Source organism: Streptomyces sp. NPDC052236 (assembly GCF_044548015.1).
GTDB lineage: Bacteria > Actinomycetota > Actinomycetes > Streptomycetales > Streptomycetaceae > Streptomyces.
Genome location: NZ_JBIUBL010000030.1, coordinates 55,563 through 109,572, shown reverse-complemented (window position 1 = coordinate 109,572; position 54,010 = coordinate 55,563). Strand labels below are relative to the sequence as shown.

General features: G+C 69.4%; 54 protein-coding genes, 1 tRNA gene and 4 pseudogenes (2 of these 59 only partly in view). 23 read left to right on the top strand and 36 right to left on the bottom strand.

Features of this window, described 5'->3' with window-relative positions; all coding sequences use genetic code 11:
• The 6 genes from ACIHCQ_RS36590 to ACIHCQ_RS36565 form a co-directional block, all read right to left on the bottom strand.
• A protein-coding gene (locus tag ACIHCQ_RS36590) for a thymidylate synthase (protein ID WP_399672451.1) crosses the window boundary here: on the bottom strand, positions 1–1,741 show its 5' portion. Its footprint begins 314 nt before the window's first position; 1,741 of the gene's 2,055 nt are visible here — the first part of the coding sequence; it begins with the start codon at positions 1,739–1,741; the stop codon falls past the left edge of the window.
• A gap of 80 nt (positions 1,742–1,821) precedes the next feature.
• Positions 1,822–2,022 carry a hypothetical protein gene (locus ACIHCQ_RS36585; RefSeq protein ID WP_399672449.1) on the bottom strand — a complete coding sequence of 67 codons (201 nt, stop codon included), beginning with the start codon at positions 2,020–2,022 and terminating at the stop codon, positions 1,822–1,824.
• A gap of 145 nt (positions 2,023–2,167) precedes the next feature.
• The gene (locus tag ACIHCQ_RS36580; RefSeq protein WP_399672447.1) at positions 2,168–2,374 is read right to left on the bottom strand and encodes a hypothetical protein; all 207 of its coding nucleotides are present in this window, start codon (positions 2,372–2,374) and stop codon (positions 2,168–2,170) included.
• On the bottom strand, positions 2,371–2,814 hold the full coding sequence (locus ACIHCQ_RS36575) for a hypothetical protein (protein ID WP_399672445.1): 444 nt from the start codon (positions 2,812–2,814) through the stop codon (positions 2,371–2,373). The genes ACIHCQ_RS36580 and ACIHCQ_RS36575 overlap by 4 nt, the downstream gene beginning before the upstream one ends.
• Before the next feature lie 181 nt (positions 2,815–2,995).
• Complete coding sequence (locus tag ACIHCQ_RS36570; protein WP_399672477.1) at positions 2,996–4,198, bottom strand: helix-turn-helix domain-containing protein; 1,203 nt, start codon at positions 4,196–4,198, stop codon at positions 2,996–2,998.
• 108 nt (positions 4,199–4,306) lie between these two features.
• Positions 4,307–4,969 carry an HAD-IA family hydrolase gene (locus ACIHCQ_RS36565; protein ID WP_399672443.1) on the bottom strand — a complete coding sequence of 221 codons (663 nt, stop codon included), beginning with the start codon at positions 4,967–4,969 and terminating at the stop codon, positions 4,307–4,309.
• 322 nt (positions 4,970–5,291) lie between these two features.
• Between ACIHCQ_RS36565 and ACIHCQ_RS36560 the strand changes: the two genes are divergently transcribed.
• Positions 5,292–7,349, top strand: coding sequence for a TerD family protein (locus ACIHCQ_RS36560; protein WP_399672475.1), 2,058 nt, complete (start codon positions 5,292–5,294; stop codon positions 7,347–7,349).
• Positions 7,350–8,174: 825 nt separating this feature from the next.
• Here ACIHCQ_RS36560 and ACIHCQ_RS36555 read toward each other — a convergent pair.
• Positions 8,175–9,728, bottom strand: a complete 1,554-nt coding sequence (locus ACIHCQ_RS36555) for an FAD-binding protein (RefSeq protein WP_399672441.1) — start codon at positions 9,726–9,728, stop codon at positions 8,175–8,177.
• 236 nt (positions 9,729–9,964) lie between these two features.
• Between ACIHCQ_RS36555 and ACIHCQ_RS36550 the strand changes: the two are divergent.
• The 4 genes and pseudogenes from ACIHCQ_RS36550 to ACIHCQ_RS36535 all read left to right on the top strand — a co-directional run.
• A pseudogene (locus tag ACIHCQ_RS36550) lies at positions 9,965–10,168 on the top strand (IS5/IS1182 family transposase); the annotation flags it as partial.
• Between the two features lie 217 nt (positions 10,169–10,385).
• Positions 10,386–12,422 (top strand): FAD-dependent oxidoreductase, encoded by a 2,037-nt coding sequence (locus ACIHCQ_RS36545; protein ID WP_399672439.1) that lies wholly within the window; start codon positions 10,386–10,388, stop codon positions 12,420–12,422.
• Complete coding sequence (locus ACIHCQ_RS36540; RefSeq protein WP_399672437.1) at positions 12,419–14,254, top strand: thiamine pyrophosphate-binding protein; 1,836 nt, start codon at positions 12,419–12,421, stop codon at positions 14,252–14,254. The genes ACIHCQ_RS36545 and ACIHCQ_RS36540 overlap by 4 nt, the downstream gene beginning before the upstream one ends.
• Before the next feature lie 72 nt (positions 14,255–14,326).
• Entirely contained in the window at positions 14,327–14,827 is a 501-nt protein-coding gene (locus ACIHCQ_RS36535) for an inclusion body family protein (protein ID WP_399672435.1), read from the top strand.
• Here ACIHCQ_RS36535 and ACIHCQ_RS36530 read toward each other — a convergent pair.
• From ACIHCQ_RS36530 to ACIHCQ_RS36515, 4 genes and pseudogenes are all read right to left on the bottom strand, one after another.
• Positions 14,811–15,077: a hypothetical protein gene (locus ACIHCQ_RS36530; RefSeq protein ID WP_399672473.1), complete on the bottom strand. Its 267-nt coding sequence runs from the start codon at positions 15,075–15,077 to the stop codon at positions 14,811–14,813. The two genes, ACIHCQ_RS36535 and ACIHCQ_RS36530, sit on opposite strands and share 17 nt — an antisense overlap.
• On the bottom strand, positions 15,040–15,321 hold the full coding sequence (locus ACIHCQ_RS36525; protein WP_399672471.1) for a hypothetical protein: 282 nt from the start codon (positions 15,319–15,321) through the stop codon (positions 15,040–15,042). Before ACIHCQ_RS36525 ends, ACIHCQ_RS36530 begins: the two co-directional genes overlap by 38 nt.
• Positions 15,322–15,423: 102 nt before the next feature.
• Positions 15,424–15,552, bottom strand: a complete 129-nt coding sequence (locus ACIHCQ_RS36520; protein WP_399672481.1) for a hypothetical protein — start codon at positions 15,550–15,552, stop codon at positions 15,424–15,426.
• Positions 15,553–15,676: 124 nt separating this feature from the next.
• Positions 15,677–15,796: pseudogene (locus ACIHCQ_RS36515) on the bottom strand (ATP-binding protein); the annotation flags it as partial.
• 21 nt (positions 15,797–15,817) lie between these two features.
• Here ACIHCQ_RS36515 and ACIHCQ_RS36510 point away from each other — a divergent pair.
• Positions 15,818–16,063, top strand: coding sequence for a transposase (locus tag ACIHCQ_RS36510; RefSeq protein ID WP_399672433.1), 246 nt, complete (start codon positions 15,818–15,820; stop codon positions 16,061–16,063).
• A gap of 51 nt (positions 16,064–16,114) precedes the next feature.
• Positions 16,115–16,213 (top strand): annotated as a pseudogene (locus ACIHCQ_RS36505) (recombinase family protein); the annotation flags it as partial.
• A gap of 382 nt (positions 16,214–16,595) precedes the next feature.
• On the opposite strand, the gene ACIHCQ_RS36500 reads toward ACIHCQ_RS36505, so the two are convergent.
• Positions 16,596–16,672: transfer RNA gene (locus ACIHCQ_RS36500), tRNA-Thr, on the bottom strand.
• A gap of 180 nt (positions 16,673–16,852) precedes the next feature.
• Between ACIHCQ_RS36500 and ACIHCQ_RS36495 the strand changes: the two genes are divergently transcribed.
• From ACIHCQ_RS36495 to ACIHCQ_RS36485, 3 genes are all read left to right on the top strand, one after another.
• Positions 16,853–17,989 carry an ABC transporter ATP-binding protein gene (locus tag ACIHCQ_RS36495; RefSeq protein ID WP_399672431.1) on the top strand — a complete coding sequence of 379 codons (1,137 nt, stop codon included), beginning with the start codon at positions 16,853–16,855 and terminating at the stop codon, positions 17,987–17,989.
• A 206-nt stretch (positions 17,990–18,195) separates the two neighbouring features.
• Positions 18,196–18,618, top strand: a complete 423-nt coding sequence (locus tag ACIHCQ_RS36490; protein ID WP_399672429.1) for a hypothetical protein — start codon at positions 18,196–18,198, stop codon at positions 18,616–18,618.
• Between the two features lie 38 nt (positions 18,619–18,656).
• Positions 18,657–19,391 carry an NDP-sugar synthase gene (locus ACIHCQ_RS36485; RefSeq protein WP_399672427.1) on the top strand — a complete coding sequence of 245 codons (735 nt, stop codon included), beginning with the start codon at positions 18,657–18,659 and terminating at the stop codon, positions 19,389–19,391.
• Between the two features lie 62 nt (positions 19,392–19,453).
• Here ACIHCQ_RS36485 and ACIHCQ_RS36480 read toward each other — a convergent pair whose 3' ends face one another.
• The 7 genes from ACIHCQ_RS36480 to ACIHCQ_RS36450 form a co-directional block, all read right to left on the bottom strand.
• Positions 19,454–20,995 carry a DoxX family membrane protein gene (locus ACIHCQ_RS36480; protein ID WP_399672425.1) on the bottom strand — a complete coding sequence of 514 codons (1,542 nt, stop codon included), beginning with the start codon at positions 20,993–20,995 and terminating at the stop codon, positions 19,454–19,456.
• A 98-nt stretch (positions 20,996–21,093) separates the two neighbouring features.
• Entirely contained in the window at positions 21,094–22,044 is a 951-nt protein-coding gene (gene rlmB, locus ACIHCQ_RS36475) for a 23S rRNA (guanosine(2251)-2'-O)-methyltransferase RlmB (protein WP_399672423.1), read from the bottom strand.
• Between the two features lie 112 nt (positions 22,045–22,156).
• Positions 22,157–23,572 (bottom strand): cysteine--tRNA ligase, encoded by a 1,416-nt coding sequence (gene cysS, locus ACIHCQ_RS36470; protein ID WP_399672421.1) that lies wholly within the window; start codon positions 23,570–23,572, stop codon positions 22,157–22,159.
• Positions 23,573–23,683: 111 nt separating this feature from the next.
• Positions 23,684–24,088 carry a PPOX class F420-dependent oxidoreductase gene (locus ACIHCQ_RS36465; RefSeq protein ID WP_399672419.1) on the bottom strand — a complete coding sequence of 135 codons (405 nt, stop codon included), beginning with the start codon at positions 24,086–24,088 and terminating at the stop codon, positions 23,684–23,686.
• 130 nt (positions 24,089–24,218) lie between these two features.
• Positions 24,219–24,731, bottom strand: a complete 513-nt coding sequence (gene ispF, locus ACIHCQ_RS36460; RefSeq protein WP_399672417.1) for a 2-C-methyl-D-erythritol 2,4-cyclodiphosphate synthase — start codon at positions 24,729–24,731, stop codon at positions 24,219–24,221.
• A complete protein-coding gene (ispD, locus tag ACIHCQ_RS36455) occupies positions 24,721–25,476 on the bottom strand; it encodes a 2-C-methyl-D-erythritol 4-phosphate cytidylyltransferase (RefSeq protein ID WP_399672415.1) in 756 nt (251 codons plus the stop codon). The genes ispF and ispD overlap by 11 nt, the downstream gene beginning before the upstream one ends.
• 358 nt (positions 25,477–25,834) lie before the next feature.
• Entirely contained in the window at positions 25,835–26,317 is a 483-nt protein-coding gene (locus ACIHCQ_RS36450) for a CarD family transcriptional regulator (protein ID WP_006380568.1), read from the bottom strand.
• Between the two features lie 635 nt (positions 26,318–26,952).
• On the opposite strand from ACIHCQ_RS36450, the gene ACIHCQ_RS36445 reads away from it, so the two are divergent.
• A complete protein-coding gene (locus ACIHCQ_RS36445) occupies positions 26,953–27,660 on the top strand; it encodes a DUF461 domain-containing protein (RefSeq protein ID WP_399672412.1) in 708 nt (235 codons plus the stop codon).
• An 80-nt stretch (positions 27,661–27,740) separates the two neighbouring features.
• Here ACIHCQ_RS36445 and ACIHCQ_RS36440 read toward each other — a convergent pair whose 3' ends face one another.
• A complete protein-coding gene (locus ACIHCQ_RS36440; protein ID WP_399672411.1) occupies positions 27,741–28,421 on the bottom strand; it encodes a response regulator in 681 nt (226 codons plus the stop codon).
• Positions 28,418–29,689 (bottom strand): sensor histidine kinase, encoded by a 1,272-nt coding sequence (locus ACIHCQ_RS36435; RefSeq protein WP_399672409.1) that lies wholly within the window; start codon positions 29,687–29,689, stop codon positions 28,418–28,420. Before ACIHCQ_RS36435 ends, ACIHCQ_RS36440 begins: the two co-directional genes overlap by 4 nt.
• Positions 29,690–29,888: 199 nt before the next feature.
• On the opposite strand from ACIHCQ_RS36435, the gene phoU reads away from it, so the two are divergent.
• On the top strand, positions 29,889–30,566 hold the full coding sequence (gene phoU, locus ACIHCQ_RS36430) for a phosphate signaling complex protein PhoU (RefSeq protein ID WP_399672407.1): 678 nt from the start codon (positions 29,889–29,891) through the stop codon (positions 30,564–30,566).
• Positions 30,567–30,960: 394 nt separating this feature from the next.
• Here phoU and ACIHCQ_RS36425 read toward each other — a convergent pair whose 3' ends face one another.
• Positions 30,961–31,722 carry a phosphoglyceromutase gene (locus ACIHCQ_RS36425; RefSeq protein WP_399672405.1) on the bottom strand — a complete coding sequence of 254 codons (762 nt, stop codon included), beginning with the start codon at positions 31,720–31,722 and terminating at the stop codon, positions 30,961–30,963.
• A 139-nt stretch (positions 31,723–31,861) separates the two neighbouring features.
• Between ACIHCQ_RS36425 and ACIHCQ_RS36420 the strand changes: the two genes are divergently transcribed.
• Positions 31,862–33,169: an MDR family MFS transporter gene (locus ACIHCQ_RS36420; protein ID WP_399672403.1), complete on the top strand. Its 1,308-nt coding sequence runs from the start codon at positions 31,862–31,864 to the stop codon at positions 33,167–33,169.
• A 48-nt stretch (positions 33,170–33,217) separates the two neighbouring features.
• Here the strand turns inward: ACIHCQ_RS36420 and ACIHCQ_RS36415 are convergent, their stop codons facing one another.
• Positions 33,218–33,733, bottom strand: coding sequence for a YbjN domain-containing protein (locus tag ACIHCQ_RS36415; RefSeq protein WP_399672401.1), 516 nt, complete (start codon positions 33,731–33,733; stop codon positions 33,218–33,220).
• Positions 33,726–35,066: a D-inositol-3-phosphate glycosyltransferase gene (gene mshA / locus ACIHCQ_RS36410; protein ID WP_399672399.1), complete on the bottom strand. Its 1,341-nt coding sequence runs from the start codon at positions 35,064–35,066 to the stop codon at positions 33,726–33,728. The genes ACIHCQ_RS36415 and mshA overlap by 8 nt, the downstream gene beginning before the upstream one ends.
• Positions 35,067–35,277: 211 nt before the next feature.
• On the opposite strand from mshA, the gene ACIHCQ_RS36405 reads away from it, so the two are divergent.
• From ACIHCQ_RS36405 to ACIHCQ_RS36395, 3 genes are all read left to right on the top strand, one after another.
• Positions 35,278–36,066 carry a class I SAM-dependent methyltransferase gene (locus tag ACIHCQ_RS36405; protein WP_399672396.1) on the top strand — a complete coding sequence of 263 codons (789 nt, stop codon included), beginning with the start codon at positions 35,278–35,280 and terminating at the stop codon, positions 36,064–36,066.
• Between the two features lie 251 nt (positions 36,067–36,317).
• Positions 36,318–37,379 carry an NlpC/P60 family protein gene (locus ACIHCQ_RS36400; RefSeq protein ID WP_399672394.1) on the top strand — a complete coding sequence of 354 codons (1,062 nt, stop codon included), beginning with the start codon at positions 36,318–36,320 and terminating at the stop codon, positions 37,377–37,379.
• Between the two features lie 225 nt (positions 37,380–37,604).
• Positions 37,605–38,861 carry a PP2C family protein-serine/threonine phosphatase gene (locus tag ACIHCQ_RS36395; RefSeq protein WP_399672393.1) on the top strand — a complete coding sequence of 419 codons (1,257 nt, stop codon included), beginning with the start codon at positions 37,605–37,607 and terminating at the stop codon, positions 38,859–38,861.
• A 58-nt stretch (positions 38,862–38,919) separates the two neighbouring features.
• Here ACIHCQ_RS36395 and ACIHCQ_RS36390 read toward each other — a convergent pair whose 3' ends face one another.
• The 4 genes from ACIHCQ_RS36390 to ACIHCQ_RS36375 form a co-directional block, all read right to left on the bottom strand.
• On the bottom strand, positions 38,920–39,264 hold the full coding sequence (locus ACIHCQ_RS36390; RefSeq protein WP_399672391.1) for a DUF2516 family protein: 345 nt from the start codon (positions 39,262–39,264) through the stop codon (positions 38,920–38,922).
• A gap of 119 nt (positions 39,265–39,383) precedes the next feature.
• The gene (locus tag ACIHCQ_RS36385; protein ID WP_399672389.1) at positions 39,384–39,980 is read right to left on the bottom strand and encodes a hypothetical protein; all 597 of its coding nucleotides are present in this window, start codon (positions 39,978–39,980) and stop codon (positions 39,384–39,386) included.
• A gap of 66 nt (positions 39,981–40,046) precedes the next feature.
• Positions 40,047–40,457 (bottom strand): helix-turn-helix domain-containing protein, encoded by a 411-nt coding sequence (locus ACIHCQ_RS36380; RefSeq protein WP_399672387.1) that lies wholly within the window; start codon positions 40,455–40,457, stop codon positions 40,047–40,049.
• Positions 40,458–40,659: 202 nt separating this feature from the next.
• Positions 40,660–41,301, bottom strand: coding sequence for an SMI1/KNR4 family protein (locus ACIHCQ_RS36375; RefSeq protein ID WP_399672385.1), 642 nt, complete (start codon positions 41,299–41,301; stop codon positions 40,660–40,662).
• A gap of 181 nt (positions 41,302–41,482) precedes the next feature.
• Here ACIHCQ_RS36375 and ACIHCQ_RS36370 point away from each other — a divergent pair, with 181 nt between their 5' ends.
• Positions 41,483–41,632 (top strand): hypothetical protein, encoded by a 150-nt coding sequence (locus tag ACIHCQ_RS36370; RefSeq protein WP_399672383.1) that lies wholly within the window; start codon positions 41,483–41,485, stop codon positions 41,630–41,632.
• Here ACIHCQ_RS36370 and ACIHCQ_RS36365 read toward each other — a convergent pair.
• The gene (locus tag ACIHCQ_RS36365; protein ID WP_399672381.1) at positions 41,626–42,327 is read right to left on the bottom strand and encodes an alpha/beta fold hydrolase; all 702 of its coding nucleotides are present in this window, start codon (positions 42,325–42,327) and stop codon (positions 41,626–41,628) included. The two genes, ACIHCQ_RS36370 and ACIHCQ_RS36365, sit on opposite strands and share 7 nt — an antisense overlap.
• 66 nt (positions 42,328–42,393) lie before the next feature.
• On the opposite strand from ACIHCQ_RS36365, the pseudogene ACIHCQ_RS36360 reads away from it, so the two are divergent.
• Both ACIHCQ_RS36360 and ACIHCQ_RS36355 read left to right on the top strand, forming a co-directional pair.
• Positions 42,394–42,873 (top strand): annotated as a pseudogene (locus tag ACIHCQ_RS36360) (GNAT family N-acetyltransferase); the annotation flags it as partial.
• Positions 42,865–43,371 carry a DinB family protein gene (locus tag ACIHCQ_RS36355; protein WP_399672469.1) on the top strand — a complete coding sequence of 169 codons (507 nt, stop codon included), beginning with the start codon at positions 42,865–42,867 and terminating at the stop codon, positions 43,369–43,371. The pseudogene ACIHCQ_RS36360 and the gene ACIHCQ_RS36355, both read left to right, overlap by 9 nt.
• Before the next feature lie 54 nt (positions 43,372–43,425).
• Here ACIHCQ_RS36355 and ACIHCQ_RS36350 read toward each other — a convergent pair whose 3' ends face one another.
• Both ACIHCQ_RS36350 and ACIHCQ_RS36345 read right to left on the bottom strand, forming a co-directional pair.
• Positions 43,426–45,465, bottom strand: a complete 2,040-nt coding sequence (locus tag ACIHCQ_RS36350; RefSeq protein ID WP_399672379.1) for a HelD family protein — start codon at positions 45,463–45,465, stop codon at positions 43,426–43,428.
• Positions 45,466–45,511: 46 nt separating this feature from the next.
• Positions 45,512–46,132, bottom strand: coding sequence for a TetR/AcrR family transcriptional regulator (locus ACIHCQ_RS36345; RefSeq protein WP_399672377.1), 621 nt, complete (start codon positions 46,130–46,132; stop codon positions 45,512–45,514).
• Between the two features lie 122 nt (positions 46,133–46,254).
• Here ACIHCQ_RS36345 and ACIHCQ_RS36340 point away from each other — a divergent pair, with 122 nt between their 5' ends.
• Positions 46,255–47,226, top strand: a complete 972-nt coding sequence (locus tag ACIHCQ_RS36340; protein ID WP_399672375.1) for a zinc-binding dehydrogenase — start codon at positions 46,255–46,257, stop codon at positions 47,224–47,226.
• A 39-nt stretch (positions 47,227–47,265) separates the two neighbouring features.
• Here the strand turns inward: ACIHCQ_RS36340 and ACIHCQ_RS36335 are convergent, their stop codons facing one another.
• Positions 47,266–48,036, bottom strand: a complete 771-nt coding sequence (locus ACIHCQ_RS36335) for a TetR/AcrR family transcriptional regulator (RefSeq protein ID WP_399672373.1) — start codon at positions 48,034–48,036, stop codon at positions 47,266–47,268.
• A gap of 108 nt (positions 48,037–48,144) precedes the next feature.
• Between ACIHCQ_RS36335 and ACIHCQ_RS36330 the strand changes: the two genes are divergently transcribed.
• Complete coding sequence (locus ACIHCQ_RS36330; protein WP_399672371.1) at positions 48,145–49,095, top strand: ATP-binding cassette domain-containing protein; 951 nt, start codon at positions 48,145–48,147, stop codon at positions 49,093–49,095.
• Entirely contained in the window at positions 49,088–49,855 is a 768-nt protein-coding gene (locus ACIHCQ_RS36325; protein ID WP_399672369.1) for an ABC transporter permease, read from the top strand. The genes ACIHCQ_RS36330 and ACIHCQ_RS36325 overlap by 8 nt, the downstream gene beginning before the upstream one ends.
• Here ACIHCQ_RS36325 and ACIHCQ_RS36320 read toward each other — a convergent pair.
• The 3 genes from ACIHCQ_RS36320 to ACIHCQ_RS36310 all read right to left on the bottom strand — a co-directional run bounded on the left by ACIHCQ_RS36320 (position 49,836) and on the right by ACIHCQ_RS36310 (position 52,768).
• Complete coding sequence (locus ACIHCQ_RS36320) at positions 49,836–50,897, bottom strand: phosphotransferase (protein ID WP_399672467.1); 1,062 nt, start codon at positions 50,895–50,897, stop codon at positions 49,836–49,838. The two genes, ACIHCQ_RS36325 and ACIHCQ_RS36320, sit on opposite strands and share 20 nt — an antisense overlap.
• Positions 50,898–50,996: 99 nt before the next feature.
• Positions 50,997–51,728 carry an HAD family hydrolase gene (locus ACIHCQ_RS36315; RefSeq protein ID WP_399672367.1) on the bottom strand — a complete coding sequence of 244 codons (732 nt, stop codon included), beginning with the start codon at positions 51,726–51,728 and terminating at the stop codon, positions 50,997–50,999.
• Positions 51,729–51,796: 68 nt separating this feature from the next.
• The gene (locus ACIHCQ_RS36310) at positions 51,797–52,768 is read right to left on the bottom strand and encodes a GntR family transcriptional regulator (RefSeq protein ID WP_399672365.1); all 972 of its coding nucleotides are present in this window, start codon (positions 52,766–52,768) and stop codon (positions 51,797–51,799) included.
• 208 nt (positions 52,769–52,976) lie between these two features.
• Here ACIHCQ_RS36310 and ACIHCQ_RS36305 point away from each other — a divergent pair, with 208 nt between their 5' ends.
• On the top strand, positions 52,977–53,144 hold the full coding sequence (locus ACIHCQ_RS36305; RefSeq protein WP_399672363.1) for a hypothetical protein: 168 nt from the start codon (positions 52,977–52,979) through the stop codon (positions 53,142–53,144).
• A gap of 38 nt (positions 53,145–53,182) precedes the next feature.
• Here ACIHCQ_RS36305 and ACIHCQ_RS36300 read toward each other — a convergent pair whose 3' ends face one another.
• A protein-coding gene (locus ACIHCQ_RS36300; protein ID WP_399672361.1) for a GNAT family N-acetyltransferase crosses the window boundary here: on the bottom strand, positions 53,183–54,010 show its 3' portion. It continues 417 nt past the right edge of the window; the window shows 828 of its 1,245 coding nt (coding positions 418–1,245); its start codon lies beyond the right edge, outside the window; its stop codon occupies positions 53,183–53,185.

Below are 54,010 nucleotides of genomic sequence, written 5' to 3'. Positions count from 1 at the left end.
ACGCGGGGATGTCCCGGTCCGGGAACCAGTCGGCGTCCACGAGTAGGTCCCAGTAGTGGACATGGGCCTGCCACGCCTCGACTGTGATGTCGCGGCGATCGGTGACCGTCGCTCCAGCGGCGGCGATCCGTTCGAGTACGGCGTCCACCAGGCCGCGCTCCACGGCGTCCGGCTTGCACAGGATGACCGAGCAGCGCTCGAAGTCGGGCACTTCGAGCGGGCGGCCGGTGCCAAGCCAAGTGCCGAAGTCGCGACGGGCGGCGTCGGCATCGTCCGAGGTGTGCACGAGGTTCCTCACGAGCCGCTTCTCCGCGAGCGCGGCGGCCAAGCTGTCGTTGCCCAGGTCCCGGCGGATCGTGCCGGGCACAGCCCGGGGGGGATCGGTGTGCCCAATGAGTTGCCGCAGGTGTGCATGCACGCCCGGTTCACCGTGCGCGAGCGCGACGACGACAGGCCGGTTCGCATACGCGGCGTCTATGCGGGCGGGGAGGACGCGCGGGGTCGCGCCGGTGTTCGTGAGCAGATCCCGGTAGGCGACGTGGGCCTGCCACGCCTGCGCGGTGAGGTCTCGGCGGCTGGTGACGGTGACGCCGGCGGCGGCGATCCGTTCGAGTACGGCGCCCACCAGGCCGCGCGCCACGGCGTCTGGCTTGCACAGGATGACCGCCCAACGGTCGAAGTCGATGCCCTCCACCACGGCGCCGCTCGGCGGCTTCCGGCTCACTGCCCGCCCTTCCGTGGTCGCGCAGGCTGGCCAACGGTGTCCGAGGAGCCAGCGCAGGCCCGGGTGCAGCGCGTCGAGCACGTCGCGGCTCACCGTGTCGGTCTTGTCGTGCTCGATCTGCCGGTACACCTCAAACAGCAGCACAGCCTGCTCCCAGTACGCGTCCACGTCGAGGCCCGCGACGTCGTCCGCGCTGTACTGGACCTTGTTCGTGCGCAGCAACTCCTCGTGTTCGAGGACTCGCGCGATGGTGGCGGGGTTGGTCTCCTCGGACATCGCCGGGAACGGGAAGTGCTGCGGGTGGCGTCGCACGTCCGCCTCGTTCAGCACCTTCTTGACGCGCTCGGCGTTCCGGTCGTTGACGTGTGCCGAGCCGATGAAGTGGGTGTACGTCCCCAGCTCCAGGCCGAGCTGCACGGCCGCGTACTCCTGGATCATCGTGAAGCTGAACACGTCGCTGAGCAGGCCACAGTCCAGGTCGTTGGCCCGCATGTAGCACACCATGTGCAGGCGTCCTTCACGCGCGAACAGGTGCAGCCCGGCCAAGCACGCCATGTCGGGGTTGTCGCTGACGGCCAGCTCAGCGGCGGAGAAGACCGGGAGGTACCCGCGCTTGCTGTCTCTCTCCGTGCGCAGCAGCTCCAAGACCCGGTCGAACGGCGAGACCGTGTCGCCCTCGGCGGGGTTGAAGAGGGTGTAGCCGTAGGAGGACCCCCCGAGGTTGACGCCGTCGGGGGAGCTGGAGCGCATGGACGGCGCGTAGTAGCCGATCATCTCCAGGTCGCGGCGGCCGGCGAGGTACCAGAGCGCTTCGGCGAACTGGAAGATCGGGTTGGCCTTGCGCGTGACCAGGTAGGGGAGTCTCTGGCGGGGGTCGGTCAGGCAGAAGCCGACGCCGATCACCTCGCGTGCCTCGTTCCCGCGAGCAGCGATGTGCTGCTCGTAGTTGGTGGAGGTGAATTGCAGCAGGGCCAAGTAGGCACCCTCAACACTGCGATAGGTCGGGGCGGTGAGCATGAACTTCTCCAAGGTCGGTACGCAGCCACGGGTACGGCTGGTGGGCAAGGGCTCTGTGGCATCCGGGCCCGGACGGTGATCTATGCCGCGGCGCCGAGTTCGTCCAGGTCAACAACCGTGAAGCCCCGTACAATTCGGACCAGTTGCGAGGCAAGGAACCAGCGCAAGGTGTTGTCCCCGTACGGCACAGGGGCGTCGTCACCGGCCAGGGCCTGCACTTCGTCGCCATTCCACTGGTACGGGGTACCGATGACGCCATAGAGCGGGGCGCTCCGCACCATCAGTGCGACGTGCCCCCGCTGGGCGAGGTGCGGGCACTGCGCGGCTGCGTAGCGGGCGTGCGGCAGGCAGACCGCGGGCTGCGCGGTTCGTACGGACCCTGGCTGGGGAGCTCCGTTGGCACCGCTTTCCAGGAACAGGTATCCATCAGGCGCTCCGCTCGCGGCTGAGGCGAGAGGCGCGGGTTTCCAGGACGTGGAGGGAGTCGGGGTCGTCGGTCTCCCACTGAGTCGTTGTGCCATCCGACGGTGGCCGCAGGACCCAGGTCTTGCCATGCTTGATGTCGGTCACGATCGCTTGGTGCCCATCCCGGTCCTCGACCAGGTCACCGACTTCGGCCCGTGCCCGGATCACCGGACGATCCCCGGCATGACGTGTCCCCACGGTGACCAGGCTGCGTCCGCTTCGAAGAGGGCGCGGCGGCGCTCGTGCTGGCCCGGGGTACGGCGCAAGAGTCCGGGTGTCGCTTCGACCAGGAAGCCCCCGCGGTCGCGGACGAGGACCCCGAGAGCGGCGAACTGTGCAGCGTCGGCGGCGAGATGGGAGGCGCCTACGACGACGACGCCACGGATCATGCCGGACGACAGAGCGCCCGTTATGCCCGACCATCCCGGCCGGGTGTCCAGGGGCACGGCCGGGTCGTCGTCGGTCCATGCTCCGGCCACGTGCCAATGGCGGGCGTCAGCGTAGTGGCGTGCGCGTCGTTCGGCCTCGCGTACGACGGGGGGTTCGGCGGCGCAGGCGTAGACGGCGACGGGGACGTGTCCGAGGCCGCCGGGCGGGGTGTTCGGCATGTCCCAAGCGTGCTGCTCGGGGCGTGTGCCGGACAGACACGGGCCGTGGCGACAACGGGAGTTCGTGGTGCCGTGTGCTGCCACGCCCCATGCCGCTCCGTCCGGCGTAACCGGCAGGGACTGCCACGGGGCGTGGTAGTCGTGGTGATGGCGGCCGCCGGACTGCCACGGTTCGTGGCGGTCAGCGGACGCCGAGGGGAACGCCCGCGGCGTGGGCGAGTCCCCGCAGGCGGCTGACGGACACGCCGGCCAAGCGGGAGATGATCACCCCCGGCAGCATCTGGTGTTGCACCCACCCCGGGGCCATGGCGCAGACGGCTTCGAGAGTGTCGGCGGCCTGCTCCCAACGGCGGCACTCCACGTGGGTCAGGGCGACGTCGAGGCCGTAGCGGGCGCGGGTGGCGAGGGGAACCGTGTCGTCCAGCCGGACGGTGTCCATGAGCCGAAGTGCTCCCGCAGTGTCGCCGAGGGCGACGGCGATGCTCATGGCCTGTGTGGCGGCGTAGAGAGGGCCGTAGGGCTGGGCATGCCGGCCGCGGGCGTGTTCGGTGCCGAGGCGGGCGCCGACGGCGTGCGCCTGGGAGAGGTATTCGCGAGCGGTGTCCGGGGAGGCGCCACCGCGGGAGGCGGCTACGGCGGCGTTGGTGACGAGCTGCCCGTACACCGACAGCCGGTCGGGGTCGTGCTCCGACATCTTCGGCTCGATCCGGTCAGCCTGGGCGGTGGCGAGCGCGAACCCCTGCGCCGTCCGCCCGTCGCGGAGGTTGACCCACGCTGTGGTGGCGGCAAGGTGGGCCTCACGCAGGTCGTCCCCGGCCTGCACGGCGATCTGACGGCCGTAGGTGAGCGCCGCGTAGGCGAGGTCCCGCGAGCCCCAGACATTCGCGGCCATGCCCGCGGTCTGGAAGGCGTCAGCCAGGACACCGGCCGCGGCCTCCTTCTCGCAGGTGTCAGCAGAGTCGTAGCGTGCGCGGGCCTCGGGTAGCAGTGCGCCAAGCAGTGCACCGAGCTCGGTGTACCGGCCCGCCCAGTAGGCGGCATCGGCGCTCTGGACAACGGTACGGAGCTCTTCGACGGTGCCCGGTGCGGCGTCGGCGGGGATACCGATGGCGGCGTCGTGGGTAGCGGCGGACAGCGTGCGCAGGGCCGCCCGCTCGTCGCGGTCCATGGAGCGGCGGGGTGCCTGCTGGCCGAGGAGTACGGCGATGTCCGTACCGAGGGCGGAGGCGATGGACAGCAGGGAGGGGAGGGAGGCGGTGCCGCCGCGTTCCAGCTTCCGGACGACGCCGACGGACACGGCGGCCGCTTCCGCTAACTGCTCCTGCGTCATGCCGCTGCGGAGAGTCTTGAGCCGTTCAGCGGTGGTGTACTCCGACCATTGCATGACAGCCACTTCCTATCCTGATCAGCCGGGTACGGACCGTACCCACAGCTGGCCAACCACTGACACCCCTCGGTACGCGAGGAGTTGACGGGGCGGCTGATTCCGGCCTCACATGGCCAGGACCGCCGTCACCCCAAGGAGGCTCTCCAGCTCGGCAACCGTGTCGACCTCGTGCGTCGCGAGGACGGTAGTGATGCCCAGAGCCTCGGCCGGCGGGAGGTTCACCGGGTGGTCGTCAACGAACACGCACGCCTGCCCGGGAAGGCCAAGGCGGTCCAGCGCCAGTTCGTAGATCGCCGGGTCCGGCTTCGCCATGCCGACCGCCTCTGAAATGACGTGCACGTCGAACAGGTCCCAGATGCCGACGTGCTCGTACGGGTTGAACGGGTCCAGGCCGAAGCTGTTCGAGAGGAGCGCGAGCCGGTATCCCGCTCCCTTGGCAGCACGTGCGAGCGCGGCCATGCTCTGCGCCCCAGGAACCCCGGCCCAGGCGCGCCCCATCAGGTTCTCCGGGGGGACGTGTGCGCCAAGCAGGGCGGCGGTGCCCTCATTCCACTCGGCTTGACCGATCTGCCCGATCTCCAGCGCCGAGTACAGGCGCCGTCCTTCAGGGTTGTCGTTGAGGGTGGCACGCCATGCCTCGGCGTGAAGTCCTTCCGATTCGGCCCATGCGCGGTGTGTGGGACGTGGGTCAGCGGTCAGTACCCCGGCGAAGTCCAGGATGAGCCCACGCGGGGCTTGGTGATTGGCGGTGTCCGTGGGCCGCGGCATGCTGCGTGTCCTCTCCGTTGGGCTCACGAAGGACGCTACCGTGCGCCGGAATGAGGAGAAGTCCTGCTTTCTACCTGACAGTTGTTTCGTGGGTGGGCGAAACCGGCGGAGGTGGGCTGGAGTGGGATGCCAGGGGCTGGTCCTGTGGCATTGCCGGGATGCTCACTTTTCGCACTTCTCGCACTTCTCCGCGAAGCGCACACTTCGGCCGCTAAGGTTCCCTTTCATACGGCGAGTGTGTGACGCACCGCACAATGTCATGCGACGGGCTGCCGGGGTGCGTCCCGAAGCGGCTGTGCATCTGGGGGGCCGCGTGCACAAGATGGTCAAGGGCGCGAACATCGGTTTGGCGTCTGTCAGCGAGGATGCCGGCTCGGTGATGGTGAGCCTGGGCTGGAGCAGTTCGACGGGGGAGGGCGACGCGGACGTTTCCGTGCTCCTGCTGGACAGCAACGGCAAGGTGCGCAGTGACGCCGACTTCTACTTCTACAACCACCCGGTCGCGGACGACGGTAGCGTGCAGCTCCTCGGCAAGACACCCACCGCGGACGGCAACGAGGACCGCATCAGCTTCGACCTCGACGCCATCCCGCCGGACGTCGAGCAGATCGTCGTAGCGGCGAGCCGGTACGGCGGGGCCCGTTTCGGGGATCTGAACGATCTGCGCATGACTCTCGCCGACGGCTCTGGTGAGAGCCTGCTCCAGTTCTCCATCGAGGACGCGGGGGAAGTGAGCGGGTTCATCTTCGGTGAGCTCTACCGGCGGGCCGGGGAATGGAAGTTCCGAGCCGTCGGGCAGGGATACGAGTCCGGGTTGGCGGGTCTGGCGGCGGACTTCGGTGTCGACATCGAGGACGATGCCGCGGAGGAGGAGCCCGAGCCGCAGCAGGCGGTCACGGCGGTCACCGAAGCGGAAGTGCCGTCGGCCGTTCCGTCGGCCGTTCCGTCGGTCGTCCCGTTGCCGGAGGCGGAGGCAGTGCTCAGTCCTGAGCCTGTGGAGCCCGCAGCGGAGCCGCCCGCAGTCGAAACGAAGGTGGCCCCTCGACCCCGTACGGCCAAGAAGAAGATCACGCTTCCCAAGTCCACGAAGAAGTCTCTCGCGGAGAACGAGTCTTGGAGAACGGCCAGGCTCTTCCCCGTTTCGGCGCTCAAGAGCGACCGGGAACGCGAGATGCGGGCTACCTCGGTCCTGTTGTCAGTGATGGCTCACGTGCCGGAATTCGGCCGCCGTCTCACCGCCGGGTTCGGAGCGCCGAGCGGACGTATGGAGACGTTCACGGAGGTCTCTCTGCCGCACGGTGAGTCCCCCAGGCGTCCGGACGGTGTCATCCGCGTCGAGCGAGCCGGCAAGTTGTGGACCGCGCTGGTCGAGACCAAGACGAACGGCAACCCGCTCAAGCCGGATCAGGTGCAGGCCTACGCGGACATCGCGGCCCGGCGTGGCTACGAGGCCGTGATTACGTTGTCCAACGATGTCGCGCTGGAGGGCAGCCCTCTGGTCGACGTCAAAATTGACGGCCGACGCAAGCACAAGGTCGCGCTGTGGCACCTGTCCTGGGCCGAGGTCACTCATCAGGCACAGCTGCTGATCCGCCACGAGGGCGTCGGCAACGCCGCCCATGCATGGCTGCTCCAGGAACTGCTGCATTACCTCCAGCACGAGAACTCCGGCTGCCACGGCTTCCAGAACATGGGCCCGGCATGGGTGCCGGTGCGCAACGGAATCGATGACGAGACCCTGTGCCAGGGCGACCAACGGGCCACCGACGTCATCGAGAGCTGGGAACGGCTGATCCGGCAGGTCTGCCTGCGGCTGGGCGGTGAACTCGGCCAGAAGGTGCTGCCCGTACAGCGCACCAAACGCGGCACCGATCCGCACACGCGCCGCGCCACCCTGGCCGACCAACTCTGCACGGAAGGACGACTGGACGCCGAACTGCGCATAGACGGCACTTCCGGAATCCTCGCCATCGCCGCGGACCTGCGCACCGGGAAACTGCGTACGTCCATCGAAATACCGTCACCCGAGCAGGGCTACCCGCTCACGTGGGCCAAGCGCCTGATCCGCCAACTTGCCGCCGCTCCAGCGGACCTGCACATCGAAACACTCGTCGAAGGCCAGGGAGCCGGTCCGCGGGGCACACTGGATAGGCTGCGCCCCGAACCGGCCGACATCCTTCCGAAGGACACCGCGCAACTCATCACAGGCTTCCGCCTCTCCCTTTTCAAAGGCATGGGCAGTGGCCGCGGCAACGCCGAATCCGGCTTCATCCGGAGCGTGGACGAGGCCGTGGACCGATTCCACACCAACGTCGTCGCCCACTTGGACAGCCGAGGGTCCCGCCGTGCCCAGGCGGCTGCCCCGCAGAGCACCGGATGACGGCCGGAGCACGGCCCTGACCATCCAGCGGTCGGTTCGATTCGAAGGGGAGCCCGTTCGAACTCGCCACACCGTCCTCGTTCAACGACGCATCCAGCACCATGCAGGACGACGACACCGGCTTCCGCTGCGTCGTAGTGGCGGCGAGCATGCCGCCTGCCGAGTGACGGGATGACGATGGGAACGCTGCCGGGTGGTCACCGTGGCCGGTGACCACCCGGTCTTGTTCGCCTGGTCAGCGGCGCTTCAGCGCTGAGCCGGGGGTGTCAAGCGGAAGACGCCCAAAAAGTAGGGTCACCGACCGCTCCGCTCACGCATCGCTCACGCAAGCCATCCCGCGCCACCCCGGCCGTGTGACGCGTCATGCCCCGGGCAAGCGAAAAGGCCAGGTCAGCAGCTATCTGACCTGGCCTTCTCCGGAGCCCCCTGTCGGATTCGAACCGACGACCTACGCATTACAAGACCGTGAGCGTTCGTGTTGCGTAGTGCCTGATCGTGTTGCTGAGTGACGTTCTGCCTGATCAGAGCGCACGCGGCTAGTTGGTCTGTGCTACCTCTTGTTACGTCGTCCAAAGGCGTCCGGCCACCAGCTGGCCACCAGGACAGGCACCGCTAGCCACAAAGAACCGAATCACCGGGGCTGTCGGACTCCCACAAACCTTCCTGAGGGCGTCCCATCGGACTCCGCTCCGCCTGGTGAAGTTCCGCGAAGCTCGTGCCCCGCTCCCGCCGCCGGCTTCGGGCCGTTCCCGGTGAGCGGGCTTCGCACCACCGAACTTTTGAGAACTATAAGAAACTTAATGGTGTGATCTCAGACGCAGGACACTAGGCGCCCGACTTGGCTGGGTCGGCAGACGACGATGCGGGGCCGCTGGCCGGCCCGCCGCCCGAACCGATCGGGCGGAAGGTGAAGATGTGCTGGCCCGGGGCGAGCAGGTTATTCGGGTCGTAGCGGCGCTTGGCGGCGGCGAACTCTTCCCACGCCTCGCCGTACTGGGCGCGCCAGTCGTCGGCGGTCATCGGGATGGCCCCCACGGGGTACTGGGTGCCGCCGGCCGCGCGGACGCGCTCGTACGCGGCGTGGTTGGCGGCCACTCGGGCGGTCACCGCCGCCTGGTCCGCCGGGTCGAGCGCCCACAGGACGGCCATCAGGTACGGCACCGGGTCGTCCGGGACCCGCAGCAGCGGGGAGCGCAGGTGGCGGCGGACCAGTGGGTAGAGCAGCACCACGCCGCCGACCTTTTGTCCGGCGAGCTCGTCAAGCAGGGTGCGGGACAGCTCGGCGGCGCGGTCGCCGGGCAGTAACAGGTTGAGCCAGGGGTGGGCCCAGGTCCATTCGTGGACGCGCTTGAGCACTTCCACGCCCTCGGCCAGACGGTTGAGGAAGCCGAAGTACGTTCGCGTCTCGACCTTCTTGCTCAGGCCGGACTGGTCGTACCGCAGGCCGCGCAGCAGCTCAGCGTCGCTCCGCTCGGGCCCGGCGGGCGGACCGTAGGCGACGGCCTCCAGCACGTACTTGGTGTACCTGCCCGCGTCGTCCGCCTCGACCGTGCCCTCGACGTACGCGAATCGCCCGTCGTCGGCAAGGATCCGCTGGTCGGCGAGGAACGTCTCCAGGTCCGAGTACGGCAGCAGGAAGTGCCGTACGGTCCTGGGGGCGGTGATCAGCCGCAGCGTCGCCGAGACGATGACCGCGCACTGGCCGAGGCCGGCGAGCACCGCGTGGAAGAGGTCCGGCTGCTGGGTGGGCGAGCAGCTGACCACGTCCCCGGTCCCGGTGACGACCTCCAGCGCGATGACGTTGTCCACCTGTGCACCGAGCCGGTGCGCCTGGCCGCCGAGCCCGCCGACCGACAGGGTGCCGCCCACTGACAGCTCCAGGTAGTCGGTGAAGACCGGGGGCGTCAGCCCGTGCTGCAGCGTCTCAAGTGCCACCGCGCTCCACAGTGCCCCGGCCCCCACCGTGATTTGCCCGCCCTCCACGGGCCCGATGTGGTTCAGCGGCTCGGTCTCGATCACCATCCCGCCGTCCACCTGCGCCTGCCCGTACGTGGCGTGTCCCTGGCCGCGGGCGGCCACTTTGATGCGGTACACGTTGCAGAGGGCGATCATCGCCGTGATGTCCTCGACGGAATCGGTCCGCAGCACGACTACCGGGGTGTGGTGCACGATGTGCCCGAAGTCGTCCGCGTCGTCGGTGAGCGACGTGACGTGCGCCCGCAGGGAACCCTCCAGCCGCGGCACATGCGCCAGGCCGGCCCGCCCGGCCCTCACCTCCGCCTCCTTCACCCACACCCGTGCCTGCGGATCGAAGGCCACCACCTCGGCCCCGGCCGCCCCGGCTCGTAAATCCGCCGGTCGCTCCGACTGTTCCGCCATGCCTCCCCCTTCCGGCCGCCGCCCGTCCCGGGCGGCACGTCACCGACTCCACGCCATAAACCAGACGATCGTAACGGCCCTCATTGCGCCCGAATGGTGCCGCTTCGTGATCGGACCGAAAATCGGCGCCAGGCAGGCGGTACGACCACGGTCCGGAAGACTTATGAAGATCTTGGGTTCTGGCCCTGCCTCGTGAGCGGCAGGGCCGGACTCGTCATGTGGCGATGAGTGAGTGAATCGGCGAGAGCGTCGGGCCGGACGTGTGGGAGACGTGTCGGGATCTGATTCCGGCCGGGAGTGTGTTCGCGTTCTTGGCCGAGCATCGGGGTCAGCTGTTTCCGGCGGAGATGTTCGTGGACATGTACCCATCGGCGAACGGGCGGCCCAGTATGCCGCCGCAGATCTTGGCTGCCGCCGCCATCACGCTGCAGGCCCTGCACGACCGCCGCCATCGAGGCCCCAGGATTTCCGCATTCCCTGAGCGAATCGTTGCCTCGGCTTTGTTCTCCTTTCTCTTCCGTCCCTGGCGAAACTTGGGTCCTCGTAAGGAAAAGCCGAGCAAGTCGAAATTCCGCCAAGCAGGGCGATCGGCGTTTTTAGGACTTTACCTTCCGGAAGAATCACGAAATCGTTTCTCCATATCTACGATCGCAAGCTATGACCGACACTCCTCGGGACAACTCCGCCACCCGTGCGCGCTGGCAGACGTGTCTCAAGCTGGCCCGCGAACTCCTCCTCGTCGGGCCGGACGGCAAGGACCTCAAGCTCAGCTATCTCCACACCCTGATCGACACGGGCCGCCTCGGCCCCTCCCACCACCCGCCCAAGAAGATCCTCGTCGTCGGCGCCGGCATCACCGGTCTCGTCGCCGGCCGCTTGCTCAAGGACGCCGGCCACGACGTCACCATCCTGGAGGCCAACGCCAGCCGTGTCGGCGGACGCATCAAGACCTTCCGCGCCACCAAGCACCACCAGCCCTTCGAGGACCCCGCCCAATACGCCGAGGCCGGCGCCATGCGGCTGCCCGACTTCCACCCGCTCGTCCTCGCCCTCATCGACAGGCTCGGGCTCGGCCGCCGCCAGTTCTACAACGTGGACGTGGACCCCTCCACCGGCAGCGGCCCCGACGTCCCCGTCCCCCCGGTGACGTACACCTCCTTCACCGGCCAGACATGGACCTACGGCGAGGACAGCCCCGGCTTCCGCGAACCCGACAAGCGTGGCAACTCCTGGATCCGCGCCAACCGCGTCCAGGTGCGGCGTGCCGAATACGCCACCACTCCCGAACGGATCAACGAGGGTTTCCACCTCACCGACGACGAGGTCCGCGCCCCCGTCGTGAAGATGGTCGACGACGCGCTGGAGAGCGTGCGTGACTACTACTCCGACGTCGTCGGCAAGAAGCGCGTCAACAAGCCGTTCGACGAGTGGGTCGAGGGCTGGGCCCGGGTGATCCGCGACTTCGACGGCTACTCGATGGGCGGCTTCCTGCGCGACTACGCCGGGCTCAGCGACGAGGCGATCGAGGCCGTCGGGACCCTCGAGAACATGTCCTCACGGCTGCACCTCTCCTTCTTCCACAGCTTCCTGTCCCGCAGCGACATCAATCCCACCGTCCGCTACTGGGAGATACCCGGCGGCAACTGGCGCCTGCCGCACGCGCTCCACCAGGGCCTGCGCGACGAGGTGCAGCTCGGCCACCGCATGATCCGCCTCGAATACCACGACCCCAGCCGCGACGCCGACCCCGAGGGCACCGGCGCCGTCGGCCCTGACGGATGGGGCGTGGCCGTGCAGACCGTCGCCGAGAGCGACCCGCAGGCCCCGCCGCGCCTGTGGACCGCTGACCTGGCGATCGTCACCATCCCGTTCTCCGCCCTGCGCTTCGTGGAGATCGTCCCCTCGATGTCGTACAAGAAGCGCCGCGCCATCATCGAGACCCACTACGACCAGGCCACCAAGGTGCTGCTGGAGTTCAGCCACCGGTGGTGGGAGTTCACGGAGGACGACTGGCGCAACGAGATCGAGAGCATCGCACCGGGCCTCTACGAGTACTACCGGCTCGGCGCCGAGGCGGACGCCGATCCCGCTCTCACACTCGCCGAGGCGGACGCCGGCCTGCTCGGTGCCGCGGTCAAGGACAGCAGCGTCACCGAGGAGATGCGGCAGCTCGACAGCACCATGCCGCTGCGCGGCCCCGCCGTCCGCCCCGCCACCCACTGCTTCGGAGGGGGCTCCGCCACCGACAACCCCAACCGGTTCATGTACTACCCCCCGCACCGGGTCGAGGGCAGCACCGGCGGCGTGGTGCTCGCCTCGTACTGCTGGTCCGACGACGCCGCGCGCTGGGACTCCATGCGGAGCGCGGAGCGCTACCTCTACGCTCTGCGCAACCTCCAGGCCCTGCACGGCCGCCGTATCGAGGTGTTCTTCACCGGACGGGGCGCCACCAAGAGCTGGGCCCGCGACCCGTACGCCTTCGGCGAGGCCGCCATCTACACCGCGCACCAGATGACCAGCTTCCATCTGGATGTCTCCCGGCCCGAAGGGCCCGTGCACTTCGCCGGAGAACACACCTCCCTCAAGCACGCCTGGATCGAGGGCGCTCTGGAGAGCGCCGTCCGCGCCGCCGTCGCCGTCCACCAGGCCCCGCGGGTCACCACCCCGGGCCCGCGTGAGGAGGACGGCTCGTGACCGCGATCACCCCTCAGTGCACGGTCGCCCGCTACCTCGCCCTGCGGCTGGCCGAGCTGGGCATCACCCACCTGTTCGGCGTCCCCGGCAACCACCTCGGCCCGTTCCTGACCACCCTGCGCACCGAGGGCGACATCGAGTGGGTCGGCACCCCCACCGAGGGCGGCGCGGGCCAGGCCGCCGACGCCTACGCCCGCATCCACGGCGTCGGCGCGGCCGCGGTCACCTACAGCGTCGGCGCGTTCAACCTGCTCAACGCCTGCGGCGGCGCCTACGTCGAGCAGGTCCCGCTCATCGCCATCAACGCCTCCCCGCCCTACGAGCAGTGGCAGAACTACCGCGCCATTGGCATGCTCACCTCGCACATGAGCCCCCGTCCGGAGAGCAACCTGGACGTCTACCGGCAGGTCACCGTGGACGCGCAGGTCATCTCCAACCCGGGCCTCGCCGCCGGCCAGATAGATGCCGCGCTCACCGCGTGCCTCTCCGAGCGCAGGCCGGTCTACCTGGAGGTCATGGAGGACCTGTGGGACGAGCCCTGCCCCGAGCCCGAGGAGCCGATCCTCCGCCGCGAGCGGCCGTTCAGCGCGCGCAACCAGCCCATGCTGGACCACGCCGTGAACGCGATCCTCACCCTGGTCGCGGAGCACCCCGGCCCGGACGGCAGGCCCCGCCCGATCGTGTGGGCCGGCGAGGAGATCGACCGGTTCCGCCTCGGCGGGCAGCTCACTGACCTGGTGGAGGCCACCGGAGTGCCGTTCTGCACCACCGTCGGCGCCAAGGCCGTCGTCGAGGAGGACCTGCCGCAGTTCCACGGTGTCTACAACGGCAGGGCCAGCCACCCGGACGTGCACTGGATCTTCAAGGACTGGGGCACCTGCCGGATCGGGCTCGGCGCCTGGTCCACGTCGAAGAACCTCGGCGGCGAGCAGTGCGTCGGCAGCGACTGGGTGATGGCCGCGAACGGCGGCGTCAGCGTCGGCACCTCCTACTTCCCCGACGTCCAGCTCGAACAGCTGCTGCCCGCCCTCCAGGACGCACTGGTGAAGGGGTACGGCTCCGGGGGTCTGGCCGCTGACTACTACGCCGAGGCCCACGCCCACCACGGAGCGCTCGGCGACCGCCCTGCCGGCCTGGAGCAGCACCGCGCCTCGCTCCGCACCAGCGGCTCGCCGTCCCGGCACGCCGAACGGCTCACCTACGACGGCCTGTTCGACCGGATCAACCACTTCCTGGGCCACGAGACCCAGCAGAACTGGACGGTCGTCTCCGACGCCGCGTTCTCCCTCATCGGCTCGATGAACCTGTCCCTGCCCGCGGGCGGGTTCCTGTCGCAGATCAGCTGGCTGTCCATCGGCTGGTCGGTCGGCGCGGCCACCGGCGCCGCGCTCGCCCCCGAGCGCGGGCACGCCCGCCCGATGGTTTTCGTCGGCGACGGCGCCTTCCAGGAGACCTGTCAGGAGATCTCCACCCACACCAGGCTCGGCCTGCGGTCGGTGGTGTTCGTCATGGACAACGGACACTTCTACGGCATCGAGCAGATGCTGGTGCACCCGTCCTACTACGCCGAGCCGCGCTCCGCCGACTCGGACGGCGCGGACTTCTACAACGTCCTCCACCCCTGGCACTACGACCGCCTCGCGGCCGTATTCGCCGGCAAGCAGACCCCGGCGAACGGGGTCAGCATCGCGCACAGCTCCGAGCTGGAGGACCTGCTGGCCCGCCTCACCGACCCGACCGACCCGGTCAACGCCGGACCGCTACTGGTCCGTGTCCGCCTGCGCCGGCACGACTACCCGCGCGCGATGGCGTACAAGGTGCCGAAGCCCTAGTCAGATTGGAGGGCAAAAGGGGCGCGCCAAGGCGGCGTTACAGGAAAGTTCCGTATTCGAAGGAGGCAGGAAATGGCTGAACTCAACGTACTGATCGCGTTCGACGCGGCCACGATCGTCGAGCAGTATCCCAACGCGTCGAAAAACCCCGACGCGCCGACACAGGTCGACCACAACCTGATCTACATGACGACCCGCCAAGATCACATCATCGGCACGTCGGGGGCCGAATTGAACCTCCGGGCCAAACCCGGGGACTTCATCATGTGGCGGGAGACGACGCTGTCGCTCAACAAAGAGTACAAGGCATTACTGTACAAGTACGTGAGCACCGATCACGATCTCATCGACCCGCCGAAGATCCAGGTTTTCCCCGTCACCTATCCGCTGCCGAAGAAGGGGGCCGAGGGCAGGCCGGAATTCGGGACCCAGAAATACCAGGATCATCGCTGGCTGACGAGCGTCAACGACACCGGCAAGGTCACGTACCACTTCTACTTCCAGATCCTGGACAACGATCTGAAATTGAAGGGGTACTTCCAGTGGGACCCCTTCATCACCATCGGTCCCTGACGGTCCTCAGGTGAGGGCGGCGGCCGGCACGGCCGCCGCCCTCACCATCAGGGTGTCGTCCCGTACGGCACCCTGGGTGGGCATCGTGGACAGGAATGGAGAGGACGAGCGGGGTGTCGTCCTCCGTCCAGGCAATCCCCACGTTGTTGTTGGTGCCGCAGGGGCCGCCGCCCGTCTTGTCGGCGACCGTCCATGCGCCGGGCAGGCAGCGCTCACGCAGGCGGGTCTCGCTGGCGGTGCTGTTGAGCAACCAGTGGGTCAACAGGGCGCGGCCCTAGTGGTTCATGGCGTTGCCCAGGACCAGACGGGCGTACGTGCGGCCGATCGTGAGCGGGGTCGTCGTGTCCGTGATGTGCCACGGCTCGCACGAGTTGAGGTCCGGCGCCCAGCAGTCCAGGCGGGTCGCCCAGGGAACGGGCGAAGCGCGTGATCGCCGTCGGGCCGCCCAGCTTGCGCGCCAGCAGGTTGGCAGCGGCGTTGTCGCTGTAGCGGATGGTTATGTCGCACAGTGAGCGACTGCGCCAGGCCGCCGATCGGGTTATTTTTGTGGGTCGCCAGTCATGAGGAACTCCTCGCTGTTCAGGCGGTGGACTCGGTCACGAAACTGGCGAAGTACGCGGCAGCCATGTCTCGTCGGCATGCCCCTGCGCGGCGGAGCGCTCCAGGCGCTCGGCGCTCGCGGCGGCCACGTCGTGGCGCACGCCGTTCTTCTCCCCCGCTTCCACGATCAGACGGGCATCCTTGGCGGCGGCCGCCACCGCGAACTGGGCCGGGGAGCTGATCGTTGAGGATGAGCCCGCCCTTGGCGCGCAGGTAGCCCATGTCGAGCGGGCCGCCGGCGATGGCGTCGCGGTTCCTCAGCCGGTAGCTGGGACCGTTGATGGCGACGACTTCGCAGTGGTGCAGGAGGCGGTCGACGATCGCGGTGGCGAGGACTTCGTCGCCAAAGACCTGGCCCCACTCCCATATCCGTACGTTCGCCACCATTATGTGCAGCGACGTGGCGTCGATCTTCCGGCCTGGCTGGACACCGTGGACGCCGACGACATCCCGGCACTGCACACGCTCGCCACCGGCTTGCGCCGCGACTTGGACGCCGTCGTCAACGGACTGACCCTGGAGCACAACTCAGGTGCTGTCGAAGGTGCCGTGACGCGCATCAAGGCCCTCAAACGCCAGTGCTACGGGCGAGCCAACTTCGACCTTCTCAGACTACGAACACTGCTGACGCCTTGACCACGTCACGTGATCGTCGCCAGAGCCGAAAAACTTGATCGCCGACACCACGAGGCACTCGACACCACCACGCCAGACAGGCGCCTGGTATTCCACGTCTTCGCCGCCCTGGCCGAGTTCATTCGCGAACTCATCGTCGCCGGGACCAAAACGAGGTCCTGGCCGCCGCCTGCGCCCTACTGAGCCCGCGCTGCCCGCCTGAGCTCGCTCGCACAGCGACTTACGTGTTCGGATGTCACACTCTCGTATTCGTCGCGCCCCTCCGGCGGCAAGGCTCATGGGGGACGTCTCCGCACGCTCGCTGCACAATTGGCCACCAGATGGCCACCGTGCCGAACCGGATAGACGTGAGCATGGCCGCCCGACGACGCAAAAGAGCACGTCACAGCCCTGCAGCGGATTTCTGGCCACACCCGGTCAACTGCCGACCTACGCATTGCGATGCATAGAGCATCGGTGCCCGTTTTGGCCTAATTCCAAGGAGCGGGCCAACAAGAAACCCCAGGTCAGAGGCGCGACCTGGGGTTCACTATGGAGCCCCCTGTCGGATTCGAACCGACGACCTACGCATTACAAGTGCGTTGCTCTGGCCAGCTGAGCTAAGGAGGCGAGCCGTAGCAGTGTAACCAACCTCCCGCCCCGCTCCGGTCGAAAATTTCATCGCCCTCCAGCTACTGACAGAACCGGAACCGCCAGGTAGCGTCACGGCAGGCCGCCCCAGGGGTGGACTACACCACTCCCTTACTCGGATCGTCCGGCACGTTCCTGCCGGTGAAGGAGCACAACACCATGGCAACAGTCACGTTCGACAAGGCAACCCGGATCTACCCGGGCTCCACCAAGCCCGCCGTCGATCAGCTGGAGATCGAGACCCAGGACGGCGAGTTCCTCGTCCTCGTCGGCCCCTCCGGCTGTGGCAAGTCAACCTCCCTGCGCATGCTCGCGGGTCTTGAGGACGTCAACGGCGGCTCCATCCGCATCGGTGACCGCGATGTCACGCACCTGCCGCCCAAGGACCGGGACATCGCCATGGTGTTCCAGAACTACGCGCTGTACCCGCACATGTCCGTCGCCGACAACATGGGCTTCGCCCTGAAGATCGCCGGCATCAATAAGAGCGAGATCCGCAAGAAGGTCGAAGAGGCCGCGAAGATCCTCGACCTCACCGACTACCTGGACCGCAAGCCGAAGGCGCTCTCCGGTGGTCAGCGCCAGCGTGTCGCGATGGGCCGTGCCATCGTCCGTGAGCCGCAGGTCTTCCTCATGGACGAGCCGCTGTCGAACCTCGACGCCAAGCTCCGCGTGTCCACCCGTACGCAGATCGCCTCGCTCCAGCGCCGTCTCGGCATCACCACGGTCTACGTCACCCACGACCAGGTCGAGGCCATGACCATGGGCGACCGCGTGGCGGTCCTCAAGGACGGTCTGCTCCAGCAGGTCGACTCGCCGCGCAACATGTACGACCGCCCGGTCAACCTCTTCGTCGCCGGCTTCATCGGCTCCCCGGCCATGAACCTCATCGAGGTGCCGATCACCGACGGCGGCGTGAAGTTCGGCAACAGCGTGGTGCCGGTGAGCCGCGAGGCGCTGACCGCCGCCGCGGACAAGGGCGACACAACCGTCACGGTCGGCGTCCGCCCCGAGCACTTCGACATCGTCGAGCAGAACAGCGACGCGGCGACCTCGCTCACCAAGGCGTCCGAGGACGCCCCCGCCGGTCTCGCCGTCTCCGTCAACGTGGTCGAGGAGCTCGGCGCCGACGGCTACGTCTACGGCTCCGCCCAGGTCGGCGGCGAGCACAAGGACTTCGTCGTCCGCGTCGGCGGTCGCTCCGTCCCGGACAAGGGCGCCGAGCTGCACGTCGTACCGCGCGTGGGCGAGCTGCACGTCTTCTCGACCTCGACGGGCGAGCGTCTCAGCGGCTGACACCGCCCCTCACAACCTCACCCGGAAAGCCCCGCACTGAGTGCGGGGCTTTCCCCGTGCGCCGACCCGCATGTCGACAAATACCCCGGCACACCCGTCATTTCGACCCCGTACGTCAACACCCAAATCGAAAAACAGCATCGAACTATCCCCCACACGAGTGACTAAATGTCTCCAAATCATCACTGACCGCTACGCTCGCTCGCGTGACCCACACAGCTCGCCGCATCGGCCGCACTCTCGCCCTCGTCCTGCCCGTCGTCCTGGTGCTTTCCGGAACCCTCGCGGTCACCAGCGTCCCGTGGGCAGGGCAGGCCGCCGAGTCGCAGATCCTCAGCGCTTCCTCGTACAACGTCTCCGTACGCGCCAAGTCCCGTGCCCCGCAGGACGTCCTGCGCGACCGGCTCCTCGCCGAACTCCAGGAGAGGGACCCGGGCGTCGCCCTCACCCACCTCCAGCGCGAGGTCGAGGCGCGCCCGTCGCTCGCCAGGCACTGCATGTCGATCGCCCGCGCGCTGGGCCGCGCCGCCGTCGACCGCTACGGGCCCACCCGCGCCCAGACGTTCTCCCGGCCCGTCTGCGACACCTCCTTCGCCACCGGCGTCTCGCATCGCGCTCAGGGGAGCTGACCGCCGGGTCACCGCCCGCGCCGCATATCGTTCACGGCATGCTCACGCCTTCGCATACGTTTTCGTATCCGTCGCAGGCCGTGATTCTGGCCGGTGGCCAGGGCTCGCGGCTGCGTCCGTACACCGACGACCGACCCAAGCCGATGGTCGAGATCCCGGGCACCGGGACCCCGATCATCGGCCATCAGCTTGCCTGGCTGGCCGCCGAGGGCGTCACCGACGCCGTTGTCTCCTGCGGCCATCTCGCCGAGGTCCTCCAGCAGTGGCTGGAGTCGGCCGAGCTGCCCCTGCGTGTCACAACCGTCGTCGAGACGGAGCCGCTGGGGCGCGGCGGCGGCCTCAAGTACGCCGCCGCCCACCTTCCGCACCCGGACCAGCCCTGGTACGCCACCAACGGCGACATCTGGACCCGCTTCTCGCTGCGCGAGATGGCCGCCTTCCACGCCGAGCGGGACGCCACCGCCACGCTGGCCCTCGCCCGCCCCCGGATCCCCTGGGGAGCCGTCGAGACGGACGCCTTCGGCCACATCACCGACTTCATCGAGTCCCCGCCGTCGCCGTATCTCATCAACGCGGGTGTGTACGTCTTCTCCGCGGCCTTCACCGAGGCGCTGCCGGACAAGGGCGACCACGAGCGCACCACGTTCCCGCGGCTGGCCCGTGAGCGGCTGCTGGCGGGCTTCCCGCTGCCGCACGGCGCGTACTGGCGGGCGATCGACACCGCGAAGGATCTCACCGAGGCAGCGAAGGAGCTCGCCGCGCAGGGCGGTTGAGCGCAGAAGGGGCGGGCCCACCAAAGTCCGGTGGACCCGCCCCTTCCACTTGACCGCCGCTCTCAGCCCAGCAGGCCGCCGATCACCCCGCTGCCACCGTCCGAACCGCTGCCGCTGCTGCCGCCGCTTCCGCCGGAGCCGCCGCCCGAGCCCCAGCCGCTGCCGTCCGTGGAGCCGCTGCCGCCGCTCGACGAAGGACCCGAGCTGCCGGCGGGCGGCTGGACCGACTGCGACCGACCGGGCGGTCGCTGTCCCGTGCCCTGTGTCTGGCTCGGCTCTCCGTCGACGCTGCCGGTCTCGCGGACCGTGTCGTCCTTGGAGGGCGTGGGCTTCTTCTCGTCCTCGGGGCTGCCGGACGGGCTCTCGGACGGCGACGGCCTGCCGTCCTCGCCGCTGGTGCTCGCCGAGCTGCTCTCCGCGGGTTCCTCGGGCAGCGGGGACCCGGGAAGGTGGTTGGTCGGGTCCTGGTTCGGGTCGGGCACGGTCACCATGTCCGTGGAACGTACGGCCCCGCCGAGCATCGAGCCGATCAGCAGCGTCAGGCCGACGACCACGGTGGCGATCACGCTGCCGCGCCGCAGTACGCGCCGCCGCAGCTCCCACAGCTCCGACCGGGGCCCGAGCTTGCGCCACGCCTCGCCCGCGAGCCGGCCGTCCGCCGAGTACACCGGGGCGCCCGCGATGATCAGCGGGGACCACGCGGCGAGGAAGATGATGTCGGGCGCGTCGTACGCCGGTACGGTCTTCCAGCTCACCGTCAGCAGCAGCGCGGCCGACAGCAGCACCCCGAACACCGCCGCGACCCGCTGCCAGAGCCCCAGCACCGTGAGCACGCCGACGACCACCTGAAGAAACGCGACGCTGAGCCCCGCCCCCACCGGGTGGGAGAGCGCGAAGTCGCGCAGCGGCTCGGCGAGCGGCCAGGGGTGCAGCGAGTTGAGCCACTTGACCATCGAGCCGCGCTCGCCGCCGTCGAAGTAGACGGGGTCACAGAGCTTGCCCATCCCGGCGTAGATGGAGATGAAGCCGAGGAACACGCGGAGGGGCAGCAGCACCACTCCGAGGTTCATCCGCCGCCCGGGGTAGTAGGCGTGGCGTACGGAGTCGGTGCCGAGCCGATGGGCGCCATCGCCGTCGCTCCCGGCGTCGTCTCCCCCGCCGTCGGGCTCGTCGTACTCCCCGTAGTCGTACGCGCCGACCGCCTGCCGCATCGGCGGCACCAGCGGCCTGCCCGCGGCGTGCGCGTCCGTGCCGTCGGCCTCGATCCGCGGGATGACCTGCGTCGCTCCCATGTCGAAGGCGTCGCGCTCCGCCGTCGAGTCGCGTACGGCCTGGAGCAGCCCGGTCGCGCCGAGGTCCCCCGGCCGCGACCTGCCGCTCCACACCACAGGCGCCCGCCTGCGCGTCACCGCCCCGGCTCCCCTGACTGCGGGGATCCGCGCCGTGTCCTCCAGGGCGCGTGCGGGCGGCGGGGTCTGGGCGAGCTGCACCCTGAAGCTGGCGTGGTTCACGATGACCTGCGCGGGATCGCAGTCCACCTTGATCATGCTCAGTGCGGGCTGGTCATCGAACCCGGGCTGGGGCGTTCTGGTGTCCACACTCATCTAACCGAGTGACGGGGGTTTAGGACACTGCCCCGATGGGCCCTATCTGTCCGAGACCCGTCAAACCGCCCATATCCGGCGCGGCGAGCGCGTCGGCCTCAGTCGCGCCGCTTGGCCGCCTCATACAGGACGACGCCCGCCGCGACACCCGCGTTCAGCGACTCCGCGCCACCCGGCATCGGGATCCGTACCAGGTAGTCGCACGTCTCGCCGACCAGACGGGACAGGCCCTTGCCCTCGCTGCCGATCACGATGACGACCGGGCCGCCCAGCGCTTCCAGCTCGCCGACCTCGCTCTCGCCGTCCGCCGCGAGGCCGACGACCGTCAGGCCCGCCTTCTTGTACGCCTCCAGGGCGCGGGTCAGGTTCGTCACGCGGGCGACCGGCGTACGGGCCGCCGTACCCGCGGAGGACTTCCAGGCGCCGGCCGTCATGCCCGCCGCCCGGCGCTCGGGAACGACCACGCCGTGACCGCCGAACGCGGCGACGGAGCGCACGATCGCGCCCAGGTTGCGCGGGTCGGTCACGCCGTCGAGCGCGACGATCAGCGGGTCGTCGTGGTTGTCGAAGGCCGTCGCCGCGAGGTCCCCGGCGTCCGCGTACTCGTACGGCGGAACCTGGAGCACCATGCCCTGGTGGTTGAGCCCGTTCGTCATCCGGTCGAGCTCGGGGCGCGGCGCTTCCATGAGGTGGATGTTGCCGCGGGCGGCGGCGAGCTGGAGCGCCTCGCGCACCCGCTCGTCGTTGTCGATGAACTGCTGGACGTAGAGCGTGGAGGCGGGCACGCCGTCCCGCAGCGCCTCGAAGACCGGGTTACGGCCGACGACCATCTCGGACGTGCCCTTGCCGCCGCGCCGGGCGACGGGGCGGCGCGTCGTCTGCTTCGTCTTGGCGTTGGCGATGCGGCTCTTCACGTGTCCCTTGCGGGCGGAAGCGGGCGGCGTCGGGCCCTTGCCCTCAAGGGCGCGGCGTCGCTTGCCACCGCTGCCGACCTGCGCGCCCTTCTTGTTGGACGTGCGGCGGTTCCTGCGTTGGCTGTTCCCGGCCATGACCTACCTGTTTCTGTAAAGCTCGCTGCGAAGTGTGTACGTAAGTGAAGTGTGCCGCCCGGTCACCCGGACGGCACAACTTTGTGGGCAGAACCCCATCCGCTCAGCGGACTCAGCGGGGGCCGAGACTCCATCGTGGCCCGTCCGGACCGTCCTCGATGACCAGCCCGGACTGCTGCAGCTGGTCGCGGATGGCGTCGGCGGTCGCCCAGTCCTTGCGGCCGCGGGCTGCCTCGCGCTGCTGGAGCACCATCCCCACCAGTGTGTCGACCACCCCGTGGACGCTTTGACTGAGCACAGTCTGGCCGCGGTCGGTCTCGCCCGCCCAGTGCTCGTCCAGCGGGTCCAGGCCCAGCACGCCGAGCATGGCGCGCACCTCGGCCAGCCGGGCGACGGCCGCGTCCTTGTCGTCGGCGGCCAAGGCGGAGTTCCCCTGCCGGACGGTGGTGTGGACGATCGCGAGCGCCTGCGGCACTCCCAGGTCGTCGTCCATCGCCTCGGCGAAGGCGGGCGGCACCTCGGCGGACGGCTCGACGACGCCGCCCGCCTTCTCGACAACGCGCTGGATGAAGCCCTCGATCCGCGCGAACGCGGACTCGGCCTCGTGCAGGGCCTCCGGGCTGTACTCGATCATCGACCGGTAGTGCGGGGTGCCCAGGTAGTAGCGCAGGACGACCGGGCGCCAGTCCTTGACCATCTTGCTGACCAGCACCGAGTTGCCGAGGGACTTGGACATCTTCTCGCCGCTCAGGGTGACCCAGGCGTTGTGCACCCAGTACTTCGCGAACTCGTCGCCGAAGGCCTTGGCCTGCGCGATCTCGTTCTCGTGGTGCGGGAAGACGAGATCGAGCCCGCCGCCGTGGATGTCGAAGGCGGTGCCGAGGTACTTGTGCGCCATCGCGGAGCACTCCAGGTGCCAGCCGGGCCGGCCGCGGCCCCACGGCGTCTCCCAGCTCGGCTCGCCCGGCTTCACGGCCTTCCACATCGCGAAGTCGCGGGGGTCGCGCTTGCCGGTCTCGCCCTCGCCGGAGGGCTGGCGCAGCTCGTCCAGGTCCTGGTTGGACAGCGCCAGATAGCCGGGGAAGGAGCGCACGTCGAAGTAGACGTTGCCGTCGGCCTCGTAGGCGTGTCCGCGCTCGATGAGGCCGCGCATCATCTCGACCATCTCGGTGATGTGGCCGGTGGCGCGTGGTTCATAGGTGGCCGGGAGGCAGCCGAGCGCGTCATAGCCGTCGAGGAAGGCGCGCTCGTTCTCGTATCCGATCGACCACCAAGGGCGGTTCTGCTCCGCCGACTTCGCGATGATCTTGTCGTCGATGTCGGTGACGTTCCGCACGAAGGTCACGTCGTAACCGCGGTACTCGAACCAGCGGCGCATGATGTCGAAGTTCAGACCGGACCTGATGTGGCCGATGTGCGGGGGGGCCTGCACGGTCGCGCCACACAGGTAGATCGAGACGCAACCCGGTACAAGCGGGATGAAGTCACGAATCTGCCGGGCGCTGGTGTCGTACAGGCGAATGGTCACGCGTCAAGGGTAGTGGCCCGATGCCCGTGCCCCGCGACCTTTTCCGGGCCGCGGGACCCGTTCGTGACGTTGTACGGCCGGGATACGGCTCAAGGCGGGTACTTACGCCGGTCAGATGCTGCCGACAACCTTGCGCGCGGAGACGCGGACGACCACCCGCGGGTTGTCCTTGGCCGCCTCGGGGTTGAACTCCGCGTACTTCTTCCCGGCGTACTTGAGCGCCAGCTCGTCGATCAGCTCCTGGCCGCCCTCGGTGGTGAGCGTGGCCGTGCCGCGGACCTCGGCGTACGTGTACGGGTTGTCGAAGGGCTGCACCAGCACCGTCACCCGGGGGTCGCGGCGCAGGTTCTTCTCCTTCTGACGTCCGACGGTGGTCGAGATGAGGATGTCGTCACCGTCCCGCTTGGCCCAGACCGGCGACACCTGCGGGCTGCCGTCGGGCTGGATCGTCGCGATGGTGACGAAGATGGGGGTGTCGAGAAGGTTCTTGAGCTGGTCCGAGAGCGCGGCTGACATATCGGCCTTTCCCGAGTAGTGGTTTACGGCTGTACCAGTACCCGATCCTCGCGCAGCCCATCGCCGCCGGCCATTATTTCGACCGCCCCGCATGTCCCGCATGTCCCGCATCTCCCGCATGTCCCGCATGTCAGCGGGGGACGCGCACCACCAGCGCCGTGGCGATCGCGGCCAGCCCCTCCGCCCGCCCCGTCAGCCCCAGCCCGTCCGTCGTCGTCCCCGACACCGAGACCGGCGCGCCGACCGCCGCGCTCAGTGCCTTCTGCGCCTCGTCCCGCCGCTTGCCGATCTTCGGGCGTACGCCGATGACCTGGATGGCGACATTGCCGATCTCGTACCCCTCGGCCCGTACGATCCGCGCCGCCTCGGCGAGGAGCGTGACGCCCGAAGCCCCGGACCACTCGGGCCGCGAGGTGCCGAAGTGCGCGCCGAGGTCGCCGACCCCGGCAGCCGAGAAGAGCGCGTCGCAGGCGGCGTGGGCGGCGACGTCGCCGTCGGAGTGCCCGGCGAGGCCGTCCTGCCCCTCCCAGAGGAGCCCGGCACACCACAGCTCACGCCCGGCTTCGAAGGCGTGCACATCGGTCCCGATCCCGACCTGCGGCATACGCGTGCGAAATCCGTCGTCAGCACTGTCAGAACCCATCGCTGGCCCTCCTGCGGGCGAGTACCGCCTCGGCCAGTACGAGATCGAGCGGCCGGGTCACCTTGAACGCCTCTTCATGCCCCGGCACGACCACCACGGGCGCGCCGAGCCGCTCGACCAGTCCCGCGTCGTCGGTCGCGCCCTCTCCGTCGACAGCGAGGGTCTCGTGGGCCCGTACGAGCGTGTCCCGGTCGAAGCCCTGTGGGGTCTGCACAGCGCGCAGCCGCGCCCGGTCGGGCGTCGAGACGACCGGCTCGGGGTCGCCCTTCGCCTGCGGGACGACTTCCTTGACGGTGTCCGCGAGCGGCAGCGCCGGTACGACGGCCGGGGCCCCGTCCCGTACGGCCGCGACGACCGCGTCCACGGTGTCGACGGGGACCAGCGGGCGGGCCGCGTCATGGACGAGGACGACGGTGATGTTGTCGGGGAGCGCGTCGAGGCCGAGCCGTACGGACTCCTGGCGGGTGTCGCCGCCCGCCACGACCAGGTAGTCGGTGCGCTCGGGCAGGGCGTGCTCGTCCAGGAGGTTCTTCACCTCGGGTGCGCCGTCCGGCGGAGCGACCACGACGACGAGCGAGACGGCCCGGGAGGCCGCCATGGCGCGTACCGCGTGGATCAGCATGGGCACGCCGCTCAGGGCGCGGAGCGCCTTGGGGGCGCCCGGACCGAGGCGTACGCCCCGGCCGGCCGCCGGGATCACCGCGGCGGTGCGGTGCGGTGGCAAGGGGCGCGATGGGTCAGACATCGGTTGCACTCCGGCAGGTTTGTTTCCTCGGCGGACATGGGTATGGCCTGGGGGGTACCCCCTGCTCGTAGAGCTGGGGAAGTGCCGGGCGCGACGCCCTGACCGGGCCCTTCCGTGACAACCGGTCTGCGCCGACCGCCCGGGCCCGGCACATTGAGAAGGGCAAAGCGGGATTGGGGATGTACGCGTGCTGTGCGCTCGGTGAGCACCAGTCGCCGAATGACCCAGTAGCTCAATAAGAAGCAGATGGATGCAGCTGGATAGGGACGCGCAGCGGACATGCCGCAGCGCCCGGCGACAGGTCTGTTTGTCACAGCATGTCAGCGGGCACCGCGGCATTATTCACGCGTGAGCGCGTTCAGGACGCGAGGACCTCGTCGAGCAGAGCCTCGGCCTTGTCTTCGTTGGTGTTCTCCGCGAGAGCGAGCTCACTCACCAGGATCTGGCGCGCCTTGGCGAGCATTCGCTTCTCACCTGCGGAGAGCCCACGCTCGCGCTCTCGACGCCACAGGTCACGTACCACTTCGGCGACCTTGATGACATCGCCGGAGGCGAGCTTCTCGAGATTCGCCTTGTAGCGACGAGACCAGTTCGTCGGCTCTTCGGCATAGGGTGCGCGAAGCACCTCGAAGACCCGGTCCAGGCCTTCTTGACCAACCACATCGCGAACGCCGACGAACTCCGCATTGTCCGCCGGCACACGAACTGTCAAGTCGCCCTGGGCGACCTTGAGCACCAAGTAGGTCTTGTCCACGCCTTTGATCTGGCGCGTTTCGATGGCCTCGATCAGCGCGGCCCCGTGATGGGGATAGACCACGGTGTCGCCAACCTTGAACGTCATGTGACAGGTACCCCTTCCGTGGCTATCCAGAGTAACACGAGAACTGCTTCTTCTGAATGGTGTTTTCGCAGGTCAGGGCATATCTCAGGGCTTGACAACAACGCCAGGAACGTGCTGCGCGGGGCTCCCCGAGGGGGGTATTCGCAGGTCGGAGCGGCTACGCGGGCGCAGGGAAACGCGCGCGCCGCGCCCGTCACAACCCCCTCCGAGGTGCACGAACGTCCCGATTTGCCTGGTTCCAAGCGGTGAACTTCCCGTACTCCGTTCGGTCGTCGGTCACTCGCACGGAAGCAGACGCCGGCGAATCCCGAATTGATCTAGCGGGAGTATTCGGTAAGGAATATGTGGTGGTCCGGGGAATTGATCACCGCGGCTATGCGGACGCTGTCCGAAACCGCGAGTTCGGGCCGGCGCGGGAGGGCGGCGAGGGAGGGCGGCGAGGGGGCGGCGACCGGCGTAGGGCGGGTCGGGTGCGGGGCGAGTGGGGCGGCTCGGTAACCTGGGCGCGCTGACGCACCGTTGCGGATCTTCGAAGCCGATGTTCGAATCGCTTTCCAGTCGTTGCGGGGTGCCGGTCCGTCAGCCTGCCAGTCGTCCATGCCAGTCCGTACGTACGCCAAGGAGATGCCTCCGCCGTGAGCCGCAGCCTTCGACGCGGCGCCCTCGCCGCCACTGCCATCGTGTTCTCGATCACCCTGCTCTCCGCGTGCGGAGCGGGCACTGACGCGCAGACCCTCGGCGTCAGGCCGGACAACGCCGCCACGACGGTCGACAAGATCAAGATCCAGAACGCGACGGTGATCACCCAGCCGGAGCTGGAAGCGGAAGGCCCCGCGGCCATCACCGCGACGATCTTCAACAACGGCTCCAAGAGCGAGACGATCGACACGATCACGCTGCCGGGCACCGACCTCGAGGTGAAGCTCAGCCCGGCCCAGGGCTCCGGCCCGATCACGGTGCCCCCGAACGGCTCGGTCATCATCGGCGGCGCGGGCAACGCGTCCGCGGTGATCGAGAACGGCCGGGAGGCCGCGGAGGGCGGCGGCGTCCAGGAGGTCGTCTTCCGCCTCAGCAAGACCGGCGATGTGAAGCTTCAGGCGTTTGTGGTCCCGGCGAAGGGCTACTACGCGGGTTACGGCCCGAGCTCCCTGCCGAGCCCGCCGGCGGAGCCCGCCGCCGCGCCGTCCCCGTCCGGTACGCCGACAGGTACCGCCACCGGCGAGGCGGGTGCCACGGGCGAGCCCGAGGCGGGCGAGTCGGGCGAGCCGTCGGACGGCAACTCTGCTTCCGCTTCCGCTTCCGCTTCCACTTCCGCCTCGGCGTCGGGCGAGGCCGCTCACTGAGACCGCGAGAACGTGAGGGCGCCCCACTGGACAGCTGTCCGGTGGGGCGCCCTCAGATTCGTACAGACAGGTCGGCCGGGCTACGGCTCGAACTTGTAGCCCAGTCCTCGTACCGTCACCAGGTATCTGGGCGCACCCGGGTCCGGCTCGATCTTGGCGCGGAGGCGCTTCACATGGACGTCCAGCGTCTTGGTGTCGCCCACATAGTCCGCGCCCCACACCCGGTCGATCAGCTGCATACGGGTGAGCACCCGGCCCGCGTTGCGCAGCAGCATCTCCAGCAGGTCGAACTCCTTCAGCGGGAGCTCCACCTTGCCGCCCGAGACGGTGACGACGTGGCGGTCCACGTCCATCCGCACCGGACCGGCCTCCAGGGCCGCCGGGGTGGCCTCCTCCGGCTCGCCGCGGCGGCGCAGCACCGCGCGGATGCGGGCCACCAGTTCCCGCGAGGAGAAGGGCTTGGTGACGTAGTCGTCGGCTCCTATCTCCAGCCCGACGACCTTGTCGATCTCACTGTCCTTGGCGGTCACCATGATGACCGGAACGTTCGAGCGCCCGCGCAGCTGGCGGCACACCTCGGTGCCGGGCAGCCCGGGCAGCATCAGGTCGAGGAGGACGAGGTCGGCGCCATTGCGCTCGAATTCGTCGAGTCCCTCGGGCCCCGTGGTCGCCACGGCGACCTCGAAACCTTCCTTGCGGAGCATGTAGGACAGGGCGTCGCTGAAGGATTCCTCATCCTCGACGACAAGCACTCGGGTCACGGAAGGACCTCCGGGGCAGGGATTTCGGCGTTCGGATCGGTGTCGTAAGGGCGGTCGTCGTCCTCGTCGACGCGACCCGGACCGGTGGTTGAGGAGCGGTCCCGTCGGGCGCCCGCTTCGGGCAGCCGCAGGGTGAATGTGGAGCCCTGTCCCTCGGAGCTCCACACGGTGACTTCCCCGCCGTGCGAGGCCGCCACATGTTTGACGATGGCCAGTCCCAGACCGGTGCCTCCGGTCGCGCGGGAGCGGGCCGGGTCGACGCGGTAGAAGCGTTCGAAGACCCGCTCGCGGTCCTTCTCCGAGATGCCGATGCCCTGGTCGGTGACGGCGATCTCGATGATGTCCCCGCCGGATGCGGGGACACGGCGCGCTGAGATGCCGACGCGGGTGCGGGCCGGGGAGTAGTTGACGGCGTTCTCGACCAGATTGCCGAGGGCCGCGGCCAGCTGACCGCGGTGGCCCCAGATGCGCAGGCCGCCGTCCCCGGAGCCCGCGGCGGCGATGGTGATCTCTTTGGTGGACGCGGGCTGCCGCGACCGGTCGACGGCTTCGGCGACCAGTTCGTCCACGGGAACGTATTCGGCGTCGTCCAGGGGATCGTCGTTCTGCACCCGTGAGAGGTCTATGAGCTCCTGTACGAGGTTGGTGAGCCGGGTCGCCTCGATCTGCATCCTGCCTGCGAAGCGGGTGACCGCCTCGGGATCGTCCGAGGCGTCCATGACAGCCTCGGAGAGCAGGGAAAGCGCGCCGGTCGGGGTTTTGAGCTCGTGGCTGACGTTCGCGACGAAGTCGCGCCGTACCGCTTCGATACGGCGGGCCTCGGTGAGGTCCTCGACCAGCAGGAGGACGAGGCGGGAACCAAGAGGGGCCACCCGGGCGGAGACGGCGAGGGCTTCGCCGCGGCCGGTGCCGCGCCGGGGCAGGTCCAGTTCGACCTGCCTTATCTCGCCGTCGCGCCGGGTCTCGCGGGCCATGTGCAGCATGGGCTCGACGGCGAGCTTTCCGCCGCGGACCAGGCCGAGGGCGTACGCCGCGGAGCTCGCCTTGACAACGGAGTCGCTTTCGTCGAGGACGACCGCGGAGGAGCGGAGCACAGACAGGACTGTGTCGACGCCGGGCGGCAGTAGGGCGTTGATGTCGGGCCGCAGGGAGGAGCGGGTGGGTCTGGCCTGTTCGCGTTCGCTCCAGCGGAACGCGAGCATGGCGATGACGCCGGTACACAACCCGGCGATCGCTGCTGCTGCGGCCACTGCCGCGTTCACGTCCATGCACCCAGGTTATGCGTGGTCCGCGAGTTGCTCGTAGCCATACGAGGGCCGTCTCGAACAGTCGTCGCCCAGAGTTCACCAAGGGGATAGTGCTGGTTCATGTCTGCGGGAGGCAGCAGACGCGTAACGGACAGAACGTGGGAGCGTGGGGGTTCCGAGGCCCCACCCGGACCCCGGTCGCATTGAGAGAGGGACACCCATGCGGGACGCGTACCACGAGGAACTGGACTCGATCGGCGAGGGCCTGGTCGAGATGGCCCGGCTGGTCGGGTCGGCGATCGGGCGCGCCACCACGGCCATGCTCGACGCCGATCTCAAGCTGGCTGAAACTGTGATCGCCGCCGACCAGAAGGTCGACGACCTCCAGCACGACCTGGAGGCACGGGCGATCGCCCTGCTGGCCAGGCAGCAGCCGGTCGCGACGGATCTGCGGATAGTGGTGACGTCACTGCGGATGAGCGCGGACCTGGAGCGCTCGGGCGACCTGGCCCAGCATGTGGCCAAGCTGGCCCGGCTGCGCTTCCCCGAGACGGCCGTGCCGCGCGATCTGCACGCCACGATGCTGGAGATGGGGCAGCTGGCGCAGCGGCTGATGGCCAAGGCGGCGGAGGTGATCATCACGAAGGACGTCGATCTGGCGCTTCAGCTGGAGCAGGACGACGACGAGATGGACCTGCTGCACCGGACGCTGTTCCAGCACCTGATGGACGACCGCTGGAAGCACGGCATCGAGACGGCGGTGGATGTGACGCTGCTGGGCCGCTATTACGAGCGGTTCGCGGACCACGCGGTGTCGGTGGCCAAGCGGGTGGTGTACCTGGTGACGGGCGAGCACGCGGACGAGCTCCAGCCGCCGACGCAGGTCGAGGGCGCGTAGCTCGCGCGCTGTCGAGGGGGCTGTGCCTCCGCGCGCTGTTCGTGCGCCTGTTACGGCGGGCATGCACTGGGCAAGAGGCGGCGCATTCGTACGCCTTTCGTAGGCCTTTTGTACGCCTTTTGTACGCCCACGAGGAGGACCCATGGCCGAATCCCCCACGACTGCCCCCGAACAGGACGCGCCTGCTGAGCCGGTGCTCCTGCCCATCCTCGGCGCCTGCGCCTCGGGCTGCAGCTGCGGCTCGGGCTGCGGCTGCGGCTGCCAGTCGGGCGGGTCGTGTCAGTGCGGCTAGCCGAGAGTTCGTACGTACGCGAAGGGGCCCCGTCCACAGCCTGTGGACGGGGCCCCTTCTCTGTGCGGGGGTGCGGGGTGCTGGGGTGCGGGGTGCCGGGGCCTACTTCTTCTTGCCCTGATTCTTGACCGCTTCGATCGCTGCCGCGGCCGCGTCCGGGTCGAGGTAGGTGCCGCCCGGCTTCAGCGGCTTGAAGTCGGCGTCGAGGTCGTAGACGAGCGGGATGCCGGTGGGGATGTTCAGGCCCGTGATGTCGGCGTCCGAGATGCCGTCCAGGTGCTTGACCAGGCCGCGCAGGCTGTTGCCGTGGGCGGCGACCAGGACCGTACGGCCGGTCAGCAGGTCCGGGACGATGCCGTCGTACCAGTACGGCAGCATGCGCTGCACAACGTCCTTGAGGCACTCGGTGCGCGGACGCAGCTCGTTCGGGATCGTCGTGTAGCGCGGGTCGTCGCTCTGCGAGAACTCCGTACCGTCCTCAAGGGCGGGCGGCGGGGTGTCGTACGAGCGGCGCCAGAGCATGAACTGCTCCTCGCCGAACTCGGCCAGCGTCTGCGCCTTGTCCTTGCCCTGCAGCGCGCCGTAGTGGCGCTCGTTCAGCCGCCAGGAGCGGCGGACCGGGATCCAGAGGCGGTCGGCGGCCTCCAGCGAGAGCTGCGCCGTGCGGATGGCGCGCTTCTGGAGGGAGGTGTGCAGTACGTCGGGGAGCAGGCCGGCGTCCTTGAGCAGCTCACCGCCGCGCACTGCCTCCTTCTCGCCCTTCTCGGTGAGGTTGACGTCCACCCAGCCGGTGAACAGGTTCTTCGCGTTCCATTCGCTCTCGCCGTGGCGGAGGAGGATCAGCTTGTACGGTGCGTCGGCCATACGTCCGAGCGTAATAGACGCGGGTGCGGCAAACGACACCGGTGACGGTTGACTGTCGGCGTCAATTGGTTGGCGTTCCGGAGCGGCGCGCTTGTAACTTGCGGATGCCCGCTCAGCCTCTTACGTCCCGGGGGACCACATGTCTGTCGCCAGCTCCGTCGCCGGTCTCAGACGTGGAGTGAGGGCGAGCGTCTCGGGGCTGCCCCGGGAGTTCTGGTGGCTGTGGGCGAGCACCCTGGTCAACCGGCTCGGGGCGTTCGTCGCGACGTTCATGGCGCTGTATCTGACGCTGGAGCGGGGCTACTCGCCCGCGTACGCGGGGCTGGTCGCCTCCCTGCACGGGCTCGGCGGCGTCGTCTCCTCCCTCGCCGCCGGCGTCATGGCGGACCGTCTCGGCCGCCGGCCGACCCTGCTGATCGCGCAGACCGCGACCGCCGTCTCCGTGGCGCTGCTCGGCTTTATGCACCACCCGGTGGCGATCGCGGGCGTGGCGTTCCTGGTGGGCATGGCGTCGAACGCGTCCCGCCCGGCCGTGCAGGCGATGATGGCCGACATCGTCCGCCCCGAGGACCGCGTGCGGGCCTTCTCGCTCAACTACTGGGCGATCAACCTGGGGTTCGCCATCTCCGCGACGGGCGCGGGCTTCATCGCCGAGTACAGCTATCTCGCGGGCTTCCTGGGCGAGGCGGCGATGACGCTGTTCTGCGCGGTCATCATCTTCATCAAGCTGCCGGAGTCACGGCCGGAGCGCGCGAAGGCCACGGCGGCGGGGCCCGCGGATCCGGCCGAGCCGGAGGTCAGCCTGGGGACCGTGGTGCGCGACGGGCGGTTCATGAGCGTCGTCGGGCTGTCGTTCCTCATCTCGCTGATCTTTATGCAGGCGTACGTCGGACTGCCGCTGGCGATGGGCGCGGAGGGCTTCTCCAGCTCCGACTTCGGCACGGTGATCGCCATCAACGGCGTACTGATCGTGGTCCTCCAGATCCCGGTCACCCGCTTCATCCAGCACCGCGACGCGCGCCGACTGCTGATCCTCTCCTCGCTGCTGGCGGGGTACGGCTTCGGGCTCACCGCCTTCGCCGGGTCGCTCGCGGTGTACGCGCTGACGATCTGCGTCTGGACGCTCGCCGAGATCGTGAACGCCCCGACGCAGACGAGCCTGGTGGTCCGCCTGTCTCCGCTGCACGGGCGTGGCCGCTACCAGGGCATGTACATCCTGTCCTGGTCGGTGGCGGCGCTGGTCGCCCCGCTGATGTCCGGTTTCATGATCGGCCGGTACGGGGCGGAGTGGCTGTGGGGGCTGTGCGCGGTGCTGGGGACGGTGGCGGGTCTGGGGTACTGGCTGCTGATGCGGAACCTTCCGGCGGAGGACGCTCCCGATCCGCCGGAGGACGCACCCGGGCGGGAGCCACAGGCGGCGGCCCCCGCCGCGGAGAAGGCCGCCTGAAGTCGGGCGTCCAGCGCCAGGCCGCGACGCGCCCGGCCTTTGCCGTACCTACTTGGTCAGATGTGTGAACGCGTCCAGATTCCGCGTCGACTCGCCCCGCGACACCCGCCACGCGTACTCCTTGCGGATCGCGCTCGCGAACCCCAGCTCCAGCAGCGTGTTGAACGCCCCGTCCGCCGCCTCCAGGACCGTGCCCAGCAGGCGGTCCAGCTCCTCCGCGGTGACCACGCCGAGCGGCAGTTTGCCCACCAGGTAGATGTCCCCGAGCTGGTCGATCGCGTAACTCACCCCGTACAGGCGCAGATTGCGCTCCAGCAGCCAGCGGTGGACCGCCGGGTCGTTCTCGTCCGGGTGGCGGATGACGAACGCGTTGATCGACAGCGAGTGTCTGCCGACCCGCAGGGAACAGGTCGTCGACAGCTTGCGCGTGCCGGGGAGCGTCACCACGTACGAGCCGGGTTCCGGGCTCTCCCACTCGAGTTCCGCGTCCTTGAGCGTCTGCTCGATGACGGTCGCCCGTGCGGCCTGCGCGGTCTGTGCGGCGACCTGACCTTCCTCAGCCATGGTGCGAGCGTACCCGTCGGCGGTGTTCGTACATCGCCGCCGTATAGACGTCCGCCGTCGCCGAAGCCGCCGTGTCCCAGCCGAAGCGCTCCGCGTGGCGGGCCGCCGCCGCGCCCATACGCGCGGTCAGCGCCGGGTCGCGGATGAACCGCAGCAGCGCCGTCGCGTAGTCCGCCGGTTCGTGGCCCGGGACCAGGATGCCGGTCCGCTCGTCGTGTACCGCCACCGGCAGCCCGCCGACCTCGGCCGCCACCACCGGTGTGCCGGTCGCCTGGGCCTCGATCGCCACCAGGCCGAAGGATTCGCTGTACGAGGGCACGACCAGCGTGGACGCGGCCCGGAACCAGTCCGCGAGCCGTTCCTGGCCGACCGGCGGCTGGAAGTGGACGAGGTCCGCGATACCGAGGCGGGAGGCCAGTTTCTGCAAGCCCTCCGGTTTGGCCAGGCCGCTGCCGCTCGGGCCGCCGACGACCGGGACGAAGAGCCGGGAGCGCAGCGACGGGTCGCGCTCCAGCAGCAGCGCCACCGCGCGGAGCAGGATGTCGGGCGCCTTCAGCGGCTGGATGCGGCCCGCGAAGAGCGGGATGAACGCGTCCTGGGGCAGTCCGAGGCGGGCCCGCGCGGCGGCGCGGCCGTCGGCGGGCCGGAAGCGTTCCAGGTTCACGCCGGGGTGGACGACGGCGACCTCCGCCGGATCCGCGTCGTAGTGGCGGACGAGCTCGTCCGCCTCCTCCGCGGTGTTGGCGATCAGCCGGTCCGCGGCGCGCACGATCTGGACCTCGCCGATGACGCGCGAGGACGGCTCGGGGGTGTCTCCGTCGGCGAGCGCGGCGTTCTTGACCTTGGCCATGGTGTGCATGGCGTGGACCAGGGGGACGCCCCACCGCTCGGCGGCGAGCCAGCCGACGTGGCCGGAGAGCCAGTAGTGGGAGTGGACGAGGTCGTAGTGGCCGGGGCGGTGCCCGGCCCAGGCCTGCATCACGCCGTGTGTGAAAGCGCACAGCTGCGCGGGAAGATCTTCCTTGGCGAGGCCCTCGTAGGGGCCCGCGTCGACATGCCGTACGAGTACGCCGGGAGCCAGCTCCACCACCGGCGGCAGCCCGCGCGCGGTCGCCCGCGTAAAGATCTCGACCTCTATGTTGATGGCGGCGAGACGCTTGGCGAGTTCGACGATGTATACGTTCATGCCGCCCGCGTCGCCCGTCCCGGGCTGGTGCAGGGGGGAGGTGTGGACGCTCAGCATGGCGATCCTGCGCGCCTTGCGATGACCCCCGGGGAACCGGATGCGCGGCGGGGTCAAGCTGCCGCCGAGCCGGGAGACGTACTGGCTCACGTCGACGGTCCTCCTTACTCCGGCCTGCCGGCCTGCTGCTACGGCTCACTGCGGCGCAGGGCGCTCAGCTGTTACGGGACCGCGAGCCGCGGAACGTACGTGACCCTCCAGCGTCACAACAGCTGACCTCGCTCTTCCATTTCCGGCCCCCTCCCGCTTTGCCAAATCATTACCGCCCGGCAGCGTGTCGTGACCGCCTACCCTGCCCTCTATGACTCGCCCCGTCGGGACCGCGACCCGCGGGACGACCAACCCCAACCGCCTGCGCCGCATGGACCGCTGGATAGCCGCCGCACACGGCCCGGCGCTGCGCCGCTGCGCCGCGCCGACAGCCGTCGATCTGGGGTACGGGGCGGCTCCCTGGACCGCGCTGGAGCTGCTGACGCGGCTGCGCGTCGCCGAGCCGCGCTGCCAGGTCGTCGGCATCGAGATCGACCCGGCGCGGGTGCTGGCCGCGAAGCCGTACGAGCGCGAGGGGCTCACCTTCCGGCACGGCGGCTTCGAGGTGCCCCAGGCGCAGGGGACGCGGCCGACGCTCATCCGGGCGGCGAATGTGCTGCGCCAGTACGACGAGGACCAGGTCGCCGCCGTCTGGGCGCGGCTGTGCGCGCGTCTCGCGCCCGGCGGGCTGCTGGTCGAGGGCACCTGCGACGAGATCGGGCGGCGGCACGTCTGGGTCGCGCTCGGCCCCGAGGGGCCGCGCACGGTCACCTTCGCGGCCCGGCTGGGCTCCCTGGAGCGCCCGTCGGATCTCGCCGAACGGCTGCCCAAGGCGCTGATCCACCGCAATGTGCCGGGCGAGCCGGTGCACGCCTTTCTGCGGGACTTCGACCGGGCGTGGGCGGCGGCGGCTCCGTACGCCTCGCTGGGCGCGCGGCAGCGCTGGGCCAGGGCCGTACGGGATGTCGCGGGCGACTGGCCGGTGACGGGTGACGTGCGACGGTGGCGGCAGGGGGAAGTCACGGTGAACTGGGCGGCCCTCGCGCCCAATGCTCCCTAATACTCCCCAATCCCCGATGAAGAGGCTCGAACAAGGGAACGCAGGGGACGTGTTGTTCGTCCCTGACGGGTGGGGAGTGTCGGCCGTGCCGCAAGGCTTGGCCGACTGCCTCTGTCGTATTGGCGGACGCCGTGGCACCATCGCGACATCGAGAGCACGTTACTGACGGTAAATCAGCTCGGTTTTATCGGTTTGGTTCCATCAGCTTGGTCTCATCGGTTTGGTTCCATCATTCGTCCGGAGGGGGAGTCGTGAACCGACGCCGCTGTGCCACTGCCGCGATCACTTTGGTCTGCGCACTGACCGTGCTGGCGTCACCCGGCCTGGCCTACGCGGCCCCCGAGCCGCGCCCGACGGCGAGCACGAGTGAGGCGCCCAAGAAGTCGCTGGAGCAGGTGCGCCAGGAGATCGACACCCTCTACCGCCAGGCGGCTTCCGCGACCGACTCGTACAACCTCGCCGAGGAGCAGGCGGCCAGGCAGTCGGCCGAGATCGTCAAGCTCTCGATGGAGATCATCAAGGGCCAGCAGCGGATCGACGCGCTCAAGGACCGCGCGGGCGCCGCCGCCCGCGCCCAGTACCGGGGCGGCGGCCTGCCGCCCGAGGCGCGGCTCGTACTCACCGACGATCCCCAGCTCTTCCTGGACGGGGCGGGCCGGATCAAGCAGGGCCACAAGGCGACCAAGGACCTGCTCGGCGAACTGACCAGGACCCAGACCGACTTGACCGCGTACACGAAGGACGCGAGCGTCCAGTGGCAGAGGCTGGAAGCTCACCGGGTCAAGCAGGCGAAGGCCACGAAGGAGATCAACGGCAAGATCGCCGCGGCCCGGAAGATCGAGGACACGCTGGAGAAGGCGGAGCTGAAGCGGCTGCTCGAGCTGGAGAAGGAAGTCCAGTACACCTCGCAGACGGCGTGGCTGAGCTCGGGCGCCCTGACGGAGATCAACCGCAGCGCGAGCGCACAGGGCCGCAAGGCGGTGCAGTTCGCGACGGCGCAGATCGGCAAGCCGTACGTATGGGGAGCGGAGGGCCCCGACTCGTACGACTGCTCGGGGCTCACGTCCCAGGCGTGGCTGGCGGGGGGCAAGGGCATACCGCGGACCTCGCAGGAGCAGTGGCGGCTGCTGCCGCGCGTCGCGATCAAGGACATGCGCCCCGGCGACTTGATCGTCTACTACGCGGACGCCAGCCATATAGGGATGTACATCGGCGACGGCTCGATCGTGCACGCGCCGCGGCCGAATCGGAATGTGACGATCACGGGCGCGGGCTCGATGGAGATTCTCGGAGTCGTACGCCCCGACAAATAACGCCCGCCGAGTGACGGCAGGGTGACGCGCACGTTGCCAACTGCGGGCGGACAAATAACCTTCTGACGGACACGTGATGTTTGTCATGGGCCTGGCTCGGCATATGCCACCGGCTCTGTGCGGTTCGTCATTCCGCTCAGCATCAGGGACCGCTAGTCTCCACGTCCGGTGGTGCGTCGAATGACGCTCCGCCGCCCTCGGGGGGAGGGAAGGAAGACCAGGCTGATGCCCGTACCCGTACCCGTACCCGTTCCGCAACAGAGGAAGGCGTCCCTCGTGGACTCCGCCCACGGAGGCGACCTCACGCTCTTGGTGATCGAGGACGATCCGGCGGTCACCTTCACAGTCCCCGAGCTGCTCGACGCGGCCGGGACCAAGGTCCGTATCCGCAGCGCCCGTAACCTCACGGAGGCGGCGCGGCTGCTCACGGACGATGTCCACTGCATCCTCGTCGACCTGGCGCTGCCCGGGCCCGGCCGGGGCCGGGAGGAGCTCGCCGCGCTCCAGCACGTCCTGCGGCTGGCTCCGCACCATGCGGTCCTCGCCCTGACCACCTCGGGCGACGCGGCGCGCGCAGCGGAGGCGGTACGGATGGGAGCACAGGACCATCTCTTCCGCGACGAGCTCGACGGGCCGCTGCTGAGCCGCGCCGTCCGGTACGCCGTCGAGCGCAAGCGCGCGGACACGGCCCAGGTGAAACTGGCCGAGTCGAGGCTGCGCGCCCAGGAGAACGCCCGCCTGGAGCGCGGGCTGCTGCCCACACCCCTGCTCCATGGCTCGGACCTGCGGTTCGCCGCGCGCTACCGCCCGGGCCGCTCACGGGCGCTGCTCGGCGGCGACTTCTACGACACGGTGCGCACCGCGGACGGCACGGTCCACGCGATGATCGGCGACGTCTGCGGGCACGGCCCGGACGAGGCGGCGCTCGGCGTGGAGCTGCGTATCGCCTGGCGGGCGCTGACGTTCGCGGGTCTGTGCGGCGACGAGCTGCTCTCGACGCTCCAGCAGGTGCTGGAGCACGAGCGGGAGAGCGAGGAGATCTTCGCGACGCTCTGCACGGTCGACATCGCGCCCGACGGGCGGCGGGCCGGCCTCTGCCTGGCGGGCCACCCCTCGCCGCTGATAACCCGGCGGGGGCCGGCGGCGCGGCTGGTTCCGGACGACGACAACGGCCCGGCGCTCGGCCTGCTGGAGCGCGCCCGCTGGCCGCGCCGTCAGGTGGAGCTGGGTGGCGTGTGGAGCCTGATGATGTACACGGACGGGCTCATAGAGGGCCGCCAGGGGCCGGGCATGAAGCAGCGGCTGGGCCAGGACGGGATGATCGAGATGATCAACCGACAGCTGGCGGCGGGGCTCGACGGCGAGGCGCTGCTGGAGGCGGCGGTCGCGGAGGTGCGCGATCTGAACGGCGGGGAGCTGACGGACGATGTGGCTGTGCTGCTGCTGAGCAGGACGGCAGCGCGGGCCGGAGCCGTCGCCTGAGGCACCGCCTGAGGCACCGCTTCAGGCGGTGCCTGCGGCGACGGCGCCCTGCGGCGCGCTACCGTCCGCCGTTGTACGGCCCGTAGGGGCCGTCACTGCTGGAGCCGCCACCGCGCCGGCCGCCACCGCCGCCGGACACCTGCTTGAGGGCCGGCCGTACGTCCACAAAGAAGACGATCGTCGCGATCAGCCCGGCGATCGACAGGAACAGCACCGAGATGAACAGGTTCACCGCGACCGTGACACCCAGGATGACCAGCCAGAACGACTTGGTCTTCTTGTCGGCGGCGCGGTAGGCGTCCTCGCGGGCGAGGGCTGCCAGGGTCAGCGCGGCCACCGAGGAGACGATGAAGATGAGATCGAGCACCAGCCAGAGTGTGAGGTCGAATCCCTCGCGCAACATACGGAGCACCGCCTAGTGAGTGATGTGTAGCGCCTCGCGGCCAAGGTACCGGGAGAACGGGCCGGGCACCTCAAAGGTGCCCGGCCCGTTTTTCGCGCGGCCCTACCTGGCGCGTGGCCTTACCTGGCGGACGGCGGGGTGGTCTTCTTCGCCGCCGGCTTGCGGGCCGTGGTCTTGCGCGCCGGAGCGGGCCTCTTCGCCTCCGCCTTGGACTCGGACGGGGACGCGGACGGGGACGCGGCAGGCTTCGGCTTCTCCTGGGCCTCAGGCTCGACGGCGATGGCGATCTCGGTGATCTCCTCGGCCGCCTCGCCGCGCCACGACTTCACGACCTGCTCGCCCTGCTCGGCGACCTTCTCGTACGTCTCACGAGCCCTGACGGCGTACTCGGCGGCCACGCCGACGCTGCGCAGCGCCACGGCCTGAGCGCTCTCGCTCAGCTTCTTCAGATCGGTGTCGAAATTCTCCAGCATCTCGGTGACCTTGGCCTGCATGGTGGCCTGGGCCTCCTTGGCCTGGATGGTCACCTTCTCCTGCACGGCCTTGGGGTCGGTGTTGCGTACGGCGTCGATACGGCTCGGAGCCTCGGACTTGAGCTGCTCGATCAGCGCCGGGACCTTCTTCGCCTGCTGGACGGCCATGTCGGCCGTGCCTGCCGCGAAGTAGAGGGGGGTCGGGTCGGTCAGGGTCTTACGCAGGTCATCGGTGATGGCCATGACTGTGGTCCTCCCGGATCGCAGGTCGGTGTTCGGTGTTCGCAGGTGTTCGGCTGTGCTCGGAGTTCAAACGGAGGGTGGCGAGTCGGCGTCACTGCCGGCGGCCGTTCGGGGGCCGTCCTCGGGGGCGTCTATTCCGTTCTCCTTGCGGAAGGAGTCGTAGATCTGGAGCAGCACTTGCTTCTGCCGCTCACTGATCGACGGATCGGCGAGGATGACGGCACGCGTCTCCAGCTCATCCCGCTCCCGCTCGTCGAGAATCCCGGCCCGTACGTACAGCGTCTCGGCGGAGATCCGCAGGGCCTTGGCGACCTGCTGCAGTACTTCCGCGCTCGGCTTGCGCAGGCCGCGCTCGATCTGGCTCAGATAGGGATTGGACACCCCGGCGGCGTCGGCGAGCTGCCGCAGCGAGAGCTGCGCGTTGCGCCGCTGCTCACGCAGGTACTCACCGAGATTGCCGACGTTGAGCGTTGCCATAGCGCCATCCTGCGACACCTTGCTAACTATTGCAAGCACCTGCTTGCAAAAGTGTCGCACGCAACTCGGACGCGGGCTACAACGTTGTCCTGTCTCTGTGATGTCCGGGCAGTCTCAGGAGATCTCCGAGCAAGTGAGCTGACGTCTCACTCAAGTCCGGGCATCCCTCGGCAACGACCCAAGACCGCGCCGGCGATGTGAACTACGAACGGATCTCCCATTTGATGCAGGTCCTGCCGGAAGAGTGCTCGAAGGTGGCTGGCCAGTAGTACTTGAACGGGGTGCCCGTCTCCATAGCGTCCGTCACAGCGCGAACGAACTCGTTCAGGCTTGAGCCCCAGAGGGTGCCTTCTAGATCACCGGAGCCAATACCCATCTCATACACGTGCCCATACGTGGGCCCAGGCCGGTGGTCGACGAACGCGACACCTCCGTCGTTGGGCAGCGCGAACGGCACACAGAGATGCAGATGGCCAGCAAGGTCTTCTTCATCCCACGGATCGACCTCGGTGTTGTCCTCGCCGACGTCCACGAGAATCTCATGCATCGATGCGATCTCAGCGGTCGAGCTGAGCCGATGGCCCAGCGGCAGAATGTTGCCAGCCGGGAAAACTCCTGGCTCGGGTCCACTGTTCGGCTCGGGCTCGGCAACACCGTTCCGCCGCTCCAGCAGCCCCCTGAGTTCAGGATGAAGGGCGAAGCCCAGTTGCTTCTCCAGCTCAGCGATCTCAGCAGCCGTTGCCGGCGGTCGAAGTGCGGCGTGATCCGCTGGCGACTGGGCGGCCAGCCACGACTCGAACCGGGCCCATGCCTGATCAAACAGAACGAGATCTATCGATGTCATGGGCAGACGATAGACAGCGGGTCTGACAAGACCGGCTGCCCGGCTGCCCGGCTACCAGGCTCACGGCTGATGCAGTTGCCCGGACTTCCAGAAACAGGTGCCAAGCACGCTGTCTCACCCAACTCCGGGCATCGCAGCTCATCCGCCCCAGCTACCCGGACTTATCTGAGACAGGACAAACGTGTCCGGGGCGACCTCGGCGCGTATGGCGGTGACGCGGAGGAAGTCCATACCGCTGTCGGGCACCGTCGCTCGGATCTACGCCCGCCTGAGTTTCCGTCCGGCGGGCACCACCCTGCTGATCGCCAACCAGCCGGCCCGCGGTCAGTAGGCCGACGCCGCCTCGTGCATGATCCGTGCCAGTTCGCGCGGCTGGGAGAACATCGGCCAGTGGCCGGTGTTCATCTCCACCAGCCGCCAGTGCTCGCTGGTCAGCAGCTTCGCCACGTCGTCGCTCGGCTCGGGACCGTCGAGCAGGCACTTGATGTACGTCGCCGGGAGCTCGCCGAGCGGACGCGCCAGCACGGCGGGCTCGGTCAGCGTGGCCCCCGGGTGCGGGATCGAGCCGCCCACGAGCCGGGCTATCTGCTCGCCGGTGAGGCCCTGGCCCTCGCAGTCGGCGGCGGTCAGCGGCGCCCAGAAGCCGCCGTTCCCGGCGATCAAAGCCTCCAGGGCCGCCGGGCCCTGCCACCAGTGGGAGGCGAAGGACTCGCCATCGGCCGGAACGTTGGAGTCCACGAAGACGACCCCGGCCAGCCGGTCCCCGATCCGCTCGGCGGCCTGACCGACCGGTATGCCCGAGTAGCTGTGCCCCACCAGGACGACGTCTCGTAGATCGTGGCGTTCGACCTCGTCGACGATGTCCCGGACGTGGGTCTGCTGCCCGGCCCGCATGTGTTGCCTGTCGCCGAGGCCGGACAACGTCAAGGGACAGGTGCCGTGCCCGGCCGCACGCAGCTCGGGGACCACCTCGTCCCACGCCCACGATCCGAGCCACGCGCCTGCTGCCAGTACGAAGTTCGCCATGCCGAAAACGTTAGTGCGGGGGTCTGACAACCCCGGTGTCCGACGGCGTTTACGTAGGGTTCTCGCATGCCCGAACTCCAGCGTCTTCGCCTCGACCACGCCCCGGCCCTCCTCGCCTTCGAACAGGAGAACCGCGCCTACTTCGCCGCCTCCGTTCCCGACCGTGGCGACGACTACTTCGCCCGGTTCGACGCACGGCACAGCGCGCTCCTCGCCGAACAGGCCACCGGCGCGTGCCACTTCCACCTCCTGGTGGACAGCGGCGGCGAGGTGCTCGGGCGGATCAACCTGGTCGACGTGGCGGACGGCTCCGCCGAACTCGGGTTCCGGATCGCCGAGAAGGCCGCCGGGCGGGGCCTGGCCACGGCCGCCGTCCAGCAGGTCTGTGCCCTGTCCGTCGAGTACGGGCTGACCGCGCTGCGGGCTTCCGCGACATTCGGCAACGCGGGCTCGCACGCCGTGCTGACCCGTACGGGATTCGTACCCACCGGCGACGTCATGCTGGACGGCCGGCCAGGCCGGAGCTACCTCCGCGGCCTGTCCGACGAACGAGTCGACCCGCCCCTCCTCGCGGGCGAGCGCGAGACCCTGCGCGCGTACCTCGACTACCACCGCGCCACGCTCGCCATGAAGTGCCAGGGCCTCTCCGACGAGGACCTGCGCCGCCAGTCGATGCCGCCGTCGACGCTCTCCCTGCTCGCCCTGGTGCGCCACATGGCCGAGGTGGAACGCGCCTGGTTCCGGCGGGTGATCAACGGCGAGGACATCCCCCTTGTCTGGTCGGACCAGAACGACTACCAGGTGGCGTACGACGCGAGCGCCTCCACCCGGTCGGAGGCGTTCGGCGCCTGGCAGACGGAGGTCCGGCACGCCCGCCGCATCGAGGAGCAGGCGGAGTCGCTCGATGTGACCGGCCATCAGGTGAGGTGGGGCAAGGATGTGTCGCTGCGGCTGGTGATGCTGCACCTGATACACGAGTACGCCCGGCACAACGGCCACGCCGACTTCCTCCGCGAGGGAATCGACGGCACTGTCGGAGCCTGAGCCTGAGAAGCCTGAGCCTGAGGAGCCTGAGCCTGAGGAGCCTGGCCGTCGACCCTAAGGCGACGCAAGCGCCTCCGGCAGCGGGCGGCAGTGCAGTACGTCCAGCCGGGACACCGCCCGCGTGAGCACCACGTACAGCCGGTGCAGCCCGCGCGCCTCCGCCCCGGCGATCGCCGCCGGTTCGGCCACCACGACATGGTCGTACTCCAGGCCCTTCGCCACCGAAGCGGGCAGTACGGTGACCCGGGCCCCGGCGCCCAGGTCACCGGCGGTGGCCGTCGCGATGCCCGCCCCGGCCAGGGCGGCGCGCAGCCGGTCCGTCTCCGGGCCGTCCGCGATCACCCCGATCGAGCCCTCGTACGCCAGTGCCGCCCGTACCGCGTCGACCGTCGCCGCGGCGACATCGTCCACCCGGCGGATCGTCAGCTCGCCGTCCCGGCGCATCGACCGGGCCTGCGGTACGTCGACGCCGAGCGCCGTGACCAGCCGGTTGGCGAGCGCCACGATCGCCGCCGGGACCCGGAACCCGGTGGTCAGCGGGACCACGGCCGCCTGTGCCTTGCCAAGGTGGGCCAGTTGCTCGGCCCAGCTGCGGGCCGCCCACGGCGTGGTGCCCTGGGCCAGGTCGCCGAGCACCGTCAGTGAGCCGAACCCGGCCCGGCGGGCGATCACGCGGCACTGCATCGGCGACAGGTCCTGCGCCTCGTCCACGACGATGTGGCCGTAGCCCTCGGGGCGTTCGATCAGCCCGGCGAGCTCGTCCAGGAGGACCAGATCGGCCGCCGACCACTTCGCGGACTTGTACGAGCGCGGGGGCCTGCCCCACCGGATCGCGTCCTGCTCCGGCGGCGTGAGCAGCACGTCCACCGGATCGGTGAGCAGCTCGGTCAGCACCTCCTCCGGCCGCACCCGCGGCCAGACGGCGTCCACGAACGCCGTGACCGCCCGCGCGCTGCTGATCCGCTGCACCCAGGCGCTCAGTTGCGGTCCTGCCCGGCGCTCCGCCTGAAGCTGGATGGCGCGCACGGCGCGGGTGCGGACGCGCTCGCGCCCGACGGCGTACGGCGGTGACTCCGCCCGCACCTCGGCGACGACCCGCTCCAGTTCGGCGAGCGGGATCCGCCAGCGGTACGAGCCGTCGGGGTCGGGGACGGCGAGCGGCTCGGCGGGCGCGGCCACGCGCGCGTAGAGCGCGCGGCGCAGTACGGCGGCCATCCGGGCGTCGTGCTTGACGACGGCGGCGGTCTCGCTGTCCCGCGCCCGTACCTCGTGGCGGGCGATCTCGTCGTCCACCGTCGACTGGCGGATGCCGGTCTCGCCGAGCGAGGGCAGCACCTCGGAGATGTACGACAGGAAGGTGCGGTTGGGGCCGAGGATCAGCAGGCCGCGGCGCTGGATGCGCTGCGGGTGGGTGTAGAGGAGGTACGCGGCGCGGTGCAGGCCGACGGCGGTCTTGCCGGTGCCCGGGGCGCCCTGCACACAGACGGTTTCGGCCAGGTCGGCCCGTACGAGGCTGTCCTGCTCGGGCTGGATGGTGGCGGCGATGTCGCGCATCGGACCGACGCGCGGGCGCTCGATCTCGCCCGCCAGGATCGCGCTCCCGGCCGACGGACGTCCCCTCGGGTCGGTCAGGTGCTCGTCTTCGAGACTGGTCAGGTCTTCCGGGTCTCCCTTGCTCCAGGGCGCCCAGCCGAACCGGCGGCGTACGGCGACGCCCTGGGGGTCGCGGGCGCTCGCCTGGTAGAAGGCGCGCGAGACGGGCGCACGCCAGTCGACGACCAGGGGCGGCGCGGCGGGGTGTTCGCTGATGCGGCGGCGGCCGATGTGGTAGCTCTGGCCGCGATGGTCGGCGGCGCTCGCGTCGTGCGCGAAGTCGAGCCGGCCGAAGAAGAGCGGGCTGTCCGGCTCTTCGGCGAACTCCTTCGCCCAGCTGCGGAGCTGGTAGCCGAGGACTTCGGCGTCGGCGCCGGAGGCGAAGGCGTTCTCTCCGGTGATGACCTGCTCGGCAGCGCTGTCGGCCATGCCGGTCAAGGCCGCGCGGCAGGCCTCGTGGAAGTTCCGCTCGGGCGTGAGTGCGTCATCGGGTGCCGTCATTCCACCCAGAATAACGCAACCAAGTCACATTCTTAACTGAGTAGCCTCATCCGATACCACCGCGCAGCTGAGCGAAGGCCAGCTCCGCCGCCGCGACGGCGTCCGGGCGGACCCGCGCGGCGCTCTCCCCTGCCGCGATCCGCCGCCAGTTCTCCTCGGCGAGGATCCGCTGTACGGCGACGATCTGCCCGGCGGCAAGCCTCGCGCCCAGCCCTCCACCCGGTGCGGCGGCCAGCGCGGTGGCCAGTGCCCGCTCCGACCTGCCCTGGTACGCGTACAGCCGCGCGACCAGGCTCGGCGTCCCGTACAGCAGCCGGTGGTAGGCCAGTACGCGCTCGTCGTCATTGAGCCCGGTCACCGGATCGCGCCGCTCCAGCCCGTCGAGGAAGTGGCGGTACAGCGCGTCCAGCGGAGAGACCCCGGCCGGGCGTGCGGCCACCACGCGCGCCGCCTCGTCCTCGTGGTCGGCGAACCGGTGCAGCACCAAGTCCTCCTTGGCGGGGAAGTACCGGAAGAGGGTCGGCTTGGACACGTCGGCGGCTGCCGCGACCTCGGCGACCGAGACCCCGTCGAAGCCCCTCTCCAGGAAGAGCGCGATCGCGGCCTCCGAGATCGCCTGGTACGTCTGCCGTTTCTTGCGCTCCCGCAGGCCCACCTCACCGCTCATGGCTCCGAGCCTACGCACCCACGGTTGACCTCAACCGCGCTTGAGGTTCAAGACTGCTTCACTTGAGGTTTAAGCCTGCCTCAAAGGAACCGGTCAGACATCGAAGCTGGGGAGTGAGCGGAATGCGTGTCGTACAAGCGAGGGAATTCGGCGGCCCCGAGGTCCTGGTCACGGCGGAGGTTCCGGACCCGGTGGCAGGTCCGGGCGAGGTGGTCGTCGCCGTCGCCGCAGTGGACACGATCTTCGCGGAGACGCAGATACGCGCCGGGGTCTTCGGCAAGCACTTCACGGTCCAGCCGCCGTACGTACCGGGCGGCGGCATCGCCGGTACAGTGCGCGCGGTCGGCAGGGGAGTGGATGAGGCCTGGCTCGGCCGCCGCGTCATCACCTCGCTCGGCCCCACCGGCGGCTACGCCGAACAGGCGGTGGCCTCCGCCGCGAAGCTGGTCGCGATCCCGGACGGGCTCGGCCTGACGGAGGCCGCGGCGCTGATCCACGACGGCGTCACCGCCACCGCCCTGCTCGAATTCACGGGCCTGACAGCGGGCGAACGGGTGCTGATCCTGGGCGCGTCGGGCGGCATGGGCACGCTGCTGGTGCAGCTGGCGAAGGCCGTGGGGGCACAGGTGGTGGGCGTGGCCCGGGGCGAGGCGAAGGTTTCCCTCGTACGGGAGCTGGGCGCGGACGCGGTGGTGGACGCGACGGGCGACGACTGGGTCGGCCGGGCCCGTACGGCACTGGGCGCGGGCGGCGCGCAGGTGGTCCTCGACGGGGTCGGCGGCGCCATGGGCCTGGCGGCTTTCGCGCTGACGGCGGACGGCGGGCGCTTCTCGGCGCACGGGGCGCCCACGGGCGACTTCGCGCAGGTGGACGCGGCGGTGGCGGAGCGCCGGGGGATCAAGCTGCTCGGCATCGCGGACGTACAGCTGTCGGACGGGGAGTACGTACGGCTGGCGGCGAAGGCGCTGGGGGAGGCGGCCGGCGGGCGGCTGCGCCCGGTGATCGGCGGCACCTTCCCGCTGTCCGGCGCGGCGGACGCGCACAGGGCGATCGAAGGCCGCGGGCTGCTGGGGAAGGCGCTGTTGGTGGGGTGACACCCCGCGTGCCGGTGGGGTGAGACCCCGCGCCATCCGTCAGGCGCCGCCACGCCTGCGGATCAGGACCTCGATGCCGTCGAGGATCCGGTCCAGGCCGAAGTCGAACTCGAAGTCGGGATCGTCCGGCTCGTACATCACCTGGGATTCCAGCAATTTCGCCACCTCCGGGTAGCGGTCCGGGTCCGCGAGTCTCTTCAAGGTCGTGGCGTAGCGCGCCAGCACCTCCGCGGGAGAATCCCCGCTCGCCGCGATCGCCACTCCCAGGTCCGCCATCAGCGTGGCCTCATTCCGCACATAGCCGCCGACCACCATGATCATCGAGATCTTCTCGCCCTCGCCGAGACCCGTGTCCGCCAGAGCCTTGAGGCCCTGCTCCCACCAGGCCACGGAGTTGGGCGTCGCGGGCGGGCCCGAGATCGGGATGCGCAGGAACCACAGGTTCCGGTGGAATACCTCGCGCTGCGCCCGCGCCCATGCCGCCAGCGCCTCACGCCAGCCCGTGCCCGGGGCGGGGGGCTCAGGCGGCGCTCCTATGACCGCCTCCTGCATCAGGATGTAGAGCTCGTCCTTCGCGCCGACGTACCGGTAGAGCGACATCGTCGAGACGCCCAGCTCCTTGGCGATCCGGCCCATGGAGACCGCGCCGAGCCCTTCCGCCGCCGCGACGGCGACCGCCGCGTCGACGATGCGGTCCAGGCCGATGCCGGGCCGGGGGCCCTTCGACGGGCGTTCGCGCAGGCCCCACGCCGCTTCGATGCTGGCGGGCAGGCCCGTACCGCCGTCCGTACCGTGCTCGCTGCCGGTCATCCGATTCCACCCTCACCCGTCATCCGCTTGACGCCCATCCTAGTAATGCGTAACCATTACGCAGTAACGCGTATGCCATACGCAGAAGGCCGAAGGAGCGCGCCAGTCATGAGTGAGTCACCGGCCGTCGAGGCCACCGGCCTCATCAAGGCCTACGGAAAGCTCAAGGTCCTCGACGGCATCGACCTCCGCGTCGAGCGCGGCACCGTCTTCTCGCTGCTCGGGCCCAACGGCGCGGGCAAGACCACGACCGTACGCATCCTCGCCACCCTCACGACCGCCGACCGGGGCCGGGCGCGCGTCGCCGGGTACGACGTCGTCGCCGACCGCCGCCAGGTGCGCCGCGCCATCAGCCTGACCGGGCAGTTCGCCGCCGTGGACGACAACCAGACGGGCGCGGAGAACCTCCGCATGATGGCCCGGCTCAGCGGACTGTCCCGCCCGGCCGCCCACCGCCGCGTCGCCGAGCTCCTCGAACGCTTCGACCTCGGCGACGCGGGCCGCCGCCGGGCCAAGACGTACTCGGGCGGAATGCGCCGCCGCCTCGATCTCGCGGCCGGTCTCGTCGGAGAGCCGGAGGTCGTCTTCCTGGACGAGCCGACGGCCGGCCTCGACCCGCGCAGCCGCCAGGAGCTCTGGCAGGTCGTCCGCGATCTGTCGGCCCGGGGCGCGACCGTCTTCCTGACCACGCAGTACCTGGAGGAGGCCGACCGGCTGGCGGACCGGATCGCGGTCCTGGACAGCGGGCGAATGGTCGCCGAGGGCACCGCGGAACAGCTCAAGACCCGGTTCGCGGACCACCGTCTCGATGTCGTCCTGGCCGACACCGGCTCGTACTGGCGGCTCGAATCACGCGCCGTCCACCGCTCCCCCGACACGCTCACGCTCGGCCTGCCCACAGACGGCACGGCCGCGCACGTCCGCGCGCTGCTCGACGAGATCGACCCGGACCGGCGGGACGTCGTCCTCTTCTCGCTGCGCACCGCCACCCTCGACGACGTCTTCCTGGCTCTCACGGAGACGAGCGCCGGCACCAGCAAGGAGACGGCCGATGTCTGACGTACTCACCCCGGCCCTTACCCCGGCCCTCACCATGGCCGGGCGAAGCATCCGCCTCAGCCGGCGCAACATCGACGCCCTCATCACCTCGATGATGCTTCCGCTGATGCTGATGGTCGTCTTCATCTACTTCTTCGGCGGCGCCATCGACACCGGTACGACGTACGTGACGTACGTCGTCCCCGGCATCCTCGTCCTCTGCGCGGCCTTCGGCGCGTCGACCACCGCCGTCAACGTGAGCGAGGACATGAAGGGCGGCATCATCGACCGCTTCCGCTCCCTGGATATCGGCGGCACTTCGATCCTGGCCGGTCATGTCGCGGCCAGCACCATCCGCAATCTGGTCTCGACCGCGGTCGTCCTCGCTGTCGCCTTCCTCATCGGCTTCCGCCCCTCGGCCTCACCGGCCGCCTGGCTGGCCGCCGGGGCCATTCTGATCATCTTCCTGGTGGCGATCTCCTGGCTCTCGGCGGCGGTCGGCCTGCTGGCCAGAACGCCGGAAGCGGCAGGCGGCTTCACCTTCTTCATGTCGTTCCTGCCCTATCCCAGCAGCGCGTTCGTCCGGATCGACACGATGCCGAGCTGGCTCCACGGCTTCTCCGAGCACCAGCCGGTGACGCCGCTGATCGAGTCCCTGCGGGGGCTGCTGCTGGGCCAGCCGGTGGGCAGCGCTCCCTGGACGGCGCTTGCCTGGTGCGGCGGGATCCTGGCGGTGGCGGTCGCGCTGTCCGGGGCGCTGTTCAAGGTGCGTACGGCGTAACGTTTCCGCGGTCCGCCGCCCCATGCTCGCGGTGCCAGTCCGTCAGCGCCTTCGCGATCTGCCGCACGCTCGGCACAGCCGTCAGGCCGAGCGCGGTCCCGGCTCTGCCGAGGACATCGTGCAGCTTGCGCGAGGCCGCCGGCAGCAGGCGCCGGTCGAGCTTCCTCCCGCCGCCGACGGCGAGGGCGGACCGTATGACATCGGTGTAGACGGACTGGGCGCGCTTGAACTGCAGGACGTACGGAAGGTCCTCCTGCCAGCCGCGTGAACTGCCCGGCCTGACCGCCTCCACCGTGTCCCGCCAGCGCAGCGCCACCACGGCCTCCTGCTCCGCCGGGTACCGCATGAGATGGAGATGGGTGCCCAGGTCGTACAGCGGATCGCCGAACATGGCCAGCTCCCAGTCGATGGTCCACAACCGGTCGTCACCGTCCACGATGAAGTTCTCCCGGTGCAGATCTCCGTGCAGCAGCTGGAACGGCCGTGAGGTGAGGGAGCGCGCCCGCTCCCTGAGCCGCAGCAGCCCGTCCTCCGTGACGCCGAGCGTCTCGAACAGCCGCCCGTACACCGGGAGCTGCTCCCGGTAGACCCGCTCCTCGGTGAAGCGGATCAGGCACGCGGCGAACCCGGCGCTGTCGCCGTCCGCCGCCTTCTCGGTGACGCGGCCCGCATCGGACGGTTGCCGGTCCAACGGCAGTACGTCGGGAGAGATCGCGGCGAGTTCGCTGAACAGCCGTGCGATCTGGGCCATATGAGGCTCCGCCACGGGCACTCCGGGCTGTCCGTACGAGCCGAGGGTCCTGCCCTCGATGAATCGCTGGAGGCCGATGCCGTCGACCTCCATGATCTCCGGAACGCTCGACACATGCCCGGCCAGCGCCCGGATCAGCGCCGCTTCCGAGGCGAAACTGCGCCGGTCGAACCAGAGGATTCCGGGCCGCGGCTCCCGGCATTTCCACCGGACCGCGCCGACCCCGCCGTTGGCGTCCGGCAGCGGGAACGCGTACGTCTCATGGTGGTACCCCTTGAGCGGACCCTCGATGAGCTCCTCGCCGGCGCTCAGCCGTGCGGCGCGCTGCCGGACCCTGCCAGCCGGCTCGGCGGTGAAGTTCCGTTCCCGGGCGTGAATACAGTCGCCCCCTTAGTCGACGGTGAGATCAGCTCCTGGGGCACTTACCCGCACGGCCCGCAGAAACTCCGTCATATCAACGGCGATCGAATCGGCGTCCACCCCCGCCTCGCGCAGCCGCCGCCGTCCCGTCGCCGAGCGGTGATATCCGTAGAACGGCATGGACACCGCCCGCGCGGCCTCGTAGTCGGTGGGCGAGTCGCCGATCATCAGATGCAGTCCGGGCGCGATGCCGGGCGCCATCGCCTGGCGCAGGGACTGCGGGTCGGGCTTCATCCGCGTCGCGTCCCGCGGCCGGCCGATGACGGGACCGTCGAAGCAGTCGAGCACTGACTGCCGCTCAAGAATGCGGGTAGCCGCATCCACATGGTTGTTGGTAGCGAGCGAAAGCAGCTTGCCGGAGGCGTGGCATGCCCGGATGAAGTCCGCCGCTCCCGGAGTCGGCTCCGCGGATTCCGCCGCCTTGCGTTCCCAGGCGTCGAGCTGGTCGTGCATCTCGGCGACGGTCCTCTGCCAGTCGCCGTGATTCCCCAGGCCGCCCGGACCGGCCCTCCGGTTCATCTCGGCCGTATGCCCGAGCAGTACGGCGATGGGGTCGGCGCAGTAGCGCAACTCCCCCACCAGGCAGTCGTTGCGCTCCGCGACGCTCAGAAGTTCACGGGCGACGAACTCGGCGGGTACGCCGGAGAAGACACCCGCGATGGGACCGTCGAGATCGAAGACAACGCACCGGGCACGGGACAACGCCCGGGACAGTGTCTGCCGCGTCGCTCCAGACGGAGCAGCGGTGGTCGTGGCATGTGGTGGCACGGTTAGAAATCCGCCCTTTTGGCTTGGTATTTCCAGTGCGAGTCGAAGAACTCCTGCGCCACATGCACAATGCCGGACTGCTCGGGTGTGGAGTCGGCTGCGGCACGATAGGGGAACAGAGTCGCCCCCGTGCCGTATGCATCGAAGATCGTCACTTCTTCGCCGTCCGGAGGAAGACTGATGGTCCCCTCTTCGATGGCGTAGAAGCCCTGTAGCGCCAGTCGGCGGTTGAGAATGTACAGCTTGAGTTGAGGCGCGAACGGTACCAGCCGGACCTCTACCGAAACTTCAGGCACAAAACCCCGGTTGCGCAACTCGTACAGAGACTCCCGCAACATGATCGCGTGACTCTGGAGAATGCCTCGCAGCCGCTCGCGGACCCGCGGGTCGTCCGTACCGTCCGTCAGCCGGGGTATCGCCAGATGGGGCGAGCGGGTGTCCGGGAGCATCAACCGGGCCGTGATGCTGCGCGGCGGGTGGATCTCACCGGCCACGATGCGCGCCTTCTGGTCGGACACCTTCGTGGCGAGGGACTCGGTGGTCATCGAGTAGACGTCGAGGGTGACGGCGGTGGCCTCGAACGCCTCTTCCAGATAGGGCTGGAGCACCACCGGAGGCACCCGTTCCGAGACGACGGCCCATACGTCGTCCTCGCCGTCGCCTTCCGTGTCACCGCTGTCCGCCCCCGTCGGCGGCTGAGGCCCCTCGCCGCGACCGGTCCCGTCGCCGCGGTCGCCCTTCACAAAGGTTCCGCTGCCCTGGCGGGTGATGATCAGCCCCTTCTCGCGGAGCAGATCGAGCGCCTGGATCACCGTGGCACGGGAGACCTTGTACTGCGCCGCCAACTCGCCCTGCGTGGGCAGGCGCTCACCCGGCCTGCGGGTGCCGTTGTTGATCTCCTTGCGCAGCTCGTCCGCGACCCACCGGTACCGGAACGAGGTGACATCTCTCGGAGCAGATCCATGACTGGTCACCCAGTAACCCTACAACTGCCCTACAGCCAAGGACGACACCCCACACAACAAACCCAGATAACCAGACAAGTTTACGAGGATGTAGCAAGTGGGCATCAACCCATTAAGTCAACCGGTTGAATTTGTACGGCAATTGGGTGCGCGGAGCACGGTGCACAACGGGGTGTGCAAGCCCAGGCGCCCGCCCTCCCTTGAAGGAGTGACCACCATGCCTCTCCTCACCCTCGTCGTCGAGCAGTACGTGCAGTGGCGCTTCGGCATCGTGGCCGCGATCGGCTTCGTCCTGGTGGCCATCGGCCTGAAGGCCGAGAACGCCACCTGTGCCAGCATCGGCAGCATTCTCGTGGTGCTGCCCGCGATACCGGCCGGTGCCTGACCGGTCCGCCCATGCCCGGACGTCGGATCGTCAGAACGTCAGAATATGTCCGGGCACCAAGGCCGCCTCGGCGTACGGAACACCCGTTCCGCCACCCCGACCGCACCCGGCGTCTCCTCGTCCACACGGCCCAGCTCCGCGAGCCGGACCGCCGACTCGTCGCCCAGGAACAGCGCGCCCAACTCCCGTATGTCCAGCGTCAGATCGGGCGACTGCGCCGTCGGAGCGCAGACCGCCCCGTCCGGCGAGGCGTCCAGCCGGAACTGGCCGCCCGCCAGCCCGGCGTCGTCGCGTACCTCCAGGACGAGGGTCGCGGCCATGTCGTACGTACGCGCCTCCAGCGCCCGTACGACATCCAGGATCCGCACCCACAGGAAGTCCGCGTGCGTGAGGATCTTCGCCGCGCGCGGGTCCGGCAGCAGCAGCGGAAGCAGGTCGTCCGGGGCGCGGTGGCCGGTCTTGACCGTGGTGATCCAGTCCACCGAGCAGACGAAGTGCCACAGCGCGCGCTCCGCCCCCGGCGTCAGCGCGATCATGTCGTGCACGGAGGCCGTGTTCAGCGGCTGCTTGGCGTCGCCCCAGACATCGTCCGCGTGGTACGCGAGATAGCCCTCGACCTCTCCGGCCGCCGAGCGGTAGACCGCGTAGTACGGCTCGGTCCAGGGGTGGGACGCCTTCCGCACCTGGCCGGTGGTGAGCTGCCACCAGCGCTCGTCGCGGTTCACCACGCCGTGTCGGCGCGCGGCCAGGCGCTCGTGCAGCTCCGGGCCGAGTTTGCGTACGTCCGTGCCGTCGACCAGGTCTATTCGGCCACCGTCGGCAGGGCCCGACCAGCGCGGGTCGAGACCGGCGCGGGGCACGTCGAT

What these genes read in the sequence shown, in the direction of transcription:
- ACIHCQ_RS36350 (WP_399672379.1), bottom strand. Translation starts at nt 45,465, where the DNA reads ATGACGGCACCCGATGACGCACTCACGCCCGAGCGGAACTTCCACGAG.
- ACIHCQ_RS36570 (WP_399672477.1), bottom strand. Translation starts at nt 4,198, where the DNA reads ATGCAATGGTCGGAGTACACCACCGCTGAACGGCTCAAGACTCTCCGC.
- ACIHCQ_RS36305 (WP_399672363.1), top strand. Translation starts at nt 52,977, where the DNA reads ATGCCTCTCCTCACCCTCGTCGTCGAGCAGTACGTGCAGTGGCGCTTC.
- ACIHCQ_RS36555 (WP_399672441.1), bottom strand. Translation starts at nt 9,728, where the DNA reads ATGGCGGAACAGTCGGAGCGACCGGCGGATTTACGAGCCGGGGCGGCC.
- ACIHCQ_RS36465 (WP_399672419.1), bottom strand. Translation starts at nt 24,088, where the DNA reads ATGTCAGCCGCGCTCTCGGACCAGCTCAAGAACCTTCTCGACACCCCC.
- ACIHCQ_RS36420 (WP_399672403.1), top strand. Translation starts at nt 31,862, where the DNA reads ATGTCTGTCGCCAGCTCCGTCGCCGGTCTCAGACGTGGAGTGAGGGCG.
- ACIHCQ_RS36325 (WP_399672369.1), top strand. Translation starts at nt 49,088, where the DNA reads ATGTCTGACGTACTCACCCCGGCCCTTACCCCGGCCCTCACCATGGCC.
- phoU (WP_399672407.1), top strand. Translation starts at nt 29,889, where the DNA reads ATGCGGGACGCGTACCACGAGGAACTGGACTCGATCGGCGAGGGCCTG.
- ACIHCQ_RS36405 (WP_399672396.1), top strand. Translation starts at nt 35,278, where the DNA reads ATGACTCGCCCCGTCGGGACCGCGACCCGCGGGACGACCAACCCCAAC.
- ACIHCQ_RS36335 (WP_399672373.1), bottom strand. Translation starts at nt 48,036, where the DNA reads ATGACCGGCAGCGAGCACGGTACGGACGGCGGTACGGGCCTGCCCGCC.
- ACIHCQ_RS36565 (WP_399672443.1), bottom strand. Translation starts at nt 4,969, where the DNA reads ATGCCGCGGCCCACGGACACCGCCAATCACCAAGCCCCGCGTGGGCTC.
- rlmB (WP_399672423.1), bottom strand. Translation starts at nt 22,044, where the DNA reads ATGGCCGGGAACAGCCAACGCAGGAACCGCCGCACGTCCAACAAGAAG.
- ACIHCQ_RS36395 (WP_399672393.1), top strand. Translation starts at nt 37,605, where the DNA reads ATGCCCGTACCCGTACCCGTACCCGTTCCGCAACAGAGGAAGGCGTCC.
- ACIHCQ_RS36425 (WP_399672405.1), bottom strand. Translation starts at nt 31,722, where the DNA reads ATGGCCGACGCACCGTACAAGCTGATCCTCCTCCGCCACGGCGAGAGC.
- ACIHCQ_RS36380 (WP_399672387.1), bottom strand. Translation starts at nt 40,457, where the DNA reads ATGGCAACGCTCAACGTCGGCAATCTCGGTGAGTACCTGCGTGAGCAG.
- ACIHCQ_RS36435 (WP_399672409.1), bottom strand. Translation starts at nt 29,689, where the DNA reads ATGGACGTGAACGCGGCAGTGGCCGCAGCAGCAGCGATCGCCGGGTTG.
- ispF (WP_399672417.1), bottom strand. Translation starts at nt 24,731, where the DNA reads ATGGGTTCTGACAGTGCTGACGACGGATTTCGCACGCGTATGCCGCAG.
- ACIHCQ_RS36535 (WP_399672435.1), top strand. Translation starts at nt 14,327, where the DNA reads ATGGCTGAACTCAACGTACTGATCGCGTTCGACGCGGCCACGATCGTC.
- ACIHCQ_RS36415 (WP_399672401.1), bottom strand. Translation starts at nt 33,733, where the DNA reads ATGGCTGAGGAAGGTCAGGTCGCCGCACAGACCGCGCAGGCCGCACGG.
- ACIHCQ_RS36575 (WP_399672445.1), bottom strand. Translation starts at nt 2,814, where the DNA reads ATGCCGAACACCCCGCCCGGCGGCCTCGGACACGTCCCCGTCGCCGTC.
- ispD (WP_399672415.1), bottom strand. Translation starts at nt 25,476, where the DNA reads ATGTCTGACCCATCGCGCCCCTTGCCACCGCACCGCACCGCCGCGGTG.
- ACIHCQ_RS36345 (WP_399672377.1), bottom strand. Translation starts at nt 46,132, where the DNA reads ATGAGCGGTGAGGTGGGCCTGCGGGAGCGCAAGAAACGGCAGACGTAC.
- ACIHCQ_RS36480 (WP_399672425.1), bottom strand. Translation starts at nt 20,995, where the DNA reads ATGAGTGTGGACACCAGAACGCCCCAGCCCGGGTTCGATGACCAGCCC.
- ACIHCQ_RS36450 (WP_006380568.1), bottom strand. Translation starts at nt 26,317, where the DNA reads ATGACGTTCAAGGTTGGCGACACCGTGGTCTATCCCCATCACGGGGCC.
- ACIHCQ_RS36545 (WP_399672439.1), top strand. Translation starts at nt 10,386, where the DNA reads ATGACCGACACTCCTCGGGACAACTCCGCCACCCGTGCGCGCTGGCAG.
- ACIHCQ_RS36340 (WP_399672375.1), top strand. Translation starts at nt 46,255, where the DNA reads ATGCGTGTCGTACAAGCGAGGGAATTCGGCGGCCCCGAGGTCCTGGTC.
- ACIHCQ_RS36495 (WP_399672431.1), top strand. Translation starts at nt 16,853, where the DNA reads ATGGCAACAGTCACGTTCGACAAGGCAACCCGGATCTACCCGGGCTCC.
- ACIHCQ_RS36485 (WP_399672427.1), top strand. Translation starts at nt 18,657, where the DNA reads ATGCTCACGCCTTCGCATACGTTTTCGTATCCGTCGCAGGCCGTGATT.
- ACIHCQ_RS36330 (WP_399672371.1), top strand. Translation starts at nt 48,145, where the DNA reads ATGAGTGAGTCACCGGCCGTCGAGGCCACCGGCCTCATCAAGGCCTAC.
- ACIHCQ_RS36390 (WP_399672391.1), bottom strand. Translation starts at nt 39,264, where the DNA reads ATGTTGCGCGAGGGATTCGACCTCACACTCTGGCTGGTGCTCGATCTC.
- ACIHCQ_RS36365 (WP_399672381.1), bottom strand. Translation starts at nt 42,327, where the DNA reads ATGGCGAACTTCGTACTGGCAGCAGGCGCGTGGCTCGGATCGTGGGCG.
- ACIHCQ_RS36585 (WP_399672449.1), bottom strand. Translation starts at nt 2,022, where the DNA reads ATGGTGCGGAGCGCCCCGCTCTATGGCGTCATCGGTACCCCGTACCAG.
- ACIHCQ_RS36560 (WP_399672475.1), top strand. Translation starts at nt 5,292, where the DNA reads ATGGTCAAGGGCGCGAACATCGGTTTGGCGTCTGTCAGCGAGGATGCC.
- ACIHCQ_RS36385 (WP_399672389.1), bottom strand. Translation starts at nt 39,980, where the DNA reads ATGGCCATCACCGATGACCTGCGTAAGACCCTGACCGACCCGACCCCC.
- ACIHCQ_RS36375 (WP_399672385.1), bottom strand. Translation starts at nt 41,301, where the DNA reads ATGACATCGATAGATCTCGTTCTGTTTGATCAGGCATGGGCCCGGTTC.